At 53.8% G+C, this 51,282-nt stretch carries 45 protein-coding genes and 2 riboswitches; of the genes, 14 read left to right on the forward strand and 31 right to left on the reverse strand.

The features are described 5' to 3' along the window. Positions 1-424: LysM peptidoglycan-binding domain-containing protein (locus FH749_10695; GenBank protein ID MTI95932.1), on the reverse strand; the 424-nt coding region annotated here is incomplete at its 3' end. A gap of 332 nt (positions 425-756) precedes the next feature. Between FH749_10695 and FH749_10700 the strand changes: the two genes are divergently transcribed. The 7 genes from FH749_10700 to FH749_10730 all read left to right on the forward strand — a co-directional run bounded on the left by FH749_10700 (position 757) and on the right by FH749_10730 (position 6,789). Beyond that, positions 757-1,896 (forward strand): ABC transporter substrate-binding protein, encoded by a 1,140-nt coding sequence (locus FH749_10700; protein MTI95933.1) that lies wholly within the window; start codon positions 757-759, stop codon positions 1,894-1,896. A gap of 61 nt (positions 1,897-1,957) precedes the next feature. Beyond that, positions 1,958-2,854, forward strand: coding sequence for a branched-chain amino acid ABC transporter permease (locus FH749_10705; GenBank protein MTI95934.1), 897 nt, complete (start codon positions 1,958-1,960; stop codon positions 2,852-2,854). Continuing rightward, positions 2,851-3,939 (forward strand): branched-chain amino acid ABC transporter permease, encoded by a 1,089-nt coding sequence (locus FH749_10710; protein ID MTI95935.1) that lies wholly within the window; start codon positions 2,851-2,853, stop codon positions 3,937-3,939. The genes FH749_10705 and FH749_10710 overlap by 4 nt, the downstream gene beginning before the upstream one ends. Further along, positions 3,936-4,727, forward strand: coding sequence for an ABC transporter ATP-binding protein (locus FH749_10715; protein ID MTI95936.1), 792 nt, complete (start codon positions 3,936-3,938; stop codon positions 4,725-4,727). The genes FH749_10710 and FH749_10715 overlap by 4 nt, the downstream gene beginning before the upstream one ends. After that, complete coding sequence (locus FH749_10720) at positions 4,714-5,424, forward strand: ABC transporter ATP-binding protein (protein ID MTI95937.1); 711 nt, start codon at positions 4,714-4,716, stop codon at positions 5,422-5,424. Before FH749_10715 ends, FH749_10720 begins: the two co-directional genes overlap by 14 nt. Positions 5,425-5,513: 89 nt before the next feature. Then, entirely contained in the window at positions 5,514-6,452 is a 939-nt protein-coding gene (locus FH749_10725; GenBank protein MTI95938.1) for an amidinotransferase, read from the forward strand. A gap of 43 nt (positions 6,453-6,495) precedes the next feature. After that, entirely contained in the window at positions 6,496-6,789 is a 294-nt protein-coding gene (locus tag FH749_10730; GenBank protein ID MTI95939.1) for a hypothetical protein, read from the forward strand. A 65-nt stretch (positions 6,790-6,854) separates the two neighbouring features. Here the strand turns inward: FH749_10730 and FH749_10735 are convergent, their stop codons facing one another. Beyond that, positions 6,855-8,252: a PLP-dependent aminotransferase family protein gene (locus tag FH749_10735; protein MTI95940.1), complete on the reverse strand. Its 1,398-nt coding sequence runs from the start codon at positions 8,250-8,252 to the stop codon at positions 6,855-6,857. Between the two features lie 137 nt (positions 8,253-8,389). Between FH749_10735 and FH749_10740 the strand changes: the two genes are divergently transcribed. From FH749_10740 to FH749_10765, 6 genes are all read left to right on the forward strand, one after another. Next, a complete protein-coding gene (locus FH749_10740; GenBank protein MTI95941.1) occupies positions 8,390-9,253 on the forward strand; it encodes a phosphate/phosphite/phosphonate ABC transporter substrate-binding protein in 864 nt (287 codons plus the stop codon). A 15-nt stretch (positions 9,254-9,268) separates the two neighbouring features. Continuing rightward, a complete protein-coding gene (gene phnC / locus FH749_10745) occupies positions 9,269-10,045 on the forward strand; it encodes a phosphonate ABC transporter ATP-binding protein (GenBank protein ID MTI95942.1) in 777 nt (258 codons plus the stop codon). Beyond that, the gene (gene phnE / locus FH749_10750) at positions 10,032-11,582 is read left to right on the forward strand and encodes a phosphonate ABC transporter, permease protein PhnE (GenBank protein MTI95943.1); all 1,551 of its coding nucleotides are present in this window, start codon (positions 10,032-10,034) and stop codon (positions 11,580-11,582) included. The genes phnC and phnE overlap by 14 nt, the downstream gene beginning before the upstream one ends. A 183-nt stretch (positions 11,583-11,765) precedes the next feature. Continuing rightward, positions 11,766-13,886, forward strand: a complete 2,121-nt coding sequence (locus tag FH749_10755; protein MTI95944.1) for a ribonucleoside triphosphate reductase — start codon at positions 11,766-11,768, stop codon at positions 13,884-13,886. Continuing rightward, positions 13,879-14,574 carry an anaerobic ribonucleoside-triphosphate reductase activating protein gene (locus FH749_10760; protein MTI95945.1) on the forward strand — a complete coding sequence of 232 codons (696 nt, stop codon included), beginning with the start codon at positions 13,879-13,881 and terminating at the stop codon, positions 14,572-14,574. Before FH749_10755 ends, FH749_10760 begins: the two co-directional genes overlap by 8 nt. A gap of 145 nt (positions 14,575-14,719) precedes the next feature. Continuing rightward, on the forward strand, positions 14,720-15,490 hold the full coding sequence (locus FH749_10765; protein MTI95946.1) for an SDR family oxidoreductase: 771 nt from the start codon (positions 14,720-14,722) through the stop codon (positions 15,488-15,490). 100 nt (positions 15,491-15,590) lie between these two features. Here the strand turns inward: FH749_10765 and purD are convergent, their stop codons facing one another. From purD to FH749_10910, 29 genes are all read right to left on the reverse strand, one after another. Beyond that, positions 15,591-16,814: a phosphoribosylamine--glycine ligase gene (gene purD, locus FH749_10770; GenBank protein ID MTI95947.1), complete on the reverse strand. Its 1,224-nt coding sequence runs from the start codon at positions 16,812-16,814 to the stop codon at positions 15,591-15,593. Positions 16,815-16,827: 13 nt separating this feature from the next. Further along, on the reverse strand, positions 16,828-18,309 hold the full coding sequence (purH, locus tag FH749_10775) for a bifunctional phosphoribosylaminoimidazolecarboxamide formyltransferase/IMP cyclohydrolase (protein MTI95948.1): 1,482 nt from the start codon (positions 18,307-18,309) through the stop codon (positions 16,828-16,830). Continuing rightward, positions 18,300-18,869 (reverse strand): phosphoribosylglycinamide formyltransferase, encoded by a 570-nt coding sequence (locus tag FH749_10780; GenBank protein MTI95949.1) that lies wholly within the window; start codon positions 18,867-18,869, stop codon positions 18,300-18,302. The genes purH and FH749_10780 overlap by 10 nt, the downstream gene beginning before the upstream one ends. Further along, positions 18,862-19,884: a phosphoribosylformylglycinamidine cyclo-ligase gene (locus FH749_10785; protein ID MTI95950.1), complete on the reverse strand. Its 1,023-nt coding sequence runs from the start codon at positions 19,882-19,884 to the stop codon at positions 18,862-18,864. The genes FH749_10780 and FH749_10785 overlap by 8 nt, the downstream gene beginning before the upstream one ends. Continuing rightward, the gene (locus FH749_10790; GenBank protein MTI95951.1) at positions 19,885-21,237 is read right to left on the reverse strand and encodes an amidophosphoribosyltransferase; all 1,353 of its coding nucleotides are present in this window, start codon (positions 21,235-21,237) and stop codon (positions 19,885-19,887) included. After that, positions 21,234-23,408, reverse strand: coding sequence for a phosphoribosylformylglycinamidine synthase subunit PurL (gene purL, locus FH749_10795; protein MTI95952.1), 2,175 nt, complete (start codon positions 23,406-23,408; stop codon positions 21,234-21,236). Before purL ends, FH749_10790 begins: the two co-directional genes overlap by 4 nt. Next, complete coding sequence (gene purQ, locus FH749_10800; GenBank protein MTI95953.1) at positions 23,405-24,097, reverse strand: phosphoribosylformylglycinamidine synthase subunit PurQ; 693 nt, start codon at positions 24,095-24,097, stop codon at positions 23,405-23,407. Before purQ ends, purL begins: the two co-directional genes overlap by 4 nt. Before the next feature lie 4 nt (positions 24,098-24,101). Further along, the gene (gene purS / locus FH749_10805) at positions 24,102-24,344 is read right to left on the reverse strand and encodes a phosphoribosylformylglycinamidine synthase subunit PurS (GenBank protein ID MTI95954.1); all 243 of its coding nucleotides are present in this window, start codon (positions 24,342-24,344) and stop codon (positions 24,102-24,104) included. Further along, entirely contained in the window at positions 24,344-25,054 is a 711-nt protein-coding gene (locus tag FH749_10810) for a phosphoribosylaminoimidazolesuccinocarboxamide synthase (GenBank protein ID MTI95955.1), read from the reverse strand. The genes purS and FH749_10810 overlap by 1 nt, the downstream gene beginning before the upstream one ends. Beyond that, positions 25,055-26,359 (reverse strand): adenylosuccinate lyase, encoded by a 1,305-nt coding sequence (locus FH749_10815; protein ID MTI95956.1) that lies wholly within the window; start codon positions 26,357-26,359, stop codon positions 25,055-25,057. It lies immediately after the preceding gene. A 5-nt stretch (positions 26,360-26,364) separates the two neighbouring features. Next, the gene (purE, locus tag FH749_10820) at positions 26,365-26,856 is read right to left on the reverse strand and encodes a 5-(carboxyamino)imidazole ribonucleotide mutase (GenBank protein MTI95957.1); all 492 of its coding nucleotides are present in this window, start codon (positions 26,854-26,856) and stop codon (positions 26,365-26,367) included. A gap of 135 nt (positions 26,857-26,991) precedes the next feature. Then, positions 26,992-27,093: riboswitch (purine riboswitch) on the reverse strand. A 123-nt stretch (positions 27,094-27,216) separates the two neighbouring features. Next, the gene (locus FH749_10825; GenBank protein MTI95958.1) at positions 27,217-27,975 is read right to left on the reverse strand and encodes a transposase; all 759 of its coding nucleotides are present in this window, start codon (positions 27,973-27,975) and stop codon (positions 27,217-27,219) included. 170 nt (positions 27,976-28,145) lie between these two features. Beyond that, positions 28,146-29,531 (reverse strand): NCS2 family permease, encoded by a 1,386-nt coding sequence (locus tag FH749_10830; GenBank protein MTI95959.1) that lies wholly within the window; start codon positions 29,529-29,531, stop codon positions 28,146-28,148. Positions 29,532-29,659: 128 nt separating this feature from the next. After that, positions 29,660-29,761: riboswitch (purine riboswitch) on the reverse strand. A 255-nt stretch (positions 29,762-30,016) separates the two neighbouring features. Beyond that, a complete protein-coding gene (locus tag FH749_10835; GenBank protein MTI95960.1) occupies positions 30,017-31,447 on the reverse strand; it encodes an SLC13/DASS family transporter in 1,431 nt (476 codons plus the stop codon). A 21-nt stretch (positions 31,448-31,468) separates the two neighbouring features. After that, the gene (locus tag FH749_10840; protein MTI95961.1) at positions 31,469-32,335 is read right to left on the reverse strand and encodes a succinate--CoA ligase subunit alpha; all 867 of its coding nucleotides are present in this window, start codon (positions 32,333-32,335) and stop codon (positions 31,469-31,471) included. Positions 32,336-32,339: 4 nt separating this feature from the next. Continuing rightward, positions 32,340-33,452 carry a succinate--CoA ligase subunit beta gene (gene sucC / locus FH749_10845; protein ID MTI95962.1) on the reverse strand — a complete coding sequence of 371 codons (1,113 nt, stop codon included), beginning with the start codon at positions 33,450-33,452 and terminating at the stop codon, positions 32,340-32,342. A 4-nt stretch (positions 33,453-33,456) separates the two neighbouring features. Further along, entirely contained in the window at positions 33,457-34,701 is a 1,245-nt protein-coding gene (locus FH749_10850) for a hypothetical protein (protein MTI95963.1), read from the reverse strand. A gap of 17 nt (positions 34,702-34,718) precedes the next feature. Beyond that, positions 34,719-35,909: a pyridoxal phosphate-dependent aminotransferase gene (locus FH749_10855; GenBank protein ID MTI95964.1), complete on the reverse strand. Its 1,191-nt coding sequence runs from the start codon at positions 35,907-35,909 to the stop codon at positions 34,719-34,721. Positions 35,910-35,936: 27 nt separating this feature from the next. Continuing rightward, entirely contained in the window at positions 35,937-36,803 is an 867-nt protein-coding gene (locus tag FH749_10860; GenBank protein MTI95965.1) for a creatininase family protein, read from the reverse strand. Continuing rightward, positions 36,803-37,819 (reverse strand): nicotinate dehydrogenase medium molybdopterin subunit, encoded by a 1,017-nt coding sequence (locus tag FH749_10865; GenBank protein ID MTI95966.1) that lies wholly within the window; start codon positions 37,817-37,819, stop codon positions 36,803-36,805. Before FH749_10865 ends, FH749_10860 begins: the two co-directional genes overlap by 1 nt. Next, positions 37,803-39,080 carry a nicotinate dehydrogenase large molybdopterin subunit gene (locus FH749_10870; protein MTI95967.1) on the reverse strand — a complete coding sequence of 426 codons (1,278 nt, stop codon included), beginning with the start codon at positions 39,078-39,080 and terminating at the stop codon, positions 37,803-37,805. The genes FH749_10865 and FH749_10870 overlap by 17 nt, the downstream gene beginning before the upstream one ends. Then, a complete protein-coding gene (locus tag FH749_10875) occupies positions 39,077-39,553 on the reverse strand; it encodes a (2Fe-2S)-binding protein (GenBank protein MTI95968.1) in 477 nt (158 codons plus the stop codon). Before FH749_10875 ends, FH749_10870 begins: the two co-directional genes overlap by 4 nt. Further along, a complete protein-coding gene (locus FH749_10880; GenBank protein ID MTI95969.1) occupies positions 39,543-40,433 on the reverse strand; it encodes a xanthine dehydrogenase FAD-binding subunit XdhB in 891 nt (296 codons plus the stop codon). Before FH749_10880 ends, FH749_10875 begins: the two co-directional genes overlap by 11 nt. Continuing rightward, on the reverse strand, positions 40,434-40,628 hold the full coding sequence (locus FH749_10885; GenBank protein MTI95970.1) for a 4-oxalocrotonate tautomerase: 195 nt from the start codon (positions 40,626-40,628) through the stop codon (positions 40,434-40,436). Between the two features lie 19 nt (positions 40,629-40,647). After that, positions 40,648-42,513, reverse strand: coding sequence for a TRAP transporter fused permease subunit (locus FH749_10890; GenBank protein ID MTI95971.1), 1,866 nt, complete (start codon positions 42,511-42,513; stop codon positions 40,648-40,650). 80 nt (positions 42,514-42,593) lie between these two features. Then, on the reverse strand, positions 42,594-43,592 hold the full coding sequence (locus tag FH749_10895; GenBank protein ID MTI95972.1) for a TAXI family TRAP transporter solute-binding subunit: 999 nt from the start codon (positions 43,590-43,592) through the stop codon (positions 42,594-42,596). Between the two features lie 161 nt (positions 43,593-43,753). Beyond that, positions 43,754-45,859 carry a PAS domain-containing protein gene (locus tag FH749_10900; protein MTI95973.1) on the reverse strand — a complete coding sequence of 702 codons (2,106 nt, stop codon included), beginning with the start codon at positions 45,857-45,859 and terminating at the stop codon, positions 43,754-43,756. A gap of 22 nt (positions 45,860-45,881) precedes the next feature. Then, positions 45,882-46,616: an ABC transporter ATP-binding protein gene (locus FH749_10905; GenBank protein MTI95974.1), complete on the reverse strand. Its 735-nt coding sequence runs from the start codon at positions 46,614-46,616 to the stop codon at positions 45,882-45,884. Positions 46,617-46,627: 11 nt separating this feature from the next. Further along, entirely contained in the window at positions 46,628-49,684 is a 3,057-nt protein-coding gene (locus FH749_10910; GenBank protein MTI95975.1) for a hypothetical protein, read from the reverse strand. 468 nt (positions 49,685-50,152) lie between these two features. Between FH749_10910 and ltrA the strand changes: the two genes are divergently transcribed. After that, the coding region (gene ltrA / locus FH749_10915) for a group II intron reverse transcriptase/maturase (GenBank protein MTI95976.1) at positions 50,153-51,282 on the forward strand (1,130 nt) is incomplete at its 3' end.

Genomic DNA, 51,282 nt, shown 5'->3' on the forward strand with positions numbered 1-51,282 from the left:
GACAGGTTGCCGGAATACGACAGGGGGCCGGCGGTCCTGGGACACACAGCACATCGCAGGGGAAAATCACGTTGGGATTGGGGATGTGGGGGTTGGCGGCGATCAGCGCATTGAGGCTGACACCAAACCGTTGGGCAATCAGGAACATGGTGTCTCCCGGCTGAACGGTGTACCTACCCTGGAATCCGGGGGGACAGGTCGCCGGAACACGACATGTAGGCGGCGGCGCCACACCAGGCACGCAAAGCACATCGCCGGGGAAAATCAAGCTGGGATTTGGAATATGCGGGTTGGACGCAATCAAAGCGTTGAGACTGACACCAAACCGGCGGGCAATGAAGAACATGGTATCCCCAGGCCGGACGGTGTACCGACCCTGAAACCCTGGCGGGCAGGATGCAGGCACCCGACCGCCCTGACGCATTTGCTGGTCATCGCTGATGTTCTGACAGCAGCTGGTAAGTTTCTCATCCATCTGCATGTACCTCCCTTCTCTTCTGCGCAAGCCTTGTATGGCCTGTGCTCCCTACATACTATGAATCTGAATCGTAAAAGGTAAGTGGGCGATTTTCCCGGTTGACGGCATTTGTTGAGCTCTCAACTGTAATAATCGGCATGGAAAATATTTACCGCTTTAATGGAATATCTATAGTAGTGGATAATTGCCTGAAGGATTACAAAGGGGTGATGTTTCAGAAATTAGTCGTGCAGGTCGCGCAGGTCTCAATTTCATTTCAATCTCAAGGAGGAGAGGGTATGTTTAAGAAGCTTGGTTTTGCGGTACTGGCTCTTGCCCTAATCGCCTTCCCCCTGGCCGGATGCGGCGGGGGAGACGATGATGTGATTCGCATCGGCGTCTATGAACCGATGACCGGCGTCAATGCCGCTGGCGGGGAAATGACTGTAGAAGGTATTGAGCTGGCTAATGAACTGTTTCCGGAAATCCTGGGCAAGCAAATTGAGATCATCGTGGTGGACAATAAATCTGAACCTCAAGAAGCTGCCAACGCTGTTTCGCGTCTGATTGACCGGGATAATGTGCACGCTATCATCGGCAGCTATGGCAGTTCGTTATCCATGGCCGGTGGCCCCGTGGCGGAAGAAGCTGGCATTCCCGTGGTCGGATGCTCCCCCACCAACCCCCTAGTCACCCTGGGCAATGATTACTATTTCCGGGTCTGCTTCATCGACCCCTTCCAGGGCACCGTCATGGCTAACTACGCTGTCAATGAACTGGGTGCAAAGACAGCGGCAATCATCAAGGATGTAACCCAGGATTACTCAGTCGGTCTGAGCAACTTTTTCAAGCAGGCGTTTGTCGAATTGACCGGCGATGCCGACTCCATCGTCGCCGAAATCAATTACAACACCGGTGACCAGGACTTTACTCCCCAGTTGCAGACAGCAAAAGCCGCCAACCCCGACGTTATCTTTGCCCCTGGGAACTATGCTGAATCAGCACTGCTGATCAAGCAAGCCCGGGAGGCGGATATTACCGTCCCGATTCTCGGCGGCGATACCTGGGAAGCGCCAGATTTCCTGGACGTGGGCGGCGACGCAGTTGAAGGTGTTGTATACAGCACCCACTTTACTGCCCAGGCACCAGTCACTGCCAGGTCCAATGAGTTCCTCGATGCATATCGGAATAAGTTTGGGGCGGAAGCGAACGCATTTGCCGCTCTCGGCTATGATGCCTATCTGGTGATTTTGGACGCCATCGAGCGGGCAAACAGCCATGACCCCGGGGATATCCGGGATGCCCTGGCTGACACCCAAATCTTCGAGGGCGCAACCGGGATAATCACCCTTGATGAAAATGGTGATGCCACCAAGAGTGCGATTATCAATACGGTAGAAAACGGTGAATTTGTCTACCTGACTACGGTGCACCCGTAATAATCTGAACAGCTCCCCCTCCACCGAGGGGGGGCTATTCTTCCAAGGGGGGGTATATACGATGAGCGGCACCGAGTTCACTCAACACATATTCAATGGAATCGCTCTGGGTAGCCTTTACGCGTTAATCGCCATTGGCTATACCATGGTATACGGAATACTGCGCCTGATAAATTTTGCCCATGGCGAAATTCTGATGTCGGCAATGTTTTTTGCGATGTTTGGCGTCACCTTATTTTCCCTGCCCTGGCCAGTGGCATTTTTGCTGGCTATCCTTTTGACAGCTGCCTTTGGTATCTCAATTGAGCGCATGGCTTACCGCCCACTCCGTAACGCGCCACGGATATCTGTCTTAATATCAGCGATTGGTGTTTCTTTTTTGCTCCAAAACCTTGGTCTGGTTGTGTTTGGAGCCCGGCCCAAAGCTTTTCCCCGTCCAGACATGTTCAACCAACTCTGGCATTTGGGAGATGTTTCTGTTCTCAGTCTCAACCTGTATATTCCAATATTCACCGTACTGCTGTTAATCGGTCTTACTTGGTTTATCAACAAAACCCGGACGGGAATGGCGATGCGGGCAGCATCCAAAGATCTAGATACCGCCCGGTTAATGGGCATTGATGTCGATAAAATCATCTCCATCACCTTTGGCATCGGCTCCGCCCTGGCTGCATTCGGCGGCATCATGTGGGCAATGAAGTACCCTTCGATTCATCCGCTGGTCGGCTTGTTTCCGGGCCTAAAATGCTTTATTGCTGCCGTCGTTGGCGGTATTGGCAACGTCCCTGGCGCCATGCTGGGCGGATTTATCCTCGGCGTAGGTGAAATAATGTTGGTCGCCTTTATGCCAGAACTCTCCGGATATCGGGATGCCTTCGCCTTCGTTCTGCTGATTTTCATTTTGCTGGCCAAGCCCACCGGTATTCTCGGGGAAAAGACAGCTGAGGTGAAGTCATGAAAATCGGCAAAATTCACTTACACAAACACTGCTTGCTGACAATTGGCTCTACTTTATTGCTCCTGGTGGCAATTATTCTGGTCAGCGAGTTCAGATTGCTGGATGCATATAAAGTCCGTGTCCTCAACCTCTGTGCCATTTACGTGATTCTTGGTCTGAGCATGAACTTGACTTTGGGCTACGGCGGACTCCTGGCCCTGGGCACCGCCGGATTTATGTGCGTGGGCGCCTATATTTCCGCACTGCTCACCATGTCTCCCGAACAAAAAGTGGCGAACTTCTTTTTAGAACCAATTGTTCCCTGGCTGGCCAATGTGGAAGTCGCATTTGTTATCGCCATCATAGCTGCCGGCATCGGCGCCGCCATTTTCGGTTTCGTAATTGGCGCACCGGCCCTGAAGTTGCGGGGGGATTACCTGGCCATTGCCACCCTGGGCTTCGCCGAGATTATCCGAGTTGTGTTCACGAATACCCAGAGTTTAACCAACGGCGCCCTCGGCCTGAAGGGCATCCCCAGTCACACCAACCTTTACTGGAGCTGGGGGCTGGCAATATTGGCGGTCATTCTTGCCCGGACAATGGTTACCAGTAGCTATGGCCGCGCCTTCAAGGCAATCCGGGACGACCAGACTGCCGCCGAGGCCATGGGCATCAACCTGTTTAAGCATAAAGTAACTATCTTTGTAATCAGCGCCTTTATGGCCGGGATCGGTGGCGCCCTGATGGGCAACTTAATAGTCACTGTCAATCCCACCTTTTTCCGGTTTATGCTTACCTTCCAGGTGCTACTAATCGCAGTTATTGGTGGCCTCGGCAGCATTAGTGGTACGGTAATTGCCGGGATTATTGTTACCATCGCCACCGAATGGCTGCGCATCTTTGAATCGCCAATGGACTTAGGCTTTATGCGCATCCCAGGAATTCCCGGCATGCGTATGGTCATCTTCGCCGTGCTGCTGATGGCGGTGATTATCTTCTGGCGTCAGGGCCTAATGGGCCGCACTGAGGTAAGCTGGGAGCGGACATTTGCCTTCTTGAACCGTGTCCGCACCCGCTTTCAAAGCGGAAGGGGGGTTGGGCAATGAATATCTTGCGTATTGAAGGCATTACCAAGAAGTTCGGCGGCCTGACAGCGGTCAAAGACTTTAACCTCGAACTCAAAGACGGAGAAATTGTCGGCCTTATCGGCCCCAATGGCGCCGGCAAGACCACCGCATTCAACATGATTACGGGCATCTACCGCCCCACCAGCGGAACGGTCTGGCTACGCTCACCCCAACAGCCCAAACAACTGATTGACCTTACCAAGCTTAAACCCCATGTTGTCACCGGCTTGGGCATTGCCCGCACGTTCCAGAACATCCGCTTGTTCGCGGGCATGAGTGTGCTGGAAAATGTTATGGCTGCCTGCCACCTACGCATGCAGGCCAGCCTCGCGGAAGCAGTCCTGCGCCTGCCCCGTTATCGGCGCGAAGACCGTCAAATCAGGGAAAAGGCGTTGGAGCTGTTAACAGCGCTTAATTTGGAAGATGCATTGCACGAGCCATCCGTCTCCCTGCCCTATGGCAAACAACGGCGCCTGGAGATAGCCCGGGCCCTGGCCACCGAACCGCGGATCCTGCTTTTAGACGAACCGGCAGCCGGCATGAATCCCCAGGAATCCAATGAGTTGATGGACTTCATTCGCCACATTCGCGACGAGTTCAAGCTCACCATCTTCATGATTGAACATCATATGCGGGTGGTAATGGGCGTTTGTGAACGGATAAAGGTCATCGACCACGGCGTGACAATTGCCGAAGGCAACCCAAAGGAAATCCAAAACAATGAGCAGGTTATCAAGGCTTATCTGGGGGTGGATGCCGGTGCTTAAAATCGAGAACCTCCATGTCCGCTATGGCGGCATCCATGCGCTCAAGGGGATTAGCTTTGAAGTACCCAGTGGTAAAATTGTCACTCTGATTGGCGCCAACGGCGCCGGCAAGAGCACAACCCTGCGGGCCATCGTCGGCCTGGAGAAAATATATAGCGGCACTGTGACCTTTCAAGATACGGAGATCACCAACCAGAAAACTATCGCCACCATCGGCGCCGGCATCACTATGGTACCGGAAGGGCGCCGGGTCTTTCCCGATATGACCGTTTATGAGAACCTCTGCATGGGGGCTTACGGGCGCCGCGAGAGCAAAGAAATTCGCCGGGATATGGACTGGGTTTATGAACTGTTCCCCCGGTTGCTGGAACGCAAAACCCAGCTGGCAGGTACCCTATCGGGCGGTGAACAACAGATGCTGGCCATCGGACGCGCATTGATGAGTCGGCCACAACTGATGATGATGGATGAACCTTCTCTGGGCCTAGCGCCGCTTTTGGTCCGGGACGTATTTAACATTATCCGGCAGATTCATCAGGAAGGCGTAACGATATTGCTCATCGAACAAAACGCCCGGGCCGCATTGCAACTTGCCGATTACGGCTATGTGCTGGAAACAGGTAATGTCGTCCTGGAAGGCAAAGGCAGCGACCTGGCGGCCAACGACCAGGTGCGCAAAGCCTACCTAGGGGAATAACCTGCCCCAGGACTGTACGGACCTTACCTGCAGGAAAATGCCCCCTGTCCATGGAAGTAAGCAATAACCACTGGACAGGAGGGCATTTTATGACATCAAGAGATATAGAAGCTATTCCCGGAGAACGTTGGTTTCCCAATGAAGAAGAGTTCCAGAACGATATGCCGGATTTCTGGGGCGACTGGGGCGTGGCATCAGAGGTAGAGCCACTGAAAGCGGTGCTGTTGCGCCGACCGGGCCCAGAGATTGAATCCTTCGACCATGCCCATGTCCGCTTTAAAGCGCCTGTAGACCCGGAAAAATTCCGGGCCCAACATGACGCCCTGGCTGCAATCTACCGAGACCACGGTGTTCAGGTATATTATGTCGATAATCAGCGCCCTGACCGACCCAATGCTGTGTTCATGCGTGATTTGGTATTCATGACGCCGGAAGGTGCGATAATCGGACGCCCGGCTATGCGCGAGCGCCGGGGCGAAGAACGCTACGCCGCCGAGGCCCTGGCCGCCTTGGGCGTGCCGATTCTCCGCACGATCAATGGCGCAGGAATTTTTGAGGGCGCCAACGCCCTCTGGGTAGATTGCCAGACAGTGATTCTTGCCACCGGCTCCCGCACCAACCGGGACGGCTATGAGCAGGTGGAGTATGAACTGCGTCGCCTGGGTGTAAACGAAATCATCCCGATGCAAATTCCGTACGGCCATGCCCATATCGACGGCCTGTTGAACCTGGCAAGCCAAGAGATTGCCATGGTTCACGCCCCTCAGGTTCCTTATGACGTCTGCGCCGCCCTGCGTAAACGCGGTTATCGAATTCTGGAAGCTCCTTCCCAAACTGAAGCCAAGGAGACCTTGGGCGTAAACTTTGTCGCCATCCGTCCCGGGCTGGTTGTGCAGCCCTCTGGTAATCCCCGCTGCCGGGAAGAGCTGGAGAAACACGGCGTCGAGGTTATCACTGCGGAGTTTGACGAGATTCTCAAGGGTTGGGGGGCCGTCCACTGTGTGACGGCGTTCCTTAAACGCGGCTAGGAATCTCGGTTTCGGCGAACTCCACACCGCTCTCCGCGCGGAGATGCACCGGACCTACGAATTTAGCTTGCTGTTCAGAACTCACTTCTTTGTTGCCGGCCTGGCCCTGGGGTTGTTGCCTGGCCTGGAAGCAAGTGCAGGCAAGCGGGGCGCAAAACCGATTTGGCCGCGGCTGTTACTCCTCGGCCTGCCGTTTTTAATCCTTGGCCTGCTTATGGTTTGGCCAGCTTGGATTGGACACATCTTTCCCAGATTTTTATGGCTATACAGCGAATACACCCAGCTATTCGCTGGCGCGGTGGTGGGTTATGTGCTGCCAACCAGTTTCCGCAAGTAATTCAAAAAGACGTGGGAGACCACGTCTTTTTGATTGCAGGCAGATGCGGAACTGCCCGGGGCAAGTTAGAGCAGGGGGCTGGCGGATGCGGGACGGGCCAGGGTCTCAAGGGCTTGGGCGATGAGCTTGATGCCAGGCTCAATCTCGTCCTCATGGACAGCTGCAAAGCTGAGGCGGAACCAACGCTGCTGGGCGCCAAAATAGCTGCCAGGGCTGATGAGCACGTTTTTTTGCAGACAGAGCTCATAGAGCGAATTGCTGTCAAAGCGATCGGGAAGCTGCAGCCAGAGGTGCAGACCGCCTTCAGGAGCGGTAAACCGCAATTGGGGTAAATACGTCTCCACAGCCCCAATCAATACTTGATAGCGCTGGGCATAAATCTCTTTCATCGATTGCAAATGCTTGTGCCATGCCTGTTGGCGCAGGTAAAGGTCGAGGGTCCGCTGCAACAAGCCAGAACTGGAAATATCCGAGTATTGCTTGGCGGCGCTGACGGTGGCTGTCAGCTGGTCGGGTACAGCCAGGACCCCCAGGCGCAGGCCCGGCATCAGGATCTTGGAGAAGCTCTTAATAAAGAATACTGCCCCTTCCCGATCCAGGGCTTTTAAGGGCTGCCGGGGCGGACCACTAAATGACATTTCGCTCAGATAGTCATCCTCAACGATGGTAAATCCATGTTTAGCTGCTAAATAGAGCAGCTTTTCTTTTTTCATTTGCGAATAACTGTAACCGGTAGGGTTCTGATAATTGGGCATTACATAGAACAGTTTTGGCCGGTGAGTCCTCAGTTTGTAGGCGATGGCAGCCAGATCCGGTCCATCTTTCTCCAGGGGAACCTCAATTATCCGGGCGCCCCGGGACATGAAGGAAGCGATTGCTCCTTGATACGTCGGACTTTCCACCATGATTTCATCACCATGATTGATCAGGGTTTTGGCAGCCAGGTCGATCCCCTGCTGAGCACCGGAGATAACTTGTACATTTTCGATTTTTACGTCGACACCGGCAGTGGCCAGATATTCTTGAAGGGACTGCCGCAACGGATAATAGCCCTCGCTTTCCTGGTAGCCAAAGGCATGGCCGCCATCCCGGTCCAGCACCTGATTCAGGAGGTCGCGGCAAACCTCGATCGGAAAAATTTCCGGCGTCGGCGTACCACTGGCGAAGTTAATCCCTTCGTGGGGCACCGAAATTTGCCGGGTCGGTTCTGGAGCAGGCGCCACCCGCACATAGGTGCCGCTACCCGGCCGGGGCCAGGCATAACCTTCCTGCTCCAACAGCCGGTAGGCCGTAACTATGGTTACTGAATTAACCTGCAGTTCCCCCGATAATTGGCGAATTGAAGGCAATTTGCTGCCCGGCGCCAAACTGCCGGCATCGATTGCCTGACGCAGCTGATCGGCAATTTGTCTATACAGGGGGATATCGCTATCGTGGTCCAAGCGTACTGGTACACTATCCATAATTCTTCTCTCCTTATTGACAAAGCTGATGGGACGGTGCCATAATTAATATAGCAAAACATAGAAGCATACCCATACACTTATTTTACCCGGGAAGCATGGGTATGTAAAGCACATACTGAAAAGAGGTCTTGAGTATGAAAAAACTTGCTTTAATTATCGTTTTAGTAGTTGCCTTCAGCTTGGCTGGCTGCGCCCAGCCCGAAGAAGAACTGGTGATGGGCTTTGTCCCGATGCGTGATGCCGAGTCATTGATTGAAAGCGTCGAACCACTGGCGGAAATGCTCAGCGAAGAACTAGGCGTTAAGGTCCGGCCATTTACGGCAGTGAACTATGTGTCGGTTGTTGAGGGACTGGGTTCCGGGCAGGTGGACTTTGGTTTTATCCCGCCTTTCAGCTATCTGCTGGCCAACAGCGAAAGTGAGGCCCAGGTCATCCTCACCGCCCTGCGCAGCGACGGTCTCCCCTTTTATCGGTCGCAAATCCTTGCCCGGGCAGACAGCGATATCAGCATTGAAGATCTTTATGGCCTGCGGGTTGCCTTTGTCGATCCTGCATCCACTTCCGGCTATCTATATCCTGCAGCCCATCTAATTAATCTTGGTTATGATATCGACAAGGATTTCAACCTGGTTTATGCCGGTGGCCATGATCGCGGCCTGCAGGCATTACTCAACGGCGATGTAGACGTGGCAGCTGTCTTCCTCGATGCCAGAGAGCGCTATAAAGCAGAGTTTCCCCAGGCCATGGATGACACAGTGCAATTGGCTGTCACCGATCCGATTCCCAACATCTCCGTGACCGTGGCCGGGGGAATGGATGAAGAGATGGCCCAGCGACTGGCAACAGCGCTTTTGAACATTGCCGAAGACGAAGCCGGCGCCGAAATGCTTCGAGAATTGTTTGACATGTATGGATTTGTTCCGGCTACCGACAGCGATTACGACATCGTCCGGCAAACAGCCCGGACCCTGGATGTTGACCTCAGGGAGGCAGAGTGACAGGAGGCGGTGCTAATGATCCAGTTTGAGGCAGTAAACAAAACTTTCCCCGGCGGGGTCAAGGCCCTGTCCGGGGTCAATCTTACTATTGAGAAGGGCGATTTTGTCGCCGTGGTCGGACTAAGCGGCGCCGGTAAATCCACTTTGCTCCGGGCAGTGAACGGTCTGGTACGCCCAGAAAGTGGCAGGGTGCTGGTGGACGGCAGTGATGTGGCGGCCATGGCAGGCAAGGAACTGCGGAGATTGCGTCGGCGCATCGGCCTGATTTTCCAGGACTATAATTTGGTGGACCAGTCGCCGGTGCTCACCAATGTCCTGGCCGGCCGTCTCGGCTACAACTCTGGTTGGGGCTCGCTTGTGGGCAAGTTTCCCCCGCAAGATGTGGACTTGGCAAAGCGCTGCTTGGCGCAAGTTGAGCTTACCGATAAAACCTATGAGCGGGCAGGCAATTTGAGCGGCGGCCAGAAACAACGGGTGAGCATCGCCCGGGCCCTCGCCCAGGAGCCGGCAATCATCCTTGCCGACGAACCGGTGGCCAGCCTCGACCCCCCTACCGCACATGACATTATGCAATACTTTAAACGCATCAATCGTCAACAGGGAATTACCATCCTCATCAACCTGCATGACATCAACCTGGCCTGTCAGTATGCCCGCCGAATCATCGGCATGCGTCAGGGCCAGATTGTCCACGACGGTCCCAGCGACTCGGTGTGCAGCGAGACCTTCTCTGAAATTTACGGTCGCTCCCCGCACCCGGCAGAAATAGAGGCAGGCCATGCGGCGTCTTAAGCCGGCGCTGGTCCTTGCCTTTTTGCTGTTCTGCGGCTATCAGGTGGGCTTTAACCCCGTTCGCATCTGGCAAGGTTTGCCGCAAATGGGCGCATTACTGGAGCGAATGCTCAGTCCCGACTGGGGCTATGTCATGGAAGTCATGGACAGCCTGCTGGAAACCCTACAGATGGCGCTGGTGGGCTCGATTCTTGGCACCGTCTTCGCCCTGCCCCTGAGTCTGTTGGCCGCAGAAAACATTACGCCACATCCGGCCATCTACCGGGTTATCCGCAGTATCATGGCCGCTGTCCGGGCCCTGCCCCATGTGTTCTGGGCAGCATTCCTGGTTACCTTGTTCAGCATCGGCCCCGGCGCCGGCATCCTTGCCCTGGCAATCACCAGCTGCAATCTGGTCGCCAAACTATTGAGCGAGTATATTGAGGGGCTGGAAGCCCGTGAGCTGGAAGCCATCCATGCCGTGGGCGCCGGCCGTGCCGCATTGATTGTCTACGCTGTCCTGCCCCGCATCGGCGGGCGTCTCTGGTCTTTGTTTTTCTTCAGCCTGGAAGTCAACACCCGGGCTTCCACCGTCCTGGGCATGGTGGGCGCCGGTGGCATTGGTCAACTCTTGTGGCGGGATTTGAACTTTTTGCGCTACGACCGCTTGGCCACCCTGATACTCTTGCTCTTTGCCACAATCGCCTTGATTGACATCGCCGGCTGGCTCGCCCGCCGCCTGCAATTGGTGCAGCTCCCGGGGCTGAATTTCAAAACCTACCGCAGCTTTCGTCTCTGGTCCGGCCTGAAATTGGCCAGCGGCCTGGTGGCGTTGACGATTGCACTGGTTTGGGGCCTGTCGCTTCTGGACATGGGCTGGGAGCGCCTTTTCCTGGGGCTCGAACAGGGTACCGTCATGGTCAGGCGCATGCTGCAACCAGACTGGACGTATTTTTACCGCCTGCGGCAAGGTCTTGCGGAAAGCTTCTACATCGCTGTCTTTGCCACCGGGATTGGTTCCTTAGCAGCAATACCAGCGGCACTTATGGGCGCCGGCAATCTCTGGCGGTTTCAGGCCTGGCCGCTGTTTAATAAACTCCTGGTGAACCTGATTCGCACCTTCCCCTCGCTGATTTTGGCGATTATGTTTTTCCGAGGCGTCGGTCCCGGGCCACTGGCAGGCGCCTTGGCCCTGACCATCTACACCAGCGGCGTCCTGGGCAAGCTCTATACCGATATTGTCGAAAGCATGGACAGCCGGGCGCTCCTGGCCCTGCGCGCCACCGGCGCCACATCAGTCCAGGTCCTACGCTTCGCTGTGCTGCCCCGGGTGCTGCCCGATTTCCTGGCCGCATCCCTCTATCGTCTGGAATCCAACATTCGTACCGCCACCATCCTTGGTATCATTGGCGCCGGCGGCATCGGCACCTACCTAATGATGAACCTGGAAGCCCGCAATTGGGAACGGGTCGGCTTACTCCTAGGAGGGATGATCGTTCTCGTCCTGGCCGTAGACGCCTTCAGCGGTATCATACGCAAACGGATATCCACACGCTAACGGGACGCGCCACGCGTCCTGTTTTTTAATGGGTACCACTGTTTCAGAGTGTGAAAAAAAGAATTTGCCAATTTGGCAGGATTATTCCTCCCCCGTGTCTAATTAGTTACCAACCACAATATATTGTGGTTTACATAATCGGTAAACACAATTTATAGTGTTCTAGCGAGGGAGGTTATTCAGATGTTTGTAAAAATTAAAAAGAGAGACGGGTCAATTGTTGAATTTGAACAGCCGAAGATTACCCGGGCAATCCGGGCCGCCCTGACTGCCAACTATCCTGAGCGCAGTCGGGAAGAGCTGATTAAACTAGCAGAAGTGATCTCCGACCGGGTGTTGTATCGACTGGGTCAAATTAAGCTGGCCAACGGCTACCCAACGGTTGAAGAAGTCCAAGACACTGTCGAAGAAACTTTGATGGAGGTCGGTGAACGCCAAACTGCCCGCCGGTACATTCGCTACCGACTTCAGCACGAGTACATGCGGGAATATAAGCAAACTTATGTGGACGCCCAGAAGCTGGTGACCGAATATGTCACCAAAGAGGATTGGAAGGTCACCGAGAACTCCAACATGGATTTCTCGCTCCAGGGACTGAACAATCACGTAATTTCTGAAGTCACCAAGGGTTTTTGGCTTAACCAGATTTACCCGCCGGAAATCAAAGAGTGCCATCAAAACGGCGATTTCCACATCCACGACATGGGCCTATTGGCGCCCTACTGCTGCGGTTGGTCCTTAGAAGACCTGCTGATCGACGGATTCCGGGGTGTGCACGGCAAAGTAGAGAGCTCGCCGCCCCGCCACTTCCGCACCGCCCTCGGTCAGCTGGTGAACTTCTTTTACACACTGCAGGGCGAGGCGGCCGGAGCCCAGGCAATCAGCTCCTTTGATACCTACCTTGCCCCCTTTGTGCGCCACGACAAGCTCTCCCAAACGGAAGTGCGCCAGGCAATTCAGGAATTTGTCTATAACCTAAACGTCCCCACCCGGGTCGGCTTCCAGACCCCGTTTGTCAATCTGACCATGGACTTGGTCTGCCCTTCTACCCTCGCCGACCAGCCGGTGATCATCGGCGGCGAACCCAAGGACAATAAATACCAGGACTATCAGAAAGAAATGGACATGATCAACCTCGCCTTCTGCGATGTAATGATGCAGGGCGATGCCCGGGGACGAATATTTACCTTTCCCATCCCCACTTACAATGTCACCAAAGACTTTGACTGGGACAACCCGGTGGTCAACGCTGTCATGGAAATGACCGCCCGCTACGGCATCCCCTACTTCGCCAACTTCATCAACAGCGACATGTCTCCCGAGGACACCCGCAGCATGTGCTGCCGGCTGCGTCTGGACAACCGGGAATTGCGCAAGCGGGGCGGCGGCCTGTTTGGCGCCAACCCCCTGACCGGCTCGATTGGCGTTGTCACCGTCAATTTGGCCCGCCTCGGCTACCTCTCCCGCAACGAAGAGGAGTTCATCAACCGCTTGCACCGGTTGATGGATTTGGCCAAGTCTTCGCTGGTGATAAAACGCAAAGTCATCGAGAAGAACACCGAACTGGGTCTCTACCCCTACAGTCGCTTCTACCTGCGCACTGTCCATGAGCGTTTCGGCGAGTATTGGAAAAACCACTTCAACACCATCGGCATCAATGGCATGAATGAAGCAATTGCCAACCTGTTTGGCACCGGTGAAAGTATTGCCACACCCCGGGGTCAGGCCTTCGCAAACAAGGTTCTGGAATACATGCGGGCGGTGATGATTGAATACCAGGAGGAAACCGGCGATCTGTTTAACCTGGAGGCGACTCCGGCAGAAGGCACCGCTTACCGTCTGGCCCGCATCGACCGGCGCGCCTATCCCGAAATCCACACCGCCGGCGAAGACGAGCCCTATTACACCAACTCCAGCCAGTTGCCGGTCGGTCTCACCGAAGACGTATTTGATGCCCTGGATTTGCAAGATGATTTGCAGACCAAATATACCGGCGGCACTGTGTTCCACGCTTTCCTCAATGAGTCCATCGATGACTTGGAGACCTGCAAAAACCTAGTCAAATCAATTCTGGAAAACTACCACATTCCCTACCTGACCATCTCCCCCACCTTCTCCATCTGTCCCGACCACGGCTTCATCAAGGGCGAGCAATTCAGTTGCCCCACCTGCGGCCGGGATACTGAAATCTGGACCCGGGTGGTTGGTTTCCACCGGCCGGTGCAGAACTGGAACCCGGGGAAGAAGGAAGAATACAAGGACCGGCTGGAATTTGAGTACAGCCAGAAGGCCGGTAATGAGTAAAGATTATTGCTTCCGGGGCGTGCAGAAGACCAGCGTCATCGATTTTCCCGGCAAGGTTGCCTGTGTGTTCTTCGTCGGCGGCTGCAATTTTCGCTGTCCTTTCTGCTACAACATTTCGCTGGTGGAAAGGACATCACCGGAAATTCCCTGGGAAGAGATCTGGCAATTCCTGAACCGGCGCCGCACTGTCCTCCAGGGCGTTGTAATCAGCGGTGGCGAAGCGACTTTAGCCCCTTGGCTGGGTGATTTTCTGGCAAAGGTCAAAGGATCCGGGCTAGCAGTGAAACTTGACACCAACGGCTATAAGCCCGATGTACTGGCTGACCTGCTGGAGCGAAAACTGGTGGATTATGTGGCTATGGATATCAAAAACAGCCCCGGCAAATATGCCGAGACCGCAGGGCTGGAGCTAATGGATATGGGTAAAATCACTGAGTCGGTGAAGCTGCTTAAAGATTCGGGAGTGGCCCATGAACACAGAACCACTGTTGCTGTCGAACTGCATACTGTTGCGGATATAGAGGAAATTGCCGCCTTCTGCCAGGGTGGTGAGCGCTTCTCCCTCCAGGCCGTGCAGCCGGAGCCCAACTTAAGTGGTAAAAAGTTTACCGCACCAGCTCCTGCAACAATGCAGCAGATGGCCACAATACTACGCAAGACGTTTACCGAAGTTCACATCCGCCCATAATGTTCGAGAAAAAAGGAGCCCTAGCAGCAGCGGCTCCTTTTTGGTTCAAAGATTTATTATGCTTTACAGAAATATCCAGTGTAACAGGCGGAGATTAACCAAAAAATATAGTGAAACGAATACAATCCTGTGGAGGAGATAGTTAATGTCCTTTCATAAAAAAATTGTCGTAATCACTGGTGCTGCTGGTGGAATCGGCAAAGAAACTGCCCGCCAGTTTGCTGAGGAAGGAGCGAGGCTCTGCCTGGTCGACTTAAAACAGGAGAGTATTGAGGAGATGGCAGAGGAGCTTCGCCTGAACAAGGACAATTATATCGCGGTTGCCGCAGATGTTTCCAGGGAAGAAAATGTAATTGATTATGTAAAACAAACTTTTATCAAATTCGGTACTATCGATGTCTTTGTTAATAATGCCGGTATTGAAGGAAAGGTTCAACCGATTACAGAAACCACCGATGACAACCTGTCCCTGGTTCTGAATGTAAATGTGAAGGGTGTTCTGTACGGAATGAAACATGTTCTGCCGGTAATGATGAAAAACATGCGGGGTAGTATAATCAATACCGCCTCAGTTGCCGGGTTTATTGGTTCACCGGGTATGGCCTCGTATGTTGCTTCCAAGCACGCTGTGCTAGGACTTACGAAAACAGCTGCTCTTGAAGCTGCCGAAGCCGGGGTCAGGGTCAACGCAGTTTGCCCATCCCCAGTAGACAACAGAATGATGCGCTCTATTGAAGAGGGCATTGCGCCTGGTAGCGGTGTAGAGATAAAAAAGCAATTTATCAATGCAATCCCTCTGCAACGCTATGCTTTGAATGAAGAGATTGCCCAGCTGATTCTATTCCTGGCTTCTGATAAATCAAAATTTATCACCGGCACTGCCTACCGAATTGATGGCGGAATGGCAGCGAAATAACATAACTCGAAGGACACCTTTTTCCAAAGTAAACGGAGCTGCGGTTCAAACCACAGCTCCGTTTTTATGTGGGCAAAATGGTTATCGTCCCCGAGACAAGTTAGAGGCCGATGTCATTCCGATGGTGCATGCCGGGGAAACTGACCTGGGCAACGGCTTTGGACAGCTGTTTGCGGGCGGTTTCCACATCTGACGCGGCGGTGGTCAGGCTCAGCACCCGGCCGCCGTTGGTCACCAGCTTATCATCCTGCCAGGCGGTGCCCCCCTGATAGGCGGTGACTCCCGTTGGCAACTGGTCGAGACCAGCAATCTCATCGCCTGTCCGCGGTTTGCCCGGATACCCTTCCGCCGCCAGAACCATGGTCAGGGCCACACCCTTGGACCAGGTCAGACAGCGAGGCAGTTCGCCCTTGGCGACTTTCAGCAATACCTTGAGCAGATCATCTTCCCACAGGGAAAGGATTGCTTGGGCTTCGGGGTCGCCAAAGCGGACGTTAAATTCCAGCACCTTGGGGCCCGCTTTGGTGAGCATCAGGCCGGCGTAGAGCACGCCGCTGAAGGGGCGGCCATCTGCATCCATGGCGGTGAGGGTGGGAGTGATGATTGTGTTGCAGATTTCGTGCTGCAATTCGTGGTCCACCAGTTCAAAACTGCTGACGGCGCCCATACCGCCGGTATTGGGGCCGGTGCCATTGTCTCCGACCCGTTTATAATCGCGGCTGGGGGCAAGGAGCACATACTCGCGCCCCTGAGCCAGGACCATAAAGGAGAGTTCTTCCCCCTCTAAATATTCTTCAATCACTGCCGGACCGGTGAGGGCTGAAGCGGCGGCCCTGGCTTCTTCCAGCGTTTGGGCCACAGTCACGCCTTTGCCTGCAGCAAGGCCGTCGGCCTTGATCACCACCGGCGCCTGCCAATTCTCCAGAGCCCGCAGGGCTTCCTCTTGGCCAGCCACCAGCTGATAGCGGGCGGTGGGAATGTTGTTGCTTACCATCAGTTCCTTGGCGAAGGCCTTGCTGCCCTCTAATTGGGCCGCCGCCTTTGAGGGACCGAAGCAGGGTATACCCACTTCCCGCAGACAATCGCTGACTCCGGCCAGAAGGGGCGCCTCAGGACCAATCACCGCCAGGTCTATCTCCATCCGCTGAGCATAGGTGGCCAGGGACGGACCGTCATTGGGATCAATATCTCGCACCTGTGTCACCCTGCCCTGAAGAGCGCCATTGCCGGGCAGCCAATACAGTTCGCAGGGCATCGGACTGGCGAGAATCTTTTCTGCCAAGGCATGCTCCCGGGCGCCTGCACCAATCACTAGTATGCGCATATTGCTACCTCCTTTAATGGCGGAAATGCCTGATTCCGGTGAGAATCATTGTGATTCCAGCCTTTTCGGCTGCAGCCATAACTTCCGGGTCGCCTTTAGAACCGCCGGGCTGAACTATCGTCGCAATTCCAGCGGCAGCTGCGGCCTCAACGACATCGGGGAAGGGTATAAAACCGTCGGAGGCCAGCACAGCCCCCTTGGCAGCTTCTGCGGCTGAATTCAGGGCCACACGCGCCGCATCAATGCGGCTGGTGGCGCCGCTGCCAATACCCAGTGTGCGACCGTCTTTGGCAAGCACAATCGCGTTGGATTTGGCATGCTTGACGGTGAGCCAGGCCAAAAGAGCATCGGGGTCAAGTTCTTCATCGGTCTGGCCAAGATCGGCGTCCTGAACCAAGACACCACCTGCAATCGAGCGCAGCACGCGGCCGCCGTTCTTTTTAACCGGACACTGCAGGAGACGCAGATTCTTCTTTTTGGCCAGGATTTCCCGGGCATCAGCATCGAACTCCGGGGCAATTATCACTTCCAGGAAAATCTCCTTGAGTAAGCTTGCAGTCTCAGCGTCCACGGACCGATTTAAGGCAATAATCCCCCCAAATATGGAGACAGGGTCGGAGTCCCGGGCGCGGCTAAAGGCCTGGGCTATTGTTTCGCCAATGCCGACGCCACAGGGCACTGCATGCTTCACCGCCACCGCAGCCGGCTGGTCAAACTCGGCCACAAGTCCGAACGCCGCATCTGCGTCGTTAAGATTATTGTAGGAAAGTTCCTTGCCCTGGAGCGGGGAGGTTGCCGCCAGGGTGCCTGCGCCGCCAGATAGAGTATATAGTGCAGCGTGCTGTTGGGGATTTTCCCCATAGCGCAGGTCCTGGCGTTTTTCCAGGGCAAGGGGGAGAATTTCAGGGTACTCGGTTTCCGTCAGCCAAGCGCTGACGGCAGCATCATAGGCGGCTGTGTGGGCAAAGGCCGCTGTCGCCAGTTCCCGGCGCAATTGTTGCTCAAAACCATTTCCGTGTTTCAGAGCAGATATCACCTGCCCATAGTCAGCAGGCCGGCATAGGGGCAAGACCCAGGGGAAGTTCTTGGCTGCAGCCCGGAGCATCGCAGGGCCGCCAATATCTATCATCTCCAGGGCCTGCTCCTGGGTGCAGTCTGGGTCGGCAATTGTCTGGGAGAAGGGATAAAGATTGACAACGACCAGATCAAAAGCTTGGATTTCATGGGCCTGCAGTTGATCCCGGTGAGCAGCCAAATCCCGGCGAGCGAGAATACCGCCATGAATCCGGGGGTGTAAAGACTTGACACGTCCATCAAGGATTTCCGGGCTTCCGGTTACCTGCTCTACAGAGGTAACTGCAAGTCCGGCTTTTTGCAGCGTGCTGGCGGTGCCGCCGGTGGAGACAATTTCAACGCCCAAGGCAGCCAACTCCCGGGCCAGTTCCACCACACCTGTTTTGTCAAAGACGCTGATCAGCGCCCGCTTTATTTCCATCGTTGATCCCTCCACATCAATACGGCCTCAGCCAGTAGTTTATGCTCCCAGGGCTTAATGCGCTGGTGCAGGGTCTCCGGGGTGTCATCAGTGAAAACCGGTACCGCAGCCTGCAGTAAGATTGGTCCGGTGTCCATCCCGGCATCAACTTGATGCACCGTGCAACCGCTTACCTTGACGCCATACTCAATTGCCTGCCGCGGCGCATCCAGGCCGGGGAAGGCCGGCAGCAGCGAAGGATGGACATTTATTATTGCCGGGAAATGCTCCAAGAAACTCTCGGGTAAGATCCGCATGTAACCGGCCAGCACCAGCAGCTGCGGTTGATAGGGGTCTAGCACTGCTGCCAACCGCTGATGAAAGGCCTCGCGCCCCTCTCCCGCTGTAGGCGCTACTGCCTGGGCAGGAATTCCCGCTTTGCGGGCCCGCTCCAAGGCCGGGGCCTTGGGATTATCCGAAAGCACAGCGACAACCTCGGCCTCCCCCGGCGCATGCACCTGATCAATCAGGGCCTGTAAATTGCTGCCCTGACCGGAAGCCAGCACCGCCAACTTAAACATCTATCTTCACCTGGCCGCTGCCGGGGGACAGGTGGCCAATCTGCCAGGCCTCGCAACCCAAGTTGTTGCAGGCAGCGATTGCCTGCTCCGCCTCCTCTTTGCTGACCACCAGCGTATAGCCAATCCCCGCATTAAAGGTAGCCATCAGTTCCGCCTCGTCAATGCCGGCCTTGGCCAGCAACTGATAGATGGCGGGGCGGGGCCAAGAATTACTCTGAACTATTACATCTAAGTGTTTCGGCACTGTCCGGGCCAGATTCCCCGGCAGACCGCCGCCGGTAACATTGGTCATCGCCTTGACGTTTACATCTTTCCTCACTTGCTCGACTAAGGCAGTGTAAAGTCTGGTTGGTTTAAGTGCCGCCTCCGCTAAACTGCCGTCAAGGCCCGGATAAGTCTCCTCCATGGCCAGCAGCCCCTCTGACAACAGTTTTCGAAACAGAGAGAAACCATTACTGTGGAGACCATTGCTGGCGAGGCCAATTACCACGTCACCCTCACAACAAGTGCTGCCGTCGACAATCTCGTCCCGCTCAACCACACCAACTGCGAAGCCGGCAATGTCGAAATCTCCCTGGGGGTAAAAACCCGGCATTTCAGCGGTCTCTCCCCCGAGCAACGTGCACTTGCTCTCGCGGCAATACTGGGCAAAACCGGCGACCACTCGCTTTGCCACATCAGGGGACAACTGACCGCAGGCCAGGTAATCCAACATGAACAGGGGGCGGGCGCCGGAGGTGGCGAGATCGTTGAGACACATCGCCGCCGCGTCCATCCCCGCTACCTCGGGCCGATCATGGTCAATCAATAGGCGCAGCTTGGTGCCGACACCGTCTGTACAGCTGACCAGAACTGGCTGCCGGTAACCCTCGGGCAGGGCAAAGAAGCCGGCAAAACCGCCTACACCAGACAACACATGACTCTGGTCGGTCGCTTCAGCCAAATTACCGTATTCGGTCACCAGTTTGTCTGCAGCCTGGACATCGACGCCGCTGTCCTTGTAGGTGAGTTTCATCTAACCCCTCCTTACCGGATGGTTGCCGCTGAAACAACCGGTGCACAAAGAGTCAGGTGCAAGACCGGTGGCAGCAACTGTCTGCTCCTCAGACAAAAATACCAGAGAATCAGCATCAATATATTTCCGGATTTCCTCCACATCCATCCGGGCTGCAATCAGATCATCCCGGGTATCAATCCCCAAACCGCAGGGGTAGCGTACCGGTGGCGAGGCGATCCGTAGATGCACTTCCCGGGCCCCCGCCTGGCGGAGCATGGTAACCAGCCGTTTGCTGGTTGTGCCCCGGACCAGAGAATCATCCACCAGCACAACCCGCTTGTCCGCCACCACGCCCTGGATCGGATTCAGTTTCAGGGACACGCCCTGATCCCGTTGTTCCTGGCTGGGACGGATAAAGGTGCGCCCGAGGTAACGGTTGCGCACAAGACCGGTCTCGTAGGGAAGGCCGGAGCCTTCCGCATAACCGACGGCGGCGGAAAGGCTTGAGTCGGGAACGCCGGTGACAATATCGGCATCGGCCGGCGCTTCCTTGGCTAGCAGATGGCCCATCTGGCGACGCACTGTATGCACATTACCGCCAGCGAAGGCGCTGTCTGGACGGGCAAAATATATATATTCAAAGATGCAAAAGCTGTTCTTTTTGGCCGGGAGCAAGCTGCTGGCTTCAAGTCCTTGCTCAGTGATTGAGAGCATTTCCCCTGGTTCCACCTCCCGGACAAACTCGGCACCCACCGTATCCAGGGCACATGTCTCCGAAGCCACAACCCAGCCACCGTCGCTTAGCTTACCCAGGACCAAGGGTCGGATACCGTGGGGATCGCGAATCGCCAGCATCCGGCCCGGTGTGAGCAGGACCAGGGCATAGGCGCCCCTGACCTGGCCCAGGGCTGAAACGAGAGCGCTGTCCAACTCGGTGGTGGAGCGAGCAAGCAGGTGGGCAATAACTTCACTGTCAGAATCGGTCTGGAAGATTGAGCCCTGGAGTTCCAGCTGATCGCGGATCTCCTTGGCGTTCACCAGATTGCCGTTATGGGCAAGGGCCAGCGACCCCAGCCGGCTGTTAAAGAGCAAGGGTTGACCATTTGCCAGAGTGGCTGCGCCACAAGTAGAATAGCGGACATGACCAATGGCCGCCTGGGCCCGGTTCTCGCCGGGATGCCAACCGCGAAAAGCGTCTTCCACCAGGCCGAGCCCCTTCTTTATCCGCAGGCCGTCCTTGTCCCAGACAATGCCAGCGCTTTCCTGGCCCCGGTGCTGCAGGGCGACAAGACCGAACATGGTCATCAGGGTCGCCTCACCGCCGGGATGCCAAATGCCAAACACGCCACATTCCTCATAAATTGGTCTCATTGGCCAAACACCGCTTCCAGGGGCGAGTGCCAGGCGGTGGCCAGTTCGCCTACACTCAGATTGACTTGGTTGCCGATTTGGAGATGATTACCGCCAACTGTGCCCAAGATGCGGACGGGCAAATTATGCTCCGCTACCATTGACTGAAGCCCAGGCAATGATTCTCGCTCCACAGCCACCACCACAGCGCCGGGTGACTCGGCGAACAACCAACAGTCAGGTCGCACACCGACAGGAATCTCAACCGACATTCCCACCTTGCCACTGATTGCCATTTCCGCCAGTGTTACGGCGATTCCGCCTTCGCTGACATCATGGGCAGCAGCCACCAGCCCATCGGCGATGGCCTGGGGCAGAAAATTGCAAAGCCGGCTCTCCAGCTCCAGATCCACCTTGGGAATCGGGCCGGTGAGACGCCCCAGTTTGTTATACAAGTACTCACTGCCGCCGAGGCGCGGTTGGAGATTGCCCACAAGCAACAACTGCTGACCTGCTGCCGGGATAATCGTACTGGTCTTATTTATGTCAGCGGTCAATCCCACCATCCCAATAACCGGGGTGGGGAAAATGGCGGTGCCGCCGCTTTCGTTGTAAAGGCTTACATTGCCCCCCACCACGGGGGTGTCCAACGCCCGACAGGCGTCAGCCATGCCAGAAATCGCCTCGGTCAAGGTCCAGTAGTGCTCGGGATTTTCCGGACTGGCGAAGTTAAGACAGTTGGTGACCGCCGCCGGCTTTGCGCCGGTGCAGGCCACATTCCGTGCAGCTTCGGCCACCGCCCGCCGCGCCCCTTCCCGGGGGTCCAGCTGACAATAGCGGGAGTTACAGTCGGTGGCAGCGACAATACCCTGGGTGCTGCCAGGGATGCGCAACACTGCCGCGCTCAGGCCCGGGGCCTGCACGGTGTTGGTGCCCACCATATGATCATACTGGCGGAACACCGGCGCCCGACTGCAGATATTGGCGCTGCCTAAAAGATTCAAAAGCTCTTTATTATAATCGGCTTCCGGTAAATTCCTGGCGCCGTCTTCGTCAGCCTGGACGAGCCACTGGGGGCGTTTGACCGGCGGGTTGCGCCGGGGGACGCCATCGGCAAGAGCGGCTGCCGGCACCCGGCCCACCACATCGCCGTGCATACGCAGCACCATGTCGCCACCGTCGATTACAGTGCCGATCGCCTCGGCCTCCAGGCCCCAACGGGCAAAGACTGCCTGAACTGCCTCCACCCCTTCTGGGGTAACTACAACCAGCATCCGCTCCTGGGATTCAGAGAGCATCAGCTCCACAGGTGTCATGTTTTCTTCCCGCACCGGCACCCGAGAAAGTTCCAAATCCAGGCCACATTCACCCCGAAACGCCATCTCGCAGGCCGAGGAGGTAATGCCAGCGGCGCCCAAATCCTGGACACCGATAATATATGGATTGTCCGCCAGTTCCAGACATGCTTCCAGCAACAGTTTTTCGGTAAACGGGTCGCCAACCTGCACTGCCGGCCGGTCGGCATCGGTGTCCTCCGCCAACTCGGTGGAAGCAAAGGCAGCGCCGGCAATACCGTCCCGTCCAGTGCGGGCGCCCACCAACAGAACCTGATTGCCTGGCCCGGCTGCGGTTCCTTTTTTCAGTCGGTCAAGGGGCACAAGCCCGATGCACATGGCATTGACCAGCGGGTTTTTTGTGTAACAATCATCAAAATAGACTTCGCCGCCCACTGTCGGGATGCCCAGACAGTTACCGTAACCGGCGATACCGCTAACCACACCTTTGAGCAGATAACGAGTGCGCTCCTGGCTTGGGTCTCCGAAGCGCAGAGAATCAAGGATGGCCACCGGCCGGGCGCCCATGCTAAACACATCCCGGACGATACCGCCGACTCCGGTGGCGGCGCCCTGATAGGGCTCTACCGCTGAGGGGTGGTTGTGGCTTTCTATCTTAAAAGCAATGCCCAGATTTTCACCGGCCTTGATGACACCGGCGTTTTCGCCGGGGCCCTGAACCACCAGCTCGCCGCTGGTGGGCAAGTTTTTCAGGAGATTGCGGGTGTGCTTATAGCTGCAGTGCTCTGACCACATGACGCCAAACAGGGCCAGCTCCAGTTCGTTGGGCTCCCGTTGCAGCTGTTCGACAATTGCCTGGTATTCAGCTTCAATAAGTCCGTATTTCTGCCAATTCATTGCCTGGCCTCCCATCCCCGAACAATTGCGGCAAACAGCCGCTGTCCGTCTGTACCGCCAAGAATCTTTTCTACTGCCCGCTCTGGATGGGGCATCATCCCCAGGACATTGCCCTCGGCGTTGGTGACAGCGGCCACATTGGCCACGGCGCCGTTGGGATTGGCAGCAGAGGAGACATTGCCTGCCTCATCGCAGTACCGGAAGACCACTCCACCCCGTGCTTCCAAACCCTTGAGCTCATCTGGAGGTAGATAATAGCTGCCGTCGCCGTGGGCGATTGGCAGGTGCAGTAATTCCCCATCCAGATGACGAGTAAACATATTATCCCGGCCTTCTACACGCAGCCACTGCCACTGGCAGCGGAACTGGAGGTTGTCGTTCCGTTGCAGACTGCCGGGCAGCAGTCCTGCTTCGGTCAGGACTTGAAAACCATTGCAGATTCCAAGGACAAGACCGCCCTTATTGGCAAAGTCCGTCACTTGCTCCATGACTTTCGCGAACCGGGCGATGGCGCCGGGCCGCAGGTAATCACCGTAGGAGAAGCCACCGGGAAGCACCACACAATCCACCGCCGGCAGTTCGTCCTCGGCATGCCAGAGGTAACTGACTTGGTGGCCGAGGTATTTCAGTGCGTTATAAGTGTCTGCATCGCAATTGGAGCCGGGAAATACCGCTACACCGAAGTGCATCGTCCTACGCCTCCATCAGTTGACAGTGATAGTCTTCGGTGACGGGGTTAGCCAGAAGCTTCGCGGCCATTCTGCGGCCCTGTTCCAGGGCCGCTTCACCATTTTCAGCAGGGATGTCGACTATAATTTCTTTGCCTACCCGCACCGCGTCAACGTCAAAACCCAGCTCAGCCAGGGCCCCGGCTACTGCCTTCCCCTGGGGGTCGAGGATTCCGGATTTTAGCTGCACACTGATTTTCACCCACATCAGAAGCTGCCTCCTTCTAGACGCCGCAGCACTTCCCGGTATCCAGCCAGAACATCGCCACTGTCATTGCGGAACCGGTCTTTATCCAACCCCTCCATCGTTCCGGCCTGCCACAGGCGGCAGGTGTCAGGAGAGAACTCATCAATTAACAGTAATTTTTCGCCGTCGCGGCCAAATTCCAGTTTAAAATCCACCAGCTCCAGGCCGATATCGGCGAACAGTGGCTTTAAGGCCTTGTTTACTGCCAACGCCTGCTCAGCCAGCTCCTGACATTCTTTCGCCGTAGCCAAGTCCAGCATCTCGACATGGTCGATAGTCAGCAGTGGATCGCCGAGATCATCATTTTTATAGAAAAACTCCACCAGTGGCTTTTCCAAGGTCAGTCCCTGCTCCAGACCAAGCCGACGGCAGATGCTGCCGGCCGCCCGATTGCGGACCACCACTTCCAGGGCCACCAGCTCAGCGGCCCGCACCAGCTGGGACCGGTCATCCAACTTGCGCACAAAGTGATTGTCCACTCCCGCCTCATGCAAAGCTGTAAAAAGAATTGAGGAGATGCGGTTTAACAGTTCGCCCTTGCCAGCCAGCACATCCCGCTTTGCGCCGTCGCCGGCGCTTATCGCATCACTATATTCGGCCACATAGAGCCCGGGATCTTCGGTCTTCCAGATTGACTTCACTTTACCTTTATACAGCAGTTCCTTTTTCATTTACGCATCCTCCTCTGGAATCGCCCGCGCCAGCACCTGATCAACCCGGGCCAGTAAGCGGTCAAGATTAAATATTTCCTGCAGCTCTTCCTCTGGAAGCTTGGCGGTCAGTTCCGGATCCGCCAACAAAACATCCTTTAGATGGCCACCCTGCTGCCAAACCTGCATTGCCGACTTTTGCACCAGATCATAGGCGTCCTCCCTGGTCATCCCTTTGTCCACCAGGGCCAAAAGCACACTGCCGGAGAAGGTAAGACCGCGGGAAAGGTCAATATTGTGCTCCATCTGTTCTGGGTAGACATGGAGATTACCAACGATACCGGTGAGCTTATGCAGCATATAGTCCACGAGAATCGTGCTGTCGGGGAGAATTACCCGCTCCGCCGAGGAGTGAGAAATGTCCCGCTCATGCCAGAGTGCGACGTTTTCCAGCGCCGTGACCGAGTTGGCCCGCACCACCCGGGCGAGCCCGCAGAGTTGCTCACAGTTCACGGGGTTACGTTTATGGGGCATTGCAGAGGACCCCTTTTGCCCGGCCCGGAAGGGCTCTTCCAGCTCCCGGGTTTCGGTGCGCTGCAGATTGCGAATCTCCAAAGCCACCTTCTCAATCGAGGCTGCCACCAGAGCCAGTGCACTCACAGCCGCCGCGTGTCGGTCCCGCTGCAAAACCTGGGTGGAAACAGGCGCCGGATTCAAACCAAGTTTTTCGCAAACATATGCTTCAATTTCCGGCGGGATGTTAGCAAAACTACCCACAGCCCCCGAGAGCTTGCCCACAGCCACATCTTCCCGGGCCGCCAGCAACCGAGCACGCTGCCTGGTAAACTCCTGATACCAAAGGGCGAATTTCAGACCCAATGTTGTCGGTTCTGCATGCACGCCATGGGTGCGGCCCATCATCACCGTGTGCCGGTATTTCTTAGCCTGGCTGGCCAACACCGGCAGCAATTTATCCAGGTCTGCAATGATGATATCCAAGGCCTGAACCAGCTGACAGGCCGTGGCAGTATCTACCACATCAGAAGAGGTAAGCCCATAATGAACGTAACGGGATTCCTCGCCCAGACTTTCGGAAACGCAGCGGGTAAAGGCGATTACGTCATGGCGGGTGCTTTCCTCGATTTCCAGAATCCGCTCCACGCTGAACCGGGCATTGGCGCGGATCTTCTGCACCGCGTCTTCAGGGATTTTACCCAATTTCGCCCAGGCCTCGCAGGCAAGGATTTCGATATCCAGCCAAAGCTGAAACTTGTTTTCCAACTCCCAGATTGCTGCGATTTCCGGCCGTGAGTAGCGTTCAATCATTTACATCAACCCCCGATTTTTTCCTGCAACTTGGCGTCTTTGGCCAAAACCTGTTTCGCCTGCTCGCGTTTAAACTCTGCCAGCTTGCCGTCTAGAGCATCGTCGGCGACTGCCAGCATCTGCACCGCCAACAGGGCCGCGTTCTTGGCATTGTCGATACCAACGGTGGCCACCGGCACTCCCGGCGGCATTTGTACGATGGAAAGCAGTGCATCGTTACCATTCAGGGGACCGGCGCCAATCGGCAAACCAATTACCGGCCGCCGCGTATGTGCAGCCACAACACCCGGCAGGTGAGCGGCCAACCCTGCCGCAGTGATAAACACTTTCACGCCCCGGTTTTCCGCGTCCCTGATGAACTCCACACATTCTCCCGGTGTCCGGTGGGCCGAAAGCACCCGGGCTTCAAACTCCACGCCAAACTCCCGTAAAACCTTAACCGCCGCTTCCAACCGTGGCCAATCTGAATCGCTTCCCATTAAAATCGCTATTTGCATATTAAACACCTCCGTAATTAGTATAACCAAAAAGCCCAGGCCGGGTAGGTGTACGTGAGAAACCTACCCGCCTGGGCTTTTATCCCTTCGGTGTAGCCAAAAAGGCCTGCGCCACTTGGACCGGCCGCACCGGAACCCTAGGCGCACTTTCCCCGTAGTCAGGCAATTTACGGTTGCCTGGTAGATACTCCCGGGCCCTATCCCCAGGATTATACGGCCAGTTCAATTTGTATCTCCATCATACCTCTGACGGTAGGACAAGTCAACGCCAAATCCGAACAAAAATCAACAATCTACCAAAAACATTCGCCCACCGCTGCCCACCCGGGGACGGAGGTTCATTGCGCCAAATCAATTCGGCTAAGCCCTGCTAATTGTCCTGCGGCTGATAGCCAACATCGCCGCCAGCTCACTTTGGGTCAAAGTGGTCTGGTTTTTCAACTCCCTCAGCACGCTGTCCCGTAATTCTTTTTTAAGATCTCTGACATCGCCTGGTTTCAATCCGAATTTCTGGTTGAGAAAATCTTCAATCACCTGGTGTGGGTCAACAGTTTCCTCAGTTGAATCATAGTCAATAAATTTATCGTCATTTGCAGCATTGGTGTAATCCAATAACCGGATAATGCTATCCTCGCAATATGCCATTAGCGGAGTCTTATTTATCAAGCTGTCAGGGCCCCTTTGACAGTAACTCTGAAAGCTACTCCAGGCAAAATCTCCTGGCCTGTTTGCAAGTCCGGCCTTGACTGGATTGTTGTGGATATAGCGTGCGCAGGCAAGATATTGAGATTCGGACGTAATGGCTTGGCTTCTATACCGGTCCTGAAAGAGATGGCCTATTCGCTCATACTTTTTATTAAAATAAATTGAATAACGGATACCGATACTCTTCATTACCAAGGAAAGTGGAGTATCAGTTTCCTTAAGTAGCAAATGAACATGGTTATCCATCAAACAAAAGGCATTCAATTCGAAGGGATACTTCTCTTTGGCCGCTTGCAATACGTCGAGATATTTGTGGCGGTCATTATCATCGCGAAACAAAACCATTTTGTTAATGCCTCTGGTCATTACATGATAATAGCCGGAAGGGCTGTGCTCCCTCGCCTGCCGAGACACGGTTTTCACCCCTTAATACTTATTATCGCAAAGCAACTCAGGCCATTCTCGCAGCTGTTGCTCATGAGGTCGAAAGTGCCCACCGAACCTCCGTCCCCCAATGGGCAAAAATGCCCGGGCGTTTTGCCCGGGCATTTGTAGTGCTAATTGGGTATTCGGTTTGACTTGGTTTAGGCGAAGAAGTGAATCAGGGAGATTGCTGCTAGCACGTAGATGAACCAGTTGACTTCTTTGCCTCTGCCGGAAACCAATTTCACCAGCGGGTAGGAGATGAAACCGATGGCGATACCGTCAGCGATGCTGAAGGTGAAGGGCATGAAGGAGATGGTCAGGAAGGCAGGCAGTGCTTCGGTGAAGTCTTCGAAGTTGATGCCGGAGATGGCACCCATCATCAGCACGCCAACGATGATCAGTGCAGGAGCAGTTGCGGCTCCAGGAATCATCAGGGCCAGCGGTGTGAAGAACAGGGCCAACAGGAAGAGAGCACCGGTAACAACTGCGGTCATTCCTGTGCGGCCACCTTCGGAGACACCGGCGGTACTTTCTACATAGGTGGTTACAGTTGAAGTACCCATGACAGCGCCAAAGCCGGTGCCAACTGCGTCAACGATCATTGCCTGCTTAACCTTGGGCAAACGACCTTTGTCATCCAAGAAGCCGGCACGAGCGCCTGTGCCCAGCAAAGTGCCCATGGTGTCAAACAGGTCTACAAAGACAAGGGCGAACAGAACCATAAAGCCCAAACTGATGGCGCCTCTGAAGTCCAGATGGAAGGCAACTTCGCCAAGAGCACTGAAGTTTTCTCCCAAATTGAGGGTAACAAAACTGCCGAGGCCGCTTGGAATCTGGGTGACAGTTTCAGTGCCGGTACCAAAGAACCAGCCAATCAGCGGAGCACCTGCTTCATAAGCTTCTGCGGTGGGGAAGAACCAACCGAGGAAGGTTGTAATGATGATGCCGAGCAGAATTCCGCCACGAATTTTAGCTGCGATTAGCGCCGCGGTAATCGCCAGACCAACAATCGCCAGCAATACCGGAGGTGATGTCCAGTCACCTAGTGTTACCAAAGTATCAGGATATGGAAGTATCATACCAGCGTTTTTAAGGCCAATCAAAGCGATAAACAGACCGATACCAGCAGCAACCGCCTTCTTGAGAGAACCGGGAACGGCGGCGTCAATCCAATTTATAATACCGGTTATTGCTAATACAAAGAATGCGATGCCAGAAATCAAAACTGCGCCCAAGGCTGCTTCCCAGCCGGCAATCGGCGCCACTGTGAAAGCAAAGAAGGCGTTTAGGCCCATACCACTTGCCAGGGCAAAGGGATAGTTAGTTACGAAGCCCATAAGTATGGTGGTCAGAGCGGCGGCCAGGATCGTGGCAGTCATAACCCCCTGGAAGGCGTTGGGGGTATCGATTGCCGCTGTCAGAATGCCCGGGTTGACAACAATAATGTAAGCCATGGTCATGAATGTTGTAATACCGGCAATGATTTCTGTACGAGTATTAGTGCGATGCTCTTTCAGTTTAAACTGCTTCTCGAAGAAACTCATGCAATTACCTCCTAAAAATTATTTTATAATAAAAATCCAGGTGTAAGGTTTCCAACGAGAAACCTGCACCTGGATTTCTACCCAATTAAAGTGTACGGCATTATATGCCGCCCTGAACATGGGCACAAATATCACGGGCATTTTCTCGTAGTCAGACAATTTACGGTTGTCTGGTAGAGACTTTCGGGCCATATTCCCGAATTTATACGAGTGCTGCGAATTATTTTAGCTACAGTAAAATAATAAACGCAGACACCGAACTCGTCAACAACAAAATGTCTATGCAGTCAAGCACAGAATAGAGCGTCAATTGTGTGCGAGTGTGCCGTGGATTAATAATGGCGTGTTCAGGTTTATTATTTACTCTATTCGACAATCAGCAAAAAAATCCTTCCGAATTTAAACTAGATTTAAATAGTTCACGTTTTTTTATTTAATATTCAATAGCAGCCCCCGAAACCGGGGGCCACGATTAAAAGTTACAATTAACCAAAAATCAGAAAGGAGATTGTTACACAGACCGCCGCAACCAACGTAATTGCACCGCCTGCTCGGGCGAAATCTTTAATTGTAAAGTATCCGGCCGAATAGGGGATAACATTGGTGGGGCTGGATGTTACTAGGATGAAGGCCAGCGAAGTGGCAATTGCTGCCGGTCCGGCCACCAACCAGGGGTTGAGACCCAGCTCCAATGACAGAGCAATCACTATCGGGATAATGATTAACCCCGTCACTGTATTGCTGGAGAAACAAATCTTCAGCAATTCAACGATTAAGACGACCACAAAAATTCGCACAGCCGGCGACAGTGCGCCGATATTAGATAAGGTGGCCCAAGCCAGCCAACGGGCAGCACCGGTCTCGAACATGCTCATGCCAATGGACAACCCGGCAGCGATGAGGACGATTGATCCCCAATCCACTGTCTTCTGGGCCTCCTTCCAGGTGAGAACACCGAGGCCCGGTAGAAACAGTAGGCAGGCGGCCAGTAATGCCACAACCTCCGTGGGCAGCGAGAAGCCAAGATAGGCATCCAAGAACGGATCAAAGAGCCATAGGGCGACGGCCAGCAGGAAAATGGCCAAGGTAGCCATCTCTTTTCGAGACAGCGCCCCCAACTCCCTCAGGTCACCTTTAATCTTATCCAGGGAAATAGGCAAGACTTCCACTTCCGGCGGAAATATACGCACCAGAGACAGCCAGGACAAGGGCAGAATCATCAGCGTTGCCGGTAAGCCTACAGCCATCCAGCGCAGGAAGTTGATATCCACTCCGGCCAAATCTCGCAGATATCCCATGGCAAGAATGTTGGCACCGTTGCCTACCGGAGTGGCGATCCCCCCCACAGCACAGCCCCAAGCGATTGAGATCAGGAGGCACTTACCAAAATTGCTCTCTAGGGGTTTCATGCCGGCGCCCTTGAGAATGCCCACCGCTACCGGCAGGAGCATGGCGGCAACGGCCATGTTGGTCACCCACATCGATAGAACCGCGCCGGTGGTAATAAAGGCAAGAATTACCCGGCGGGAGTTGAGGCCAATCCGGCTGAAAATCATCAAGGTCAGGCGGTTGGTCAATCCAGAACTAGTGAGGGCCGCAGATATAATCATTACAGCGATGAAGAATACGACAATCGTATTCCCAAAACCCATCTCAACCGCGCTGTTGAAACTCAAGGGTCCCATCAAGGGCAAAAGTAGCAATGCAATGAGGCCGGTTACCGGAAATGGAATCGCCTCGGTAACCCAGAGCACGATGGAAAATGCCAGGACCGCCAGCGAGGCTTTGCCCTCACGGGAGAGGGCAATCGCCTCGCCGTCCCTGACAATCGCACCCGGCTCCGGGAGAAAATAAATCACCAGCAGCAGAAGCGCTGCCAAAGCGACAAACAAATAGCGTTTGCAGTTTTGAGTCACAGTTTATACGCCTCCCGATGTTTACGCCAGCAGCTCTTTGAGCAGACGACCGATATCAAAAGGGGTGTCGGCAATGTGGGCACCATTTTCGGCGAGAATCTTTTGTTTGCTTTCAACTGAACCGGCCGTGCCTTCAACAATCGCACCGGCGTGGCCCATGGATACGCCCTGAGGGGCAGTCTTGCCACCGATTAAAGCGACGACCGGCTTTGTCATCTCCGGTATAAATTGGGCAGCCTGTTCTTCCATGTTGCCACCTAACTCACCAACGACAACAATCCCTTTGGTCTCTGGACAGCTCTCAAATTCCTTGAGCACCTCCACCGTAGTCGTGCCAATCAGCAAATCGCCTCCAATTCCAACAAAGTTGGAGATACCAAACCCAGCCTGAACAATCTGGAAACAAACCTCGTTACCGAGACTGCCACTGCGGGTAACTACCCCAATTGAACCGGGCTTAAACACATGGGGCAACCAGGATGGCATAATACCAATCAGGCTGTCGCCGGGAAACACCAGGCCCGGTGTGTTGGGACCGATGATCCGCGCCCCATTTTGCTCGGCGTAGGCCATTATTTTCATTGTATCGTGGACCGGAACTCCATCGGCCAAGACGACAATCAGCTTGATGCCGGCTTCAACCGCTTCAAAGACTGCGCTCTCCACCAGCCGGGGAGCGATGAACATAATCGATGCATCAATTTTGTGGGCAGAAACTGCTTCCTGGACAGAATCATAGACAGGAATGCCTTGGACTTCAGTGCCGCCCCGGCCCGGCGCCACGCCGGCGGGAACTTTGGTGCCATACTCCACCATTCTTTCCACCCAAAACCCGGCTTCCTTGCCGGTAATACCCTGAACAAGTACATTCATTCCTTTTGATAGCATATATTTACTCCCCCTTAGCCTTGTACGCGGCTGCTTTTTGGACTATGTCTCGGGCGGCCTCGTCTAATGTTGTATGGGGAGAGATGCCCAGGTAATCCTGAACCAGCTCCCGAGCTCGTTCTTCGCCTGTGCCCATTACCCGGAATACAATTGGAATATTGATGTCATTGGCTTTCATTCCCCGAATGATTCCTTCCACAATCACATCAGTCCTTGCATAGGCACCAAACAGGTTGACGAGAATTCCGTTCAAATCGGAGCGAGTGGACAACAGATAGTTCAAGGCCTCCTCTGAGCGCTTGTAGAGCTCACCGCCCACTTCCAGGAAGTTGGCGGGCTCGCCACCCATGTGGGAAACCATGTCCATGGTCATCATCGTATTACCAGCGCCATTGGCGAGGATGCCGATATCGCCGTCGAGTCCGACATAGCGCATGCCTTCTTCCTGCTCTGCTCCCATCAGTTTGACGCCACCACCGTTGGCATCCAGAATCATCTTGCCGTCAGCGGCCAGTAGTTTGCCATCGCCGGTGAGCACCAACGGATTGATTTCCACCAGTTCGCTCTCATAGCGGGTAAATAGTTTATATAAGTTCACGGCAATTCCTGACAGCTGCCGCAGGATTGTACCGCTGAAACCTGCCTGCTGAAATAAAACCAACGCGTGATGGGGATAGAGACCCGTGAGCGGATTAATCCAGTATTTCTGAATCGCCTCGGGATTGGAGTCAGCCAATTCCTCGATGTCCATGCCGCCAGCAGCAGACACAATCAGCACCGGCTTCTTGGCTGCCCGGTCCATTGTGATGGACAGATAAATTTCTTGCTTGATGTCCAGTTTCTCTTCAATCAGCAAACGCTCAACCGGTTCACCCTTGATGTCCATGGCCAACAGAGCAGCAGTGCGCTCCCGGACCTCTTCGACATCATCGGCAAACTTTATTCCGCCCGCTTTTCCCCGGCCCCCAGTGAGGACCTGGGACTTAAGAACTACAGGGTAACCTACTTCCGCCGCAGCTGTAACCGCTTCTTCGACAGTAGTTGCCGGCCGGCCGACGGGCGTGGTCAGCCCGGCGGCGGCAAACAACTCTTTGGCTTGATATTCAAATAAGCGCATCGCTCTAAACCCTTTCAATTCCGGCGGCGTTGAGTATTTCTACGTATTCCTCATCAGTGAGTGGACCGTTCTTCTCGACCGCACGGTTTTTTACTGCCTGCACCAACTCGGCAATCACTTCATCGGTCGGCTTGGCGAAGCCCAGTTCATCCAGCTTCCAAATTACATTGGCCTTGCCGGATTTCTTGCCCAGGACAATTTTATGGCTGCGGCCAAATACTTCTGGCTGCACAGGTTCGACAGTATGGGGGTTCTTCATCAGGGCAGCGGTGGGAATTCCTGCTTCCCAGGTGTAGATTCCATCACCGGATACCGGCTTGTTGGGCGGGAACTGCCATTTGGACATTTGCTGCACTTCTTTAGCTACTTCGTAGAGAGCCTTGAAATCGATTCCAGTCTCGCAACCATAGAGCAATTGGGCCGCTACCGCCAATTCTTCGGTGGGAGCGTTGCCTGCCCGCTGACCAAGGCCGTTGAGGGTGCTGGCGATAGAGTTGGCGCCAGCCTCTACTGCAGTCAGTGAGTTGGCAACTGCCAAGCCCATATCATTATGGCAGTGAACTTCCAGGGGAATATCGCCAATCCAACCCTTAACCTGCTGGGCCAGGAAGCGCATGCCTGTGGGATTTATACAGCCGTTGGTATCTACTAACGATACACGATCGACAATCCCCTCGGTTACTGCAGACTTCAACAGCTTCTCCATGAACCCATAGCGACCGCGGGTACTGTCAATCATGAACAGATAGGCATACAGTCCCTTTTCCTTGGCAAGATAGAGGGCATCAAGGGTTTTCTTGATTACCTGCTCTTCCTCCCAACCAAACTGGTATTTGAGTCGGGGATAGGATGCGGGCAATTCGATGATTGCGCCCCATACGCCCAGTTTATGAGCCAGCTCAATATCGCCGACGGTGGCCCGGGAAAGAACAGTAATTTTCGCATCCAGTCCTTCCTGAACAATCGCCTCGATTGTCTTCTGGTCAGCCTCGGATACAGCGGGAAATCCGGCTTCGATGTACTGAACACCGGCCTTGTCCAACAGTCGGGCAATGTGAAGCTTGTCTGCTTTGTTAAAGGCGACGCCCGCTGCCTGCTCACCGTCCCGGAGGGTGGAATCGTGAAATTCCACCTTCCGGCCGGCTGTATTCAATTCATTTTCCTGAACGAAGTTATACTGGCTAACCCACCACTTATCGTTTACCCAGGGACCTCTTTCCAGATCCAGGGTGTCATGAATCTTAACCATTGTTGACCTCCTCGCGCTTATAGTTCCACTAGCAGTTTTTCAATCCGTTTAAAAGCCTCATCGATTTGTTCGGCTGGCGACAACAGGGAGATACGCAGATGCCCTTCAGCTGCTTCGCCAAAAGCTGTGCCCGGGAATACCAGGACGTTAGCCTTCCGAAGGATCAGCATCGCCAACTCCAGAGAGGTCATGCCGTATTTCTCGATATTGGGATAAATGTAGAAGCTACCACCCGGTTCACAGTAATCCATGCCTAGCTTGTCCAACCATTTCATGGCCAGACGCCGGCGCTCATCGTAGATTTTGGTCGTCTCACGAACACAATCCTGGGGGCCGGTTAAGGCCGCCACCGCAGCCTGTTGCGACAGAGCAGGAGCGCAGATTGTGAATGAGTATTTGATGTCGAGCATCTTTGAGCAAATAAACTCCGGCGCAATCAGGTAGCCAATTCGCCAGCCGGTCATGGAGTAGGTTTTGGAAATCCCGCCGATTGTAATTACCCGATCACGAACTTCGGGGAAGACTGCAATGTTACAGTAGTCAACATTGTCGAAGATAATCCCGCCGTAAATCTCGTCAAATATAACTAGGATATCGCGCTTATTGGCAATCTCCATTACCTGCCTCAGACTCTCGCGGCTGAGGATGCAGCCGGTGGGGTTGTTGGGGCTGATTAAGAGCAGCGCTTTTGTGCGGGGAGTTATCAGCTTATCCAGCTTCTCCGGGTCAATCTGAAAGTCATTTTCCATATCGGTGGGCAGGGAAACAATCTTGCCGCCCGCCATCTCAACCAATGTATCGTACGGAGTGTAGCGGGGCTCGGGGACAATGATCTCCTCGCCCGGGTTAAGCAAAGTGAACAGGGTGATGGCAATCGCTTCCTGGGCACCTGTTGTGACCATGACGTTCTTGTCTGGGTTGACAACGTGACCGGTGCGGCTCTGATAGTCATCGGCAATCGCCTTCCGCAGCTCCGGTATTCCTATCCACGGGGTATAATGGGTAGAAGGCTTGCCCAAATCCAAGGCCTCTTTGGCTGCGGCGATGATATGGGGCGGGGTCTCCAAGTCTGGGTCTCCCCGGCCAAGGCTGATTACATCCTTCATTTGCCGGGCCAGGGAGATCATCTTCACCCGGTGGCTGTCAGGGGTCTCCAGGACACGCTTGGCAACGAAGCGGCTGCCCATTTCGTTTTGAATTGTACTCATCTGTGTTCCTCCTCTCCCTAGCCGGGTTTAGAATCTTTCGGGGAAATCCTGCTTGGTGATTTCTACATCAACATCCTTGAGGCCGATTAAGAACTCGGCAAACAATTTGCTCATGCGCTCATAGATTTTTTCGCCCTTTTCACGGCTGGCCAACTGGGGATTCCCCATAACACCGCTCTCACTGTACTCATCCTGGTTGAAGGCCATGCGAATCGGGTATTTTTTATACTCAAAGCCAAACCCGGAACCGGAATCCTTGACACTGCCCTCGGGCAGATATTTTGGTGTTGTCGGCATTGTGCGCTTAAAGCGGTCAGTACGAACCAGCTCCGGACAAATCAGAAGCCCAGCGGAAGTCTCGATTTCACCGGCGTGCCAACCTGGCAACTCGTCGGGAGCGTCCAGAAGGTCTTCACACAGCTCAGCAAATACCTCGGTGTCGGCAGCGTAATTGATGGCCAAAGCACCGGTCTCGTAGCGAAGGGCCCGCACTACCCGGTCCAATGTGGGAGCATTGGAAGTATGACCGGTGGCAAAGACAACCTTCTTGAAGCCGTGGAAAATCAAGCTGCGGCCGATATCATACATCACGTTAAAGAAAGTCTCATCCCGCAGGGTGATTGTGCCGGGAGCATCTTTACGCATGTGGAAGGGAGCGTATCCAACCGGAATCAGGGGAGCAACAGGAACCTGGGCAATCTTTGCCGCTTCAATCGCTACATGATAGCCGGCGTAACAATCAATTCCAGTGGGCAGATGGGGACCATGCTGTTCGGTGCTGCCAACGGGGACAATAACCACATCGGTCTTTTTTAACCATTCCTGGACTTCCACCCAGGTCATATCAAAAATTCTCAACTCTTGCGCCTTTTTGTCTTTGTCTGTTGTGTTCATTACATTTCCTCCTGTTTTTTAGATTGTTCGGCTAGTGCCTTTAGTATTTTATCGGGAGTGGCCGGCAAGTCGTAAATCCGGACTCCGATTGCATCGTAAATCGCGTTGATAATTGCTGGGGCCGTGGGCAACTGGGTAGGCTCAGAAATCCCCTTGGCGCCAAACGGGCCTTTTTCTTCGGGTTCTTCGATAAAGTCGACGATAATTTCTCCCGGAGCATCCATTGCGGTAGGGATTGCATAATCCACGAAGGAGTTATTCAACACCCCTCCCTGCACCTTATCCTCGAGAATTTCTTCCATCAAAGCATAGCCCTGGCCCATGACCACACCGCCTTCCACCTGCCCCTCGACCATAATCGGGTTTAACACCCGGCCGCAATCGTGAACAGCGACGATTTTCAGCACATCCACCTCACCGGTTTCGGTATCTACCTCAACTTCCGCAATCTGGGTGGCATAAATATGGGTTTCAAACGGTTTTCCCTGGCCTGTTTCGGGGTCGAGACCGGTCAGAGCCGGGGTATAGGATTCGGCGACAATTATTGGCTTACCCAACTTCCGTTCACTGTGCCAGGCAGCCTCCTCCACAGTCATCGCCACCGTGGGATAGCCATCAAAAATAACCTTTCCCGCTTCCAGCTTCAGGTTTTCAGCGTTGGCAAGGCCGAGCTTGATTGCCGCTGACTCAAGGAGCATCTGCTTAGCGACCTCCGCCGCTTTCTTTACGGCATTGCCTGCCACATATGTCACCCGACTAGCACCGGTTCCGTGATCGTAAGGCGTGGTCTCAGTATCGGCGGTTACCATGCGAATTGACTTAAAGGAAATCTGGAGCACCTCGGCTATAATCTGGCTCAGGGCTGTGGTTGCCCCCTGCCCTTTATCCACCATCCCTACAAAGGCGGTCACACTCCCATCGTGATTGACCTTGAGAAAAGCTGAAGCAGGGTTGGGTTTGCCGGTGGAACCAATTGGATAAAACATTGTGCCAATGCCTTTACCTCTCTTCTTCACACGCGTCCCCTCCCTTTCCGCAGTAGTCAGCCAATTCAGCTGCCCGCCGCAGAGACTGGATTAGCGGCTTGCTCTGCAGCATCTGACCGGTGGGCATAGTACCGATATCGCCATATAAAGTCCGGAGACGATATTCAAGGGGGTCAAGGCCCAGCTTTTCCGCAATCGAATCGGTATGGGATTCGTAGGCAAAGCAGACTTGGGGCACACCAAAGCCCCGCATAGCACCGCCAACTGCGGCGTTGGTATAAACCAAAAAGGCATCAGTCTTGACATTGGCGATCTTGTACGGACCGGCCGCATGCACAGCCGCCTTGGTCAGGGTTTGGTTACCCAAGCCTACGTAGGCGCCGTTATCACTAATCAGGCGTATTTCTCGGGCCAGCAAAGTGCCGTCCTTCTTGACCCCTGTCTTGTATTTCATCAAATACGGATGCCTGAGGGTTGATACCTCGAACTCCTCTTCCCGGGTAAAAACCATACGCACCGGGCGCTTAGTCTTCATCGCCAAAAGTGCTACCCAGGGCTCAAGAGTTACCTCGTTTTTCCCGCCGAACCCGCCACCAACAGCCGGCGTTTTCATTTGATACTTATTCATCGGCAGCTTCAAAATTCGGGTGAGCTGGGTGGAGAAGGAGAAGGGACGGGATGTGGAAGTCCAAATAACAAGTTTGCCGTCGTTCTCCACCTCCGCCAAGGCGACATGGGGCTCGATATGACAGTGCTCATTCTTGGGGGTATAAAAATTCTCTTCTATAATCAGATCCGATTGGGCGAAACCTGCCTCCACATCTCCGGACCTGATTTTGATATGGGCAGCGATATTGCTATCCCCGTGAACCAGTGGCGCATCTTCGGCCATAGCAGCTACCGGATCCAACACCGGCTTCAGGGGCTTATATTCAACTTTTATTAGTTTCAGTGCTTTCTTGGCAATCTCCAAGGTATCAGCTGCGACAACGGCCAGGGCATCGCCCTTAACTCGCACTTTGTCGTCTGCCAAAACAGGCTGATCTTTGTGCGAGAGCCCGTAACGATTGACCGGCACATCCTTATGGGTAATTATCCCCCGAACGCCGGCTAGCTTTTCTGCCTGGGTTGTGTCAATGCTGAGGATTTCAGCATGGGAGTGCTCGCTGTACAGGGCCTTGGCGTGGAGCATTCCCGGACGATACAAGTCCTCGCCATAGATTATCTTGCCCGTAACCTGCTGCTCTGCGTCATGCCTGGGAATCCTTTTGCCGATTATGTGGTAGCTCATTCAGACACCTCCCCGCGCATTTCCCGGGCCGCCGCCTTGATGGCCCGAATCATCTTGACATACCCCGAACACCGACACAGGTGGCCGGAGATCGCCAGACGAATTTCTTGCTCGCTGGGGTCGGGGTTCTTGGCCAGGAGCGCTTTTGCAGTCAACAGAATGCCGGCGCCGCAAAATCCACACTGGAGGGCGCCTTCGCGCACAAATGCCTTCTGCAGTGGATGCAGATCATCAGCACTTCCCAACCCTTCCACAGTCATAATCTCTTTGCCGTCCGCCCGGGCAGCAGGATAAATGCAGGAGTTTACCGGCACCCCGTCCACCAGGACAGTACAGGCGCCACATTCACCGTTTTCACAGCCACGTTTGGTGCCTGTCAATTGCAGACGCTCCCGGATCATATCCAGCAACAATTCCCTACCGGTTACTTCCACATCCATGGGTTCACCATTGATTGTGAACTTAATTAGCATCCTGCTTCACCCCGCTTTCTCCTGCACGCTTGATGCTCAGCGTAACAGCGCGTTTTAGAAGCACCCGGGCAAGGTTTTGCCGATATTCCTTGGTTGCCGGAAGGCTGGTCCGCGGTTTAATCTCTGTTTCCATTATTGTTACCGCCTCGGCCTCTGTTTCAGAGTTCCATTGTTTTCCCTGTAGAAACGCTTCTGTCTTGGTCAACCGCAGGGGAACCGGCGCGGCGGTGCCCATGGCAAGTCGACAACTGCTAATCGCACCAAACTGGGAATCCAGGCTGAGGGCAACTCCGATATTCATAATGCATAACCGCATCGCTTTCCGTTTACCAAACTTTATAAACGCAGAACCAAATTCCTCTGGCGGCAGAGCAAAACGAATTTCGGTCAAAAGCTCATCCGGACGCAGATCTATTTTCCGTGGGGCCAAAAAGAACTCGTCAGCAGGAACAATTCTTTCGCCCTCGGACCCGGAAAGAATAAACTCTGCTCCCAGCACCAGCAGGGGGATGGCCACATCGGCGGAAGGAAGCCCTGTACAAACGTTGCCACCGATGGTCCCCATATTTCGGGTCTGCAAGCCCCCGACCTCCTGGGCAGACTCACTAAGAACCTGGAATTGCTCTTTGAGTACCGGATGCTCAACAATCGAGGTTAGGTCAGTCATTGCACCAATCGACACACCCTGATCGGTTACAAGGATCTTATCAAGACCAAGCCGGGAAATATCCAACAGCGTTTGCGGCGTCTCCTTGCCGTCCCGGACACGCACCATTAAGTCGGTGCCGCCGGCCAAAACTGCAGTAGTGTCCGGGTTACGGGCCAATACTGTCAGCGCTTCTTCCAGGGTTTTTGGACTTACATAACTGATTTCAGCCACTTATTTCACCTCTTCATCAACCCGGAGGGTGCCACCCCAGGCGAGATTGGTTTTGGGGATGTCTGTAAACTCCACTTTCACCCGCTCCGGCTTGGTCTGGGCAATCTCCGCCATCGAGGCAGTGATTGCCGCAGCCAGTTTCCGCTTCTGTTCCAGTGTCCTTCCTTCAACCCATTCAACTTTAATTGTCGGCACTACAAACACCCCCTTTTATTTAAGCCTCTTGGATTTTAGCTTTTTTTTGAGTGTAGAAGGTTAGAGCGTAAGCAACGGCCAGCAGTCCGGCGCCAATCATGTCATTGATTGGGAAGAGCAGCAACAGCGAACCAGCAATCAACAGACCCCGTACCAGCCAGTTAGTGGTGCGCAACTGCAGACCCCGGGCCAACGAGTATACGGCAACCAGAGCAAGAATTGCAGTGTAAATGATTGTCGTAGTTTCACCCTGGGCAAGCAGCGCAGGCCGATAGACAAAGAGAAATGGAACCATGAAGCCAACGATTGCCAGTTTCACTGCTTTCCAACCCGTTTCCATCGGTGGCGCGTCGGCGATACCCGCTGCAGTGAAGGACGATATCGCTATTGGTGGCGTTATCGTGGATATACAAGCATAGTAGAGAACAAACAAATGGGCTTCGAGAATCGGGATGCCAATCTGGGTAAGGGCGGGAGCAACAACAGCCGCGGCAACAACATAGGCAGGAATCGTTGACATACCCATCCCCAAAAGCAAGCTGAGGATCATTGCGAAGAACAGAACAAAGAACAGCTCGCCGCCGGAAATCATAATTAAGAACCGGCCCAATTTGACGCCGACACCGGTCAGTGTGACAACACCGATGACGATACCGGCGGTCGCTGTAAGGGGCGCCAGTTTCATTGTTCCCACTGCACCGGCATAAAGACCATCGAGTATTTTTTTGATAATGACCTTGGGATTTCTAACCTTAACGGCGCCTAGAAGGACAACTGTAAAGATTGTGTAGACTGCCGCCATTGTTACCGAAGACTTTTGCACAAAGAGGAGATAGAGCAGAACCGCAATCGCCGACAGGAAGACAAATCCGTGCTTCAGCGAACCTTTTACTGACGGCAACTGATCCTTGGGCAGACCAACTAAATTGAGGTTTACCGCCTCGAAATCAACCATAAAGAAGATGGATATAAAGTAGAGCAGCGCCGGCAGTGCGGCCGCCACAATCAGGCTGCCGTAGTTGATACCAGTAAGCTCAATCATAACGAAGATTACTGTGCCCATAACTGGGGGCAGGAACTGTCCACCGGCTGAAGATACAGACTCCACCGCGCCAGCAAAGCTGGGCTTATAGCCGATATCTTTCATCATTGGAATTGTAAAGGAACCAGTCGTGGCAACGTTACCAGCAGCGTGGCCGGAGATTGTGCCAAACAGGGCGCTGGCCAAAACTGCGACTTTGCCCGGACCACCCCGTGTATGACCGCTGACCGCCATTGAGAACTTATTGAAAAATTCGGCAGCGCCAAAGGCCTTAAAGAAAGCGCCTAGAGTAATAAACAGAATCGCAAACGACGCTGAAGCCCTTAGGGTGGAGCCATAGACACCTTCAGTGCTGAAGATAAAACTTACGGTGCGGCCAAGGCTATAACCACGGTGTCCCAGCAATCCGGGAATATATTCACCCACAAACGGATAGGCCAGGGCAATCAGTGCCACCAAAGTAAAGGCCCAACCGGCCGTCCGACGGGATGCTTCGAGAATCAGGAAGATCAAGAGAATACCAAATACAATATCCAATTGGGTCGGCATCGAGCCCGCCCGGTAAATCAGACCCTGAAGCTCAACATGCAGATATACCAACACCGCCACACTGGCCAAAGCCAGGACTATGTCAAGGATGGCAGGACGGGTTTGCTGCAGCGTCTTTTCGTTTTTTGTTGCCGGCACCAGGGAAAAGACCATGACCAAGGCCAAGGTCAAGTGGGTGGCTCTGAATAACCAGGGATCTGTAGTAAATGCTGTTACCGAGAGGATGGTATAAAGAACCATCAGTACTCCGACGCAATAGATTATCGCCTTGGAGAGGCCTTGTAATTTTCGCATTTGTCGACAACCCTCACATTCTATGTGTTATTAGAGGGAGGAGGAGAGAAGCAGGGCCTCTCCCCTCACTACCAAGTTAATTAATCGATGGGCAATACTTCAGCGGGGAGTTCAAGTCCTAATTCTTCGTAGTACCTGTACGCGCCCGGATGCAGGGGAATCATGCCTAAACCAATATCCTCGGGATCGATTGTAGCAAATCCTTCGTATCCACTTGCCAATTGGTTTTTATTTTCATAAGTTGTCTTAACCATATCGTAGACGAAGTCTTCAGGCAGATCGCTGCTCGCAATCAGAATGCTGATTTCGCCTGCAGTAACAAAAGGTTCTTCGATGCCCTCGTAGATACCACCGTCCATAGTAACTTTGAACATATCAGTGTGTTCAAGGATAAATTCGTCGGTAAAATCACCAACACCGAAAACGTTCAAATCGTGTGACGCATTAAGTTCGATAATTGAGGGGTGGATACTACCCATAACTGCAGATGCATCCAGACCGCCGTCCCGCATCAAGTCGTTTGCTTCGCCAGGGCTGAGGTTGCTGATTCGATCAGGCGTTATGCCAGCCGCTTCTAAAACTCTCCGTGCCCAGGTATCTGTTCCGGAACCAGCGCGACTGAGGTTAATATGTTTACCTTCGAGATCTTCAATCGAACTAATGCCGGAGCTTTCAAGGGCAAAAAACTGCAAAACAAAGGAATCAAAGGTGAGAACAAGGCGAAGATCCTCCATCTTGGTGCCTTCTGCAAAACCAGTGCCCTCCAGGCCTTCCCGGGCCAAGTTAGGAGTAGTTGCTGAAATCTCCAACTCCCCGGTGTGAACCAGCTGAACATTTGCTACTGAACCGGCGGTGCCTTCCGGGGTAACATCCACATCAAGCTCATCACTGATTAAACTGCTCCAAATAGTAAGCTTATTGTAAGATGAGGAACCAACACTACTTGCGCCTAGCGAAAGCCGGGCCAGTCCGCCGTACTTAGCGTCCGGGTCGAGTTCTTCAGAACACCCTGCGACAGCTACCATTGCAACAACCAGCATAAGAGATAGGACAACTAAAGAATACCGCTTTTTCGACATAAGATTAAAATACCTCCCTGTAATGGTTTTCACATTATTTAATTGCAAAGAGTATGCCACACCCCGCAACCCGTAACTTCAGGGACAAGCTGCTCTTAAGCAACAAAAAACTGGGGCAGCTTACCCCAGTTACAAGGGAAAGCTGCCCCAGTTCACCCCATTCAATTTATTTTACCCTCCAGGGCACGTAACATAATCAGCCCCTTTTGTGTAATTACACTGCCTTTTCTACCCTGATGAACCTCGATGAACCCCCGCTGCGCGAGAACATCCAACTTGCGGCGCACAGTTTCCGGTGTTTCAGCAAAGCCAGAGCGATTCAATTGCTGAGTAAGACTGGTCCGCCCCATGCCAATACTGCCTCTGCGTCTTTGGGCCAACAGCCGCAGAATGGCCGCATACTCCTCCAATTCCTGCCCCTTAATCGCCCGGAGGAAATCGCTGATCTCACTTGCGCCCCCCTTGGTTGCCGTTGGCTTGGAGTAAAAATTCAGCAAGTCGACCGGTAAATCCTGAATCTCTACCTGGCGGCCCTCAACAGTGTACCATAGAGATTCGATTGTATTTTGCAGCTCACGTACATTGCCTGGCCACGAATATTGAACGAATAAATCTGCAACCTCGGTGGCGAGAAAGGAGTTGATATCCAGACTGGAATCCAGTCGTTCGAGGAAAGTTTCCGCCAAGAAAAGGATATCCCCTTTACGCTGACGCAACGGTGGGATATAGAGAGGAAAGGCATTAAGTCGATAGTATAAATCCTCCCGGAAAAACCCATCTTCAATCATTTGTTTGAGGTCCCTGTTGGTAGCGGCAATTACCCTCACATCGACGGGGATTATATTTTCGCTTCCGACACGGATAACCTCTCGCTCCTGCAGCACCCGCAGCAACCGCATCTGTACATCAAGGGAAATATCGCCGATTTCGTCCAAGAAAATTGTGCCGGTGTGGGCTTGCTCAAAAAACCCTGCCTTACCGCCCTTTCTGGCGCCGGTAAACGCCCCTTCTTCATAACCAAAAAGTTCACTCTCAAGAAGGTCTCGGGGTAAAGCTGCACAGTTAACCGCCACAAATGGCCCCTCCGCCCGGGGAGAGTAGTTGTGCACCGCACCGGCGAATAATTCTTTACCGGTGCCAGTTTCACCGATGATAAGCAAATTCGCGTTATTCTGGGCAATTTTCTTCCCCTTATTGATTAATTCAATAGCCTGGGGCGACCGGGTTTTTATATCGTCAAAATTATATTTGGCGACATGACCTTTTTTAATCACGTCAGCCCGCAGTTTATGTTCAAGCTTTCGAAAATCACCAAGCTTGTTCAGGCTGACAACCATACCCGAGTTGAGCGGAATTTTATTAACGATGTATTCCTGGCCGAAATGTTTTTCAATTGTATTCAATTCTTTTTTACCGCTTGCAAGCGTATTACCAATCTCTAAAGTTGGAATCAGGTCGGCGACTTTTTTCCCGCGAACGACACTTGCATCCAGGTCCAATTGCGCCCGGATTGCCTCATTAAAAATCTGAATCCGTCCCTCGGCGTCAACAGCGATAATCCCATCGCCAATGTTATTGATAATTGTCTCCATCAAATCATTAAGATCCTCAATTTCATTAAAGCTGGTGGATAACTTACCGCTGATTTCAATAACATCGCTGATATACCGAGCCGACAAACGGTTAGCCGAATTATCCAGCAGGTCCAGGCGCACCAATATCTCCATCATAGTCGAAAGGTCAATGGTCCGAACGCCAATATCAACCACGTTCTTTACCTCGGAGGGCACAGAGTCAGGTTCTGCGGGCGTAATCGCAGTATCAACCTCAGGAACGGGCGATAGCCCGGGATAAACCGGCACAAGTCGCAGGTTTTTAAACCCTAATGAATACAACAAAGAAACCAGTTCTTCAGCAGTCTCCCGCTGGTCATTAACCACCATGACCTTGGTCCCGGATCGAATTGAAAGGAGTTTATATATTTGAGAATAGTTTATTGAGCGCCTGGCTATCAGAACGTTCTCTAACCCTGGTTCTAAAAATGGCACCCGTCCCAGTAGAGATTGGGAAGACACAACTACCAAATCATGGTCAATAACTTTATGGGCATTGACAGGCATGGTGTCGATACAAAAACTAGTTATTCCCACCTTGTCGCCAATCAAATTTTCCAATTGAGCCGCCAATATCCGCCTATTATGCTCCCCTTTTGTTAGCAGGAGCAGATTTTTTCCTTTATACTTATGTTCTACTCGCTGTGTGGTCACTACATCCCCTCCTAGTTTAAGTCTAGCAAAAACACTTTAACTCATCAAAGGATTGAATTGCCAGAACAGACAAAATCCCCCGCCTTTTCTTGCGGGGGGATGCTCTTACTCCCTGAATATCAGGTTTATCGTTGTATTCGGCATCCTCGGCAATTGCCAGGTCATGGGTGACGACAATGATACAGTAGTTCTTATTGTGGGCCAGACGACGCAGGATTGACATGACCCGGTCGCCGTTGGCGGTATCTAGATTACCGGTGGGCTCGTCGGCCAGCAGCACCCGCGCCCCGCTGGAGAGGGCGCGGGCGATGGCCACCCGCTGCTGTTCCCCACCCGAGAGGTTGGCAAGATATCGCCGATACTTCTCTTTGGTGATGCCCACGGCCGCCAACAGCTCCTTTGCCCGTTCCTTGGCCTGAGCCAAGGGCACGCCGTTCAATTCCATGGGAAAGCAGACGTTTTCCAGCACCGTCAGCAACGGAAAGAGATGGTAGGCCTGAAAGATCATCGCCACCCGCTCCCGACGGTAGCGGTCGAGATCTAAGTCGGCCAAGTTCTCCTCACCGATGAAGAGCTTGCCCTCCCCGGGCTTATCCAGCCCGGCCATGAGGGAGAGCAGGGTGGTCTTGCCACTGCCCGAGGGGCCAATGACCGCTGAGAGGCTACCGCCTGCAAAATCACAGGTGACGCCCTGCAGCACGTCCCGATCCCCGTTCTTATACCGATAACCTACGTTTTCTAATCTGAGTCCAGACATGGTATCCCTCCTTATTCCTTGACCTGCAAGAGTTCCAAGGGCATGCGGTTGGTGACGGATATGGCACTGAAGAGAGCACCCGCCAGACTTCCGGCCAGGTAGAAGCCAGCCGAGAGCATGGCCGGACCCATGAGAACACCAGAAACGTCCTGGCGCAGGATGACCAAGGCGGCCAGACCCAAAATCAGGCCCACCATACATAGAGCTACCTGTTCCCAGCACAGCATGGCCCGGGCGCGGGCCTTGGTTGTGCCCAGGATCCGCAGGAGAGCGGCTGCCTTAGTGGCCTGGAAGATCAAGAGCACCGCTAGGCCCGCCGCGATGAGCACCGACACCGCCATGGTCACCGGGAAGAGCACCGCCATCAGTTGCAGGTTCTTCTCAAGCGGCTCCACAACATTGGCCAGTTCGCCATCCCAGAGGAGGTAGTGCAGGGGCACAGTGCCAGCGCCGGCGCTGAAGTCGGCGTGCATCTGGGCCCGGAATTCCGGGAGCTCCCGGTTCTTGGCCGGATCCAAGACGAATTCTGCCACAGAATAGAAGAGACCACCCTCCTCTACTTGCCTCAGTACCGAGAGGGGCAGCAGGATGGGCTCGGAGGCATCGCCCTTGACCGATCCCATGTACCAACCGGCAATAATATAACTGTCCATTGTCCCCTTAAAGGAGATCATGACCTCTTCTCCGGGGTGCAGCCCCAGTCGCGCCAGCAAGGACGCAGGCATCAACACCGGCGACGCTTCCTCTTCTGGCCAGTCCCGGGCAAAGAGACCCTCGTCCCAGCCATCTGCATATTCCACTGAGATGTTGCTGCCACTCTTGACGAAGAACTGCTCTGGTTGGTCGAAGGCACGCAGTGCGATCATCGTCTCGGTTCGTTCGCTGTCCCAGCCCTCGCCCATGAATGACGCCTGCCGTGCAATTGACCCTCCCTCCAAGTAGGCGCTTTCCACGAATCCACTCCTCAGAATAGCGTTCACCGTACGCTCCCCAATGAATCCGCCTAATGAAGGGCTCGAGGCCTGGGCCTTTACAATGGCCGCCTCCACCTGGGTGGTGCGATAGAGCCGGTCCAGTTCAGCCTCGTTTCGCTCCATGGTCCAGCTCATCCACCCCAAGGCCAGGGTAAAGCACAGGGCCACCGCCACTGTCAGGGCAGACTTGAGGCGGGCGCGGCGGATGTGCCTCAACACATAACGGGCGCCCTGGGCAAGGCCGAGCTTGGTAGCGCCAGCTGGGACCTGCCCCAGGCTGAAGGAGACAGTGGGCAAAGCAGGCAGCGACTCCTGGCCCTCCGTCGCAGGTAATTTCCCGACGTCCCCGGCATCAGCTACTGTCTTTCTTCTGGCTGCCGCCCGTCCCGCCACATCCTGCAGCAGTTCCAGGACGGGGCGATGGGCCGTCAGCACCGTTCCGGCATGGGTAAAGAGCAAGAGCAGAGCCAAAGCCCCGGCAGAAAGCCCGACAAGCCAGAGGGGCGAGAGTGCGGTGGAGGGGTCGATTCCCCTGGGTACTTGAAGAGAGGCCAGGGTGTCGGCGGCCTGGCCCAGTGCGTATAACCAGGCAGTGATCCCACCTACTAAGATACCGGCAGCTCCCACCAGAGCCATGGGTTGGAGCATTTGCCTGACGGCGACAAATTTCGGGACACCTAAGGAGCGAAGGATGGCAAAATTCCGTCGCTGCTGCCTCAGGTAGATGAAGGCTGCCAAAATCAAGGCCAGCACCAACACCAGAGCAAAAATCCCTGCACTCATGGCGGCAGATCGCTTTATTGGCCCGACGGAAGCATAAAAATTTTCCCAGTCGCCGGCATCCAGGAAGGTAGACCGCATACCCAGCTCTATCAACGCCTCCTCATTTTCTGCCTGGAAAGCTTCGATATCCCAGGGCGAACTGAGGACGAAACTGTAATATATTGCGCGGTTCCAATGCCAAGCATCATACTCAGCAGGCAGGCAAGAATCTGGGATATACATGAATAAGTTATACCCACCAGTAGAGGAGCCGAATACACCCACGATCTCGAACTCCTCGGTGTAAGTCTCATAATCCTGCCAGAGCCCCCAGTCATCCTGGCCGGGAATAATATAGCCATAAATGGGCTCCTTTAGATTCCTGAGCTCCAGCGTCAAGCTGTCTCCCAGCGCGAGACCGCGTAATTCAGCAAAATCTTGGTGCACCACGGCGACGCGGCAGCCTTCGATGTCGTCCGTTCTGTCCAGCCAGCGCCCTTGGGTCAGGTAGAATTCCCGGGCGGATTCTTGCACGGCGGGCATGACGCCCATGTCCTTAGTTCCAATTACATGCAGGGCGCGTTGGTTTTCCCTGATAGCCGTGATCTCTTCCCCCAATCCTACCAAGGCGGGATCGGAGAAGGCCGCATCTGTCCCGGGCACCACCGGCAACAGCCACAGTCCGTTGTCGTTAAGGGGCCTGAGGACGAGATTACTTGGTTCATGCGACAGTTCAGAGCGATACCAGGCCGTAAGCAAGTAGCGCTCCCCCACCTCAAGGGAAGCATAGGCTGTTTCTAAACCATCACCGTAATCTTCCGAAAGCCAGTCCACCTGGATGCGACTGCCCTCCCGGATATGCTCTGGGTAACCCGCCAGCACTTGATCCACTTGGAATGTGAGTATGTAGCCAGTAGGTTCAGTAGATTCAGTAGATATTTGGGACTTGGATCTCAATTCCCCGTAGGCCACCACAATATTGTTAAATAATGACATGTCGGGCCCGCCGCCTACATGTGCGTTATAGAGCCCTTGCAGGACCCCGGAGCAATGCCTGCGCCGGTCTTCTAAGGCTACATATTGGCTCTCGGCTACCAATTCCGCCCCTTCACTTAAGTCATCCCACTGACCGGCCCCTTCCAGGTAGCCGATGGTGCGGAAATAGCCGGCCAGGCGGTCGATCTCCCGGTCCACCACCAGGTATTCCACAGCCCGGGCGATAAAGGCGAAGGAAATTAGCCCCACTAGAAACAACAAAAAGAGAGTGCGCCCCCGTTGGCGCAAGGTGGACTGCCAGCAGATATTCCTAACCCTTACCCCTGTTCTTCTCATACTTACTTGCCCCCTTCGATATCTATGTTAAAGAGACAGTTAACAATATGTTCGTCCAAATTGCTAAAATTCCTGTTTAATTATGGAAAGTTTTTGGTATTCAAAACAATCTTACCCTTCAGGAGCACAAAGGAGAGCTACAATTACTGCAAGACTTTCAGTAATAGCTTATCCCGAGGAATTGCGCGGTTCATGGAATGACTTGATTTCGAGCAACTGGCGATAGATCATCGGGGCTTGCTTAATCAGCTTCTTTTGCCTTCGTTCTGCAAGTTACTACCTACATTCCCGGAATTTAAACGAGGGTTGATTCCACACCCAACGCAGTGTAGCGTGAATTCCCGTCCTTGCTGCTGCGCATGATTCGCCACACCCTGGGGGCAAGTAGCGGCCTAGACCAAAGCCTGCCATGCTGTCGAAGATTGTCGAAAAGTGCCCAGGGAACCTCCGTCCCCGGTGGGCAGTTCAATGGGAATCCATTGGGCACAAGTGGAACAGAACGTGAATAGGCTACAATCCAGAATTGCTAAGGCAACAGTTCAGGGAAACAAAAACCGAGTCAAAAGGCTACAGCTGACCAACTCCTTTTATGCGAAGGCCTATGCGGTCAAGAAAGTAACCTCAAATAAAGGGAAGAACACCTCTGGAATAGACAAAAAGCTTTGGTCAACTTCGGCCTCGAAAATGAAAGCAGCCTTATCACTGACGAATAAGATGTACAAAGCAAAACCCCTTAGGCGAGTTTACATTGAGAAAAAAGGCAAGAACAAGAAGCGACCGCTGGGAATCCCCACAATGTCTGACCGCGCAATGCAGACACTCTATGCACTTGCTCTTGAACCAGTTGCTGAATCCACTGCAGACAACGTCTCCTTCGGTTTTCGCAAAGGCAGAAGTGCAAAGGATGCCTGTGAACAGATATTTTGTGTGCTGGCGAGAAAGTGTTCTCCAACATGGATACTCGAAGGAGACATTAAGGGCTGTTTTGATAATATCAATCATGATTGGTTAAAACAGAACGTCCCCATGGATAAAAGGATAATGACACAATTCTTAGAATCAGGGTTTATTTACGAGGGCAATCTATTTCCTACGAGTAGCGGCTCACCTCAAGGAGGAGCTATCTCAAGTCTATATGCAAACATCACCTTGGATGGTCTCGAAAAGTTAATTCAAGATAAGTACCACAGAAACTCAAGAGGAAAAATTAAGAACCATTTCCGAGCAAAAACTAAGGTGAATTTGGTGCGATACGCAGACGACTTTATCATCACCGCAAACACAAAAGAAACAGCAGAAGAGATTAAGGAGATTGTAAGCCAGTTCCTTAATACCAGGGGTCTTACGCTATCTGAAGAGAAAACCAGAATAACGCATATAGATGACGGTTTTGATTTCCTCGGATGGACATTTCGGAAATTCAAGGGGAAGCTCATCGTCAAACCATCAAAGGATTCAATAAAAACCCTTTTAAAGAAATGCTCCACCATTATTCTGAAAGAAGGAAAAGCTAGTAGTCAATCCGACCTTATCCGCAGGCTAAATCAAGTGATTAGAGGATGGTCTAACTATCACAAACATGTTGTGGCTAGCAAGGC

The organism is Bacillota bacterium, from assembly GCA_009711825.1.
Taxonomy (GTDB): domain Bacteria; phylum Bacillota; class Proteinivoracia; order UBA4975; family VEMY01; genus VEMY01.

Excerpts from the sequence above, each read along its gene's own strand:
- FH749_10725 (MTI95938.1), top strand. The coding sequence starts at position 5,514 with ATGACATCAAGAGATATAGAAGCTATTCCCGGAGAACGTTGGTTTCCC.
- FH749_10700 (MTI95933.1), top strand. The coding sequence starts at position 757 with ATGTTTAAGAAGCTTGGTTTTGCGGTACTGGCTCTTGCCCTAATCGCC.
- FH749_10790 (MTI95951.1), bottom strand. The coding sequence starts at position 21,237 with ATGAGACCAATTTATGAGGAATGTGGCGTGTTTGGCATTTGGCATCCC.
- FH749_10705 (MTI95934.1), top strand. The coding sequence starts at position 1,958 with ATGAGCGGCACCGAGTTCACTCAACACATATTCAATGGAATCGCTCTG.
- FH749_10785 (MTI95950.1), bottom strand. The coding sequence starts at position 19,884 with ATGAAACTCACCTACAAGGACAGCGGCGTCGATGTCCAGGCTGCAGAC.
- phnE (MTI95943.1), top strand. The coding sequence starts at position 10,032 with ATGCGGCGTCTTAAGCCGGCGCTGGTCCTTGCCTTTTTGCTGTTCTGC.
- FH749_10755 (MTI95944.1), top strand. The coding sequence starts at position 11,766 with ATGTTTGTAAAAATTAAAAAGAGAGACGGGTCAATTGTTGAATTTGAA.
- purD (MTI95947.1), bottom strand. The coding sequence starts at position 16,814 with ATGCGCATACTAGTGATTGGTGCAGGCGCCCGGGAGCATGCCTTGGCA.
- purQ (MTI95953.1), bottom strand. The coding sequence starts at position 24,097 with ATGCACTTCGGTGTAGCGGTATTTCCCGGCTCCAATTGCGATGCAGAC.
- FH749_10830 (MTI95959.1), bottom strand. The coding sequence starts at position 29,531 with ATGAGTTTCTTCGAGAAGCAGTTTAAACTGAAAGAGCATCGCACTAAT.
- FH749_10760 (MTI95945.1), top strand. The coding sequence starts at position 13,879 with ATGAGTAAAGATTATTGCTTCCGGGGCGTGCAGAAGACCAGCGTCATC.
- FH749_10910 (MTI95975.1), bottom strand. The coding sequence starts at position 49,684 with ATGAGAAGAACAGGGGTAAGGGTTAGGAATATCTGCTGGCAGTCCACC.
- FH749_10855 (MTI95964.1), bottom strand. The coding sequence starts at position 35,909 with ATGAGTACAATTCAAAACGAAATGGGCAGCCGCTTCGTTGCCAAGCGT.
- FH749_10730 (MTI95939.1), top strand. The coding sequence starts at position 6,496 with ATGCACCGGACCTACGAATTTAGCTTGCTGTTCAGAACTCACTTCTTT.
- FH749_10710 (MTI95935.1), top strand. The coding sequence starts at position 2,851 with ATGAAAATCGGCAAAATTCACTTACACAAACACTGCTTGCTGACAATT.
- FH749_10875 (MTI95968.1), bottom strand. The coding sequence starts at position 39,553 with ATGCTAATTAAGTTCACAATCAATGGTGAACCCATGGATGTGGAAGTA.
- FH749_10715 (MTI95936.1), top strand. The coding sequence starts at position 3,936 with ATGAATATCTTGCGTATTGAAGGCATTACCAAGAAGTTCGGCGGCCTG.
- FH749_10860 (MTI95965.1), bottom strand. The coding sequence starts at position 36,803 with ATGAACACAACAGACAAAGACAAAAAGGCGCAAGAGTTGAGAATTTTT.
- FH749_10870 (MTI95967.1), bottom strand. The coding sequence starts at position 39,080 with ATGAGCTACCACATAATCGGCAAAAGGATTCCCAGGCATGACGCAGAG.
- FH749_10810 (MTI95955.1), bottom strand. The coding sequence starts at position 25,054 with ATGAAAAAGGAACTGCTGTATAAAGGTAAAGTGAAGTCAATCTGGAAG.
- purE (MTI95957.1), bottom strand. The coding sequence starts at position 26,856 with ATGCAAATAGCGATTTTAATGGGAAGCGATTCAGATTGGCCACGGTTG.
- sucC (MTI95962.1), bottom strand. The coding sequence starts at position 33,452 with ATGCGCTTATTTGAATATCAAGCCAAAGAGTTGTTTGCCGCCGCCGGG.
- purS (MTI95954.1), bottom strand. The coding sequence starts at position 24,344 with ATGTGGGTGAAAATCAGTGTGCAGCTAAAATCCGGAATCCTCGACCCC.
- FH749_10850 (MTI95963.1), bottom strand. The coding sequence starts at position 34,701 with ATGGTTAAGATTCATGACACCCTGGATCTGGAAAGAGGTCCCTGGGTA.
- purL (MTI95952.1), bottom strand. The coding sequence starts at position 23,408 with ATGAATTGGCAGAAATACGGACTTATTGAAGCTGAATACCAGGCAATT.
- FH749_10815 (MTI95956.1), bottom strand. The coding sequence starts at position 26,359 with ATGATTGAACGCTACTCACGGCCGGAAATCGCAGCAATCTGGGAGTTG.
- FH749_10905 (MTI95974.1), bottom strand. The coding sequence starts at position 46,616 with ATGTCTGGACTCAGATTAGAAAACGTAGGTTATCGGTATAAGAACGGG.
- FH749_10765 (MTI95946.1), top strand. The coding sequence starts at position 14,720 with ATGTCCTTTCATAAAAAAATTGTCGTAATCACTGGTGCTGCTGGTGGA.
- phnC (MTI95942.1), top strand. The coding sequence starts at position 9,269 with ATGATCCAGTTTGAGGCAGTAAACAAAACTTTCCCCGGCGGGGTCAAG.
- purH (MTI95948.1), bottom strand. The coding sequence starts at position 18,309 with ATGGAAATAAAGCGGGCGCTGATCAGCGTCTTTGACAAAACAGGTGTG.
- FH749_10735 (MTI95940.1), bottom strand. The coding sequence starts at position 8,252 with ATGGATAGTGTACCAGTACGCTTGGACCACGATAGCGATATCCCCCTG.
- FH749_10740 (MTI95941.1), top strand. The coding sequence starts at position 8,390 with ATGAAAAAACTTGCTTTAATTATCGTTTTAGTAGTTGCCTTCAGCTTG.
- FH749_10780 (MTI95949.1), bottom strand. The coding sequence starts at position 18,869 with ATGTTTAAGTTGGCGGTGCTGGCTTCCGGTCAGGGCAGCAATTTACAG.
- FH749_10895 (MTI95972.1), bottom strand. The coding sequence starts at position 43,592 with ATGTCGAAAAAGCGGTATTCTTTAGTTGTCCTATCTCTTATGCTGGTT.
- FH749_10720 (MTI95937.1), top strand. The coding sequence starts at position 4,714 with ATGCCGGTGCTTAAAATCGAGAACCTCCATGTCCGCTATGGCGGCATC.
- FH749_10890 (MTI95971.1), bottom strand. The coding sequence starts at position 42,513 with ATGCGAAAATTACAAGGCCTCTCCAAGGCGATAATCTATTGCGTCGGA.
- FH749_10840 (MTI95961.1), bottom strand. The coding sequence starts at position 32,335 with ATGCTATCAAAAGGAATGAATGTACTTGTTCAGGGTATTACCGGCAAG.